The 57,671-nt window shown below is 58.8% G+C and carries 51 protein-coding genes and 2 tRNA genes (2 of these 53 only partly in view); 29 read left to right on the top strand and 24 right to left on the bottom strand.

What is annotated here, in order from left to right:
• On the bottom strand, positions 1-166 hold the 5' end (the start) of the coding sequence (locus AC2TEL_RS13485; RefSeq protein WP_480839987.1) for an ATP-binding protein. It extends 1,154 nt beyond the left edge of the window; 166 of the gene's 1,320 nt are visible here — the first part of the coding sequence; it begins with the start codon at positions 164-166; the stop codon falls past the left edge of the window.
• Positions 167-210: 44 nt separating this feature from the next.
• Here AC2TEL_RS13485 and AC2TEL_RS13480 point away from each other — a divergent pair, with 44 nt between their 5' ends.
• From AC2TEL_RS13480 to AC2TEL_RS13470, 3 genes are all read left to right on the top strand, one after another.
• A complete protein-coding gene (locus AC2TEL_RS13480; RefSeq protein ID WP_480839989.1) occupies positions 211-1,125 on the top strand; it encodes an MBL fold metallo-hydrolase in 915 nt (304 codons plus the stop codon).
• Between the two features lie 76 nt (positions 1,126-1,201).
• A tRNA-Asn gene (locus AC2TEL_RS13475) sits at positions 1,202-1,276 on the top strand.
• A gap of 127 nt (positions 1,277-1,403) precedes the next feature.
• Positions 1,404-1,478 (top strand) — tRNA-Asn (locus tag AC2TEL_RS13470).
• Positions 1,479-1,492: 14 nt separating this feature from the next.
• Here the strand turns inward: AC2TEL_RS13470 and AC2TEL_RS13465 are convergent.
• From AC2TEL_RS13465 to zwf, 4 genes are all read right to left on the bottom strand, one after another.
• Entirely contained in the window at positions 1,493-3,112 is a 1,620-nt protein-coding gene (locus AC2TEL_RS13465) for a long-chain-fatty-acid--CoA ligase (RefSeq protein ID WP_480839990.1), read from the bottom strand.
• Between the two features lie 188 nt (positions 3,113-3,300).
• The gene (gene pgi / locus AC2TEL_RS13460; protein ID WP_480904472.1) at positions 3,301-4,911 is read right to left on the bottom strand and encodes a glucose-6-phosphate isomerase; all 1,611 of its coding nucleotides are present in this window, start codon (positions 4,909-4,911) and stop codon (positions 3,301-3,303) included.
• Positions 4,912-4,916: 5 nt separating this feature from the next.
• Positions 4,917-5,588, bottom strand: a complete 672-nt coding sequence (gene pgl / locus AC2TEL_RS13455; RefSeq protein ID WP_480839994.1) for a 6-phosphogluconolactonase — start codon at positions 5,586-5,588, stop codon at positions 4,917-4,919.
• On the bottom strand, positions 5,585-7,039 hold the full coding sequence (gene zwf / locus AC2TEL_RS13450) for a glucose-6-phosphate dehydrogenase (RefSeq protein WP_480904469.1): 1,455 nt from the start codon (positions 7,037-7,039) through the stop codon (positions 5,585-5,587). Before zwf ends, pgl begins: the two co-directional genes overlap by 4 nt.
• A 162-nt stretch (positions 7,040-7,201) precedes the next feature.
• On the opposite strand from zwf, the gene AC2TEL_RS13445 reads away from it, so the two are divergent.
• Entirely contained in the window at positions 7,202-8,155 is a 954-nt protein-coding gene (locus tag AC2TEL_RS13445) for a radical SAM protein (protein ID WP_480904466.1), read from the top strand.
• A gap of 4 nt (positions 8,156-8,159) precedes the next feature.
• Here the strand turns inward: AC2TEL_RS13445 and AC2TEL_RS13440 are convergent, their stop codons facing one another.
• Positions 8,160-8,429, bottom strand: coding sequence for an usg protein (locus AC2TEL_RS13440; protein WP_480839998.1), 270 nt, complete (start codon positions 8,427-8,429; stop codon positions 8,160-8,162).
• Between the two features lie 193 nt (positions 8,430-8,622).
• Here AC2TEL_RS13440 and gyrA point away from each other — a divergent pair, with 193 nt between their 5' ends.
• Together gyrA and trhA are read left to right on the top strand one after the other, a co-directional pair.
• Complete coding sequence (gyrA, locus tag AC2TEL_RS13435) at positions 8,623-11,349, top strand: DNA gyrase subunit A (RefSeq protein WP_480904463.1); 2,727 nt, start codon at positions 8,623-8,625, stop codon at positions 11,347-11,349.
• A gap of 130 nt (positions 11,350-11,479) precedes the next feature.
• On the top strand, positions 11,480-12,148 hold the full coding sequence (trhA, locus tag AC2TEL_RS13430) for a PAQR family membrane homeostasis protein TrhA (RefSeq protein ID WP_480904460.1): 669 nt from the start codon (positions 11,480-11,482) through the stop codon (positions 12,146-12,148).
• 83 nt (positions 12,149-12,231) lie between these two features.
• Here trhA and AC2TEL_RS13425 read toward each other — a convergent pair whose 3' ends face one another.
• The 3 genes from AC2TEL_RS13425 to AC2TEL_RS13415 are packed head-to-tail and all read right to left on the bottom strand — an operon-like array spanning position 12,232 to position 15,656.
• On the bottom strand, positions 12,232-13,701 hold the full coding sequence (locus tag AC2TEL_RS13425; protein ID WP_480904457.1) for a carboxypeptidase M32: 1,470 nt from the start codon (positions 13,699-13,701) through the stop codon (positions 12,232-12,234).
• A 5-nt stretch (positions 13,702-13,706) separates the two neighbouring features.
• On the bottom strand, positions 13,707-14,852 hold the full coding sequence (ctaA, locus tag AC2TEL_RS13420; protein ID WP_480840005.1) for a heme A synthase: 1,146 nt from the start codon (positions 14,850-14,852) through the stop codon (positions 13,707-13,709).
• 60 nt (positions 14,853-14,912) lie between these two features.
• Positions 14,913-15,656, bottom strand: a complete 744-nt coding sequence (locus AC2TEL_RS13415) for an RNA methyltransferase (protein WP_480840007.1) — start codon at positions 15,654-15,656, stop codon at positions 14,913-14,915.
• A 163-nt stretch (positions 15,657-15,819) separates the two neighbouring features.
• Here AC2TEL_RS13415 and AC2TEL_RS13410 point away from each other — a divergent pair, with 163 nt between their 5' ends.
• The 4 genes from AC2TEL_RS13410 (at position 15,820) to AC2TEL_RS13395 (ending at position 19,050) form a co-directional block, all read left to right on the top strand.
• A complete protein-coding gene (locus AC2TEL_RS13410; RefSeq protein ID WP_480904454.1) occupies positions 15,820-16,440 on the top strand; it encodes a thiamine phosphate synthase in 621 nt (206 codons plus the stop codon).
• Between the two features lie 63 nt (positions 16,441-16,503).
• On the top strand, positions 16,504-17,397 hold the full coding sequence (locus tag AC2TEL_RS13405) for a PfkB family carbohydrate kinase (RefSeq protein ID WP_480840011.1): 894 nt from the start codon (positions 16,504-16,506) through the stop codon (positions 17,395-17,397).
• Positions 17,394-18,308: a pseudouridine-5'-phosphate glycosidase gene (locus AC2TEL_RS13400; RefSeq protein ID WP_480840013.1), complete on the top strand. Its 915-nt coding sequence runs from the start codon at positions 17,394-17,396 to the stop codon at positions 18,306-18,308. Before AC2TEL_RS13405 ends, AC2TEL_RS13400 begins: the two co-directional genes overlap by 4 nt.
• Before the next feature lie 64 nt (positions 18,309-18,372).
• The gene (locus AC2TEL_RS13395) at positions 18,373-19,050 is read left to right on the top strand and encodes a DUF502 domain-containing protein (RefSeq protein WP_480840015.1); all 678 of its coding nucleotides are present in this window, start codon (positions 18,373-18,375) and stop codon (positions 19,048-19,050) included.
• On the opposite strand, the gene AC2TEL_RS13390 is transcribed toward AC2TEL_RS13395, so the two are convergent.
• Together AC2TEL_RS13390 and AC2TEL_RS13385 are read right to left on the bottom strand one after the other, a co-directional pair.
• The gene (locus AC2TEL_RS13390; protein ID WP_480904451.1) at positions 19,051-20,076 is read right to left on the bottom strand and encodes a patatin-like phospholipase family protein; all 1,026 of its coding nucleotides are present in this window, start codon (positions 20,074-20,076) and stop codon (positions 19,051-19,053) included.
• A 48-nt stretch (positions 20,077-20,124) separates the two neighbouring features.
• On the bottom strand, positions 20,125-20,898 hold the full coding sequence (locus AC2TEL_RS13385) for a 3-hydroxybutyrate dehydrogenase (RefSeq protein WP_480904448.1): 774 nt from the start codon (positions 20,896-20,898) through the stop codon (positions 20,125-20,127).
• A gap of 293 nt (positions 20,899-21,191) precedes the next feature.
• Here AC2TEL_RS13385 and AC2TEL_RS13380 point away from each other — a divergent pair, with 293 nt between their 5' ends.
• Together AC2TEL_RS13380 and AC2TEL_RS13375 are read left to right on the top strand one after the other, a co-directional pair.
• Positions 21,192-23,006: an extracellular solute-binding protein gene (locus AC2TEL_RS13380; RefSeq protein ID WP_480904445.1), complete on the top strand. Its 1,815-nt coding sequence runs from the start codon at positions 21,192-21,194 to the stop codon at positions 23,004-23,006.
• 637 nt (positions 23,007-23,643) lie between these two features.
• Entirely contained in the window at positions 23,644-23,871 is a 228-nt protein-coding gene (locus tag AC2TEL_RS13375; protein ID WP_480840022.1) for a hypothetical protein, read from the top strand.
• Here the strand turns inward: AC2TEL_RS13375 and AC2TEL_RS13370 are convergent.
• A complete protein-coding gene (locus AC2TEL_RS13370) occupies positions 23,868-24,491 on the bottom strand; it encodes a helix-turn-helix domain-containing protein (RefSeq protein WP_480840024.1) in 624 nt (207 codons plus the stop codon). The two genes, AC2TEL_RS13375 and AC2TEL_RS13370, sit on opposite strands and share 4 nt — an antisense overlap.
• Positions 24,492-24,556: 65 nt before the next feature.
• Between AC2TEL_RS13370 and AC2TEL_RS13365 the strand changes: the two genes are divergently transcribed.
• The 5 genes from AC2TEL_RS13365 to AC2TEL_RS13345 all read left to right on the top strand — a co-directional run bounded on the left by AC2TEL_RS13365 (position 24,557) and on the right by AC2TEL_RS13345 (position 30,409).
• Complete coding sequence (locus AC2TEL_RS13365; protein WP_480904442.1) at positions 24,557-26,074, top strand: class I adenylate-forming enzyme family protein; 1,518 nt, start codon at positions 24,557-24,559, stop codon at positions 26,072-26,074.
• Positions 26,071-26,730: a DsbA family oxidoreductase gene (locus AC2TEL_RS13360; RefSeq protein ID WP_480904439.1), complete on the top strand. Its 660-nt coding sequence runs from the start codon at positions 26,071-26,073 to the stop codon at positions 26,728-26,730. The genes AC2TEL_RS13365 and AC2TEL_RS13360 overlap by 4 nt, the downstream gene beginning before the upstream one ends.
• A gap of 74 nt (positions 26,731-26,804) precedes the next feature.
• Positions 26,805-28,013: a multidrug effflux MFS transporter gene (locus AC2TEL_RS13355; RefSeq protein WP_480840029.1), complete on the top strand. Its 1,209-nt coding sequence runs from the start codon at positions 26,805-26,807 to the stop codon at positions 28,011-28,013.
• 57 nt (positions 28,014-28,070) lie between these two features.
• On the top strand, positions 28,071-29,735 hold the full coding sequence (locus AC2TEL_RS13350) for a hypothetical protein (protein WP_480904437.1): 1,665 nt from the start codon (positions 28,071-28,073) through the stop codon (positions 29,733-29,735).
• The gene (locus AC2TEL_RS13345) at positions 29,732-30,409 is read left to right on the top strand and encodes an SH3 domain-containing protein (protein WP_480904434.1); all 678 of its coding nucleotides are present in this window, start codon (positions 29,732-29,734) and stop codon (positions 30,407-30,409) included. The genes AC2TEL_RS13350 and AC2TEL_RS13345 overlap by 4 nt, the downstream gene beginning before the upstream one ends.
• Here AC2TEL_RS13345 and mfd read toward each other — a convergent pair.
• Entirely contained in the window at positions 30,406-33,861 is a 3,456-nt protein-coding gene (gene mfd / locus AC2TEL_RS13340; protein WP_480904431.1) for a transcription-repair coupling factor, read from the bottom strand. The genes AC2TEL_RS13345 and mfd overlap by 4 nt on opposite strands.
• A gap of 19 nt (positions 33,862-33,880) precedes the next feature.
• Positions 33,881-34,408, bottom strand: coding sequence for a component of SufBCD complex (locus AC2TEL_RS13335; protein WP_480840037.1), 528 nt, complete (start codon positions 34,406-34,408; stop codon positions 33,881-33,883).
• A gap of 120 nt (positions 34,409-34,528) precedes the next feature.
• Here AC2TEL_RS13335 and hemB point away from each other — a divergent pair, with 120 nt between their 5' ends.
• The 5 genes from hemB to AC2TEL_RS13310 all read left to right on the top strand — a co-directional run bounded on the left by hemB (position 34,529) and on the right by AC2TEL_RS13310 (position 40,247).
• Positions 34,529-35,527: a porphobilinogen synthase gene (gene hemB / locus AC2TEL_RS13330; RefSeq protein ID WP_480840038.1), complete on the top strand. Its 999-nt coding sequence runs from the start codon at positions 34,529-34,531 to the stop codon at positions 35,525-35,527.
• A 142-nt stretch (positions 35,528-35,669) separates the two neighbouring features.
• On the top strand, positions 35,670-36,242 hold the full coding sequence (locus tag AC2TEL_RS13325) for a lipid-binding SYLF domain-containing protein (RefSeq protein WP_480840040.1): 573 nt from the start codon (positions 35,670-35,672) through the stop codon (positions 36,240-36,242).
• Positions 36,243-36,409: 167 nt separating this feature from the next.
• Positions 36,410-38,875 (top strand): penicillin acylase family protein, encoded by a 2,466-nt coding sequence (locus tag AC2TEL_RS13320; RefSeq protein WP_480904428.1) that lies wholly within the window; start codon positions 36,410-36,412, stop codon positions 38,873-38,875.
• A gap of 172 nt (positions 38,876-39,047) precedes the next feature.
• Positions 39,048-39,734, top strand: coding sequence for an alpha/beta hydrolase (locus tag AC2TEL_RS13315; protein ID WP_480904426.1), 687 nt, complete (start codon positions 39,048-39,050; stop codon positions 39,732-39,734).
• Between the two features lie 117 nt (positions 39,735-39,851).
• Entirely contained in the window at positions 39,852-40,247 is a 396-nt protein-coding gene (locus AC2TEL_RS13310; protein ID WP_480904423.1) for an SgcJ/EcaC family oxidoreductase, read from the top strand.
• Positions 40,248-40,280: 33 nt separating this feature from the next.
• On the opposite strand, the gene AC2TEL_RS13305 is transcribed toward AC2TEL_RS13310, so the two are convergent.
• The 5 genes from AC2TEL_RS13305 to trkA form a co-directional block, all read right to left on the bottom strand.
• A complete protein-coding gene (locus AC2TEL_RS13305) occupies positions 40,281-40,589 on the bottom strand; it encodes a putative quinol monooxygenase (RefSeq protein ID WP_480904420.1) in 309 nt (102 codons plus the stop codon).
• Positions 40,590-40,618: 29 nt separating this feature from the next.
• The gene (hflX, locus tag AC2TEL_RS13300) at positions 40,619-41,890 is read right to left on the bottom strand and encodes a GTPase HflX (RefSeq protein WP_480840049.1); all 1,272 of its coding nucleotides are present in this window, start codon (positions 41,888-41,890) and stop codon (positions 40,619-40,621) included.
• Positions 41,890-42,129 (bottom strand): RNA chaperone Hfq, encoded by a 240-nt coding sequence (gene hfq / locus AC2TEL_RS13295; protein ID WP_005982826.1) that lies wholly within the window; start codon positions 42,127-42,129, stop codon positions 41,890-41,892. The genes hflX and hfq overlap by 1 nt, the downstream gene beginning before the upstream one ends.
• Before the next feature lie 130 nt (positions 42,130-42,259).
• Positions 42,260-43,801, bottom strand: a complete 1,542-nt coding sequence (locus AC2TEL_RS13290; protein WP_480840051.1) for a TrkH family potassium uptake protein — start codon at positions 43,799-43,801, stop codon at positions 42,260-42,262.
• Positions 43,801-45,177 (bottom strand): Trk system potassium transporter TrkA, encoded by a 1,377-nt coding sequence (gene trkA / locus AC2TEL_RS13285; RefSeq protein ID WP_480840053.1) that lies wholly within the window; start codon positions 45,175-45,177, stop codon positions 43,801-43,803. Before trkA ends, AC2TEL_RS13290 begins: the two co-directional genes overlap by 1 nt.
• A gap of 96 nt (positions 45,178-45,273) precedes the next feature.
• Between trkA and AC2TEL_RS13280 the strand changes: the two genes are divergently transcribed.
• Positions 45,274-45,753, top strand: a complete 480-nt coding sequence (locus tag AC2TEL_RS13280; protein ID WP_480904417.1) for a hypothetical protein — start codon at positions 45,274-45,276, stop codon at positions 45,751-45,753.
• Between the two features lie 10 nt (positions 45,754-45,763).
• Here AC2TEL_RS13280 and ntrX read toward each other — a convergent pair whose 3' ends face one another.
• From ntrX to dusB, 5 genes are all read right to left on the bottom strand, one after another.
• Positions 45,764-47,173 carry a nitrogen assimilation response regulator NtrX gene (gene ntrX / locus AC2TEL_RS13275; protein WP_480840057.1) on the bottom strand — a complete coding sequence of 470 codons (1,410 nt, stop codon included), beginning with the start codon at positions 47,171-47,173 and terminating at the stop codon, positions 45,764-45,766.
• Complete coding sequence (locus AC2TEL_RS13270) at positions 47,170-49,365, bottom strand: sensor histidine kinase NtrY-like (RefSeq protein WP_480904636.1); 2,196 nt, start codon at positions 49,363-49,365, stop codon at positions 47,170-47,172. Before AC2TEL_RS13270 ends, ntrX begins: the two co-directional genes overlap by 4 nt.
• A 192-nt stretch (positions 49,366-49,557) precedes the next feature.
• Positions 49,558-50,925 carry a response regulator gene (locus AC2TEL_RS13265; protein ID WP_480904414.1) on the bottom strand — a complete coding sequence of 456 codons (1,368 nt, stop codon included), beginning with the start codon at positions 50,923-50,925 and terminating at the stop codon, positions 49,558-49,560.
• Complete coding sequence (locus AC2TEL_RS13260) at positions 50,925-52,007, bottom strand: two-component system sensor histidine kinase NtrB (protein ID WP_480904411.1); 1,083 nt, start codon at positions 52,005-52,007, stop codon at positions 50,925-50,927. The genes AC2TEL_RS13265 and AC2TEL_RS13260 overlap by 1 nt, the downstream gene beginning before the upstream one ends.
• Positions 52,004-52,987, bottom strand: coding sequence for a tRNA dihydrouridine synthase DusB (gene dusB, locus AC2TEL_RS13255; protein WP_480904408.1), 984 nt, complete (start codon positions 52,985-52,987; stop codon positions 52,004-52,006). Before dusB ends, AC2TEL_RS13260 begins: the two co-directional genes overlap by 4 nt.
• A 180-nt stretch (positions 52,988-53,167) precedes the next feature.
• On the opposite strand from dusB, the gene AC2TEL_RS13250 reads away from it, so the two are divergent.
• From AC2TEL_RS13250 to AC2TEL_RS13225, 6 genes are all read left to right on the top strand, one after another.
• The gene (locus tag AC2TEL_RS13250; RefSeq protein WP_480904405.1) at positions 53,168-54,298 is read left to right on the top strand and encodes a bifunctional 2-C-methyl-D-erythritol 4-phosphate cytidylyltransferase/2-C-methyl-D-erythritol 2,4-cyclodiphosphate synthase; all 1,131 of its coding nucleotides are present in this window, start codon (positions 53,168-53,170) and stop codon (positions 54,296-54,298) included.
• Entirely contained in the window at positions 54,295-54,792 is a 498-nt protein-coding gene (locus AC2TEL_RS13245; RefSeq protein ID WP_480840064.1) for a phosphatidylglycerophosphatase A family protein, read from the top strand. Before AC2TEL_RS13250 ends, AC2TEL_RS13245 begins: the two co-directional genes overlap by 4 nt.
• The gene (locus AC2TEL_RS13240; RefSeq protein WP_480904403.1) at positions 54,789-55,265 is read left to right on the top strand and encodes a CinA family protein; all 477 of its coding nucleotides are present in this window, start codon (positions 54,789-54,791) and stop codon (positions 55,263-55,265) included. The genes AC2TEL_RS13245 and AC2TEL_RS13240 overlap by 4 nt, the downstream gene beginning before the upstream one ends.
• 201 nt (positions 55,266-55,466) lie before the next feature.
• Positions 55,467-56,648: an ammonium transporter gene (locus tag AC2TEL_RS13235; RefSeq protein WP_480904400.1), complete on the top strand. Its 1,182-nt coding sequence runs from the start codon at positions 55,467-55,469 to the stop codon at positions 56,646-56,648.
• Positions 56,649-56,791: 143 nt separating this feature from the next.
• Positions 56,792-57,469: an orotate phosphoribosyltransferase gene (locus AC2TEL_RS13230; RefSeq protein WP_480904397.1), complete on the top strand. Its 678-nt coding sequence runs from the start codon at positions 56,792-56,794 to the stop codon at positions 57,467-57,469.
• A 201-nt stretch (positions 57,470-57,670) separates the two neighbouring features.
• Position 57,671 carries a 1-nt sliver of a replicative DNA helicase gene (locus AC2TEL_RS13225; protein WP_480904395.1) on the top strand. 1,490 nt of this gene lie beyond the right edge of the window, so just 1 of its 1,491 coding nucleotides falls inside the window; its start codon straddles the right edge of the window (only 1 of its three bases is visible, at position 57,671); its stop codon lies beyond the right edge, outside the window.

Below are 57,671 nucleotides of genomic sequence, written 5' to 3'. Positions count from 1 at the left end.
CGCGCGATGCCGTAAGCGTCATTTGCTGCGTCACTTCTTCGAGGTGCTTCTGCAAAAACGCGATGGATACAACCAGCAGCAGTACAATCACCGGCAGTACAAGGATCAAAGCAGCACGGGCATAAAGGCTGCGAGGCATATAGGGTTTGAGCCATTGCGACGACATGGGCTAAACCTAGCTGGCCACCTGGGTAAGAGGAAGAGGTCAGAATGCAATCCCCCGACAATTTCAACCCTTTACCCGGCATGGCAGAGGAACTTTCGCCCGGACTTCGTCGGATTCTCGCGCCGAATCCCTCGCCCATGACGTATCGCGGCACGAACACTTATCTACTGGGAACCCGAGATATCGCGGTGATCGACCCCGGCCCGATGATCGAGGCGCATCTGGACGCGATTCTGAACGCGTTGGAACCCGGTCAGAATATCAGCCACATACTTGTGACGCATTCGCACCTGGATCATTCTCCGCTCGCGGCACCGCTTTCAGCGCGCACAGGTGCGCCGATTTTGGCATATGGCGGCCCCATGGCCGGACGCAGCGCTGTCATGACCCGTCTTGCCCAACAGGGCCTCGCGGGTGGCGGTGAAGGAATCGACTCGGCATTTCGCCCGGATCAGGAAGTGGCGGACGGTCAGTTCATCAGGGGCGATGATTGGGAGCTTGAGGTCATCCACACGCCAGGTCATCTGGGCAATCATATTGCACTGGCCTGGGGTGATGCGTGTTTCACGGCAGATCATGTCATGGGGTGGGCCAGTTCACTGGTCTCCCCTCCCGATGGCGATCTGACGGATTTCATGGGTGCCTGCCATCGCCTGCGTGCGCGCAACTGGTCCGTGTTTCATCCCGGGCACGGCGCTCCGGTGACAGACCCTGCGGCTCGACTGGATTGGCTGATTGGGCACCGCCTGGAGCGTGAAGCGCAGATTTTGGCCGCTTTGGAGGATGGCCCGACAACGGTACAGGACCTGACCCGCCGAATTTATGTCGAGACTCCCAACGCGCTGCTGCCGGCCGCCGAACGAAACGTGTTTGCGCATCTCGTGGATCTGGTCGGTAAATCCCGCGTGGACCCGCTGCAGGAGCTGTCCGTATCAACACAATTCAGACGACTTAGCTGACCCGCGAAAATTTTTTCACCGCAAAGCGCTTCCCCTCTGGACGGCGAAAATCGGTGTTGTTATACGCGCCCTCAGTTCCGGCGTAGCTCAGCGGTAGAGCAGTTGACTGTTAATCAATTGGTCGTAGGTTCGATCCCTACCGCCGGAGCCAAATCCCCCCTTATGTTTGCACCTGAATCGCCTGCTTTGAGTATGCGGCGATTTCCGATTTTTTTCGCAAAAATCACTCTGCGCCCTCTGGACGCCCAGAAATCAGATTGCTATATCGCCCGAACCGTTCCGGCGTAGCTCAGCGGTAGAGCAGTTGACTGTTAATCAATTGGTCGTAGGTTCGATCCCTACCGCCGGAGCCATTCTTCTCAAAATATCACCCAGTCAGGGCTTCCCTGAATTCGTCACGCAGGGTGCGTTTCAGGATTTTTCCCGTGGCGTTGAGCGGAAGCGCATCCACAAACACCACCTTGTCCGGGACTTGCCATTTGGCGATCTTGCCGTCGAAAAATTCCAACAACTCCTGTTCGGTCGGATTCTCACCGTCTGCCTTGACTGCGACAAGCAAGGGACGTTCGTCCCATTTCGGATGGGGTACGCCTACTACCGCGGCGGTGGCCAGTTTCGGGTGGCCGACGGCGATGTTTTCCAACTCGACCGAGCTGATCCATTCGCCGCCTGATTTGATGATATCCTTGGATCTGTCGCGGATTGTCATATAGCCATCTGGGTCCAGTGTCGCGACGTCGCCGGTCGCGAACCAGCCATTCTGGAGAAGCGGCTGATCCTGAAGATGAAAATAACTGTCCAGCACCCAGTGACCACGCACCATCAGATCGCCCTGAGTCTCTCCGTCATGAGGCAGATCATTGCCGTCATCGTCCACGATCTTCAACTCGACCCCATAGGGCGGGCGTCCCTGGCTTTCGCGAAGCCTGTGCTGCTCTTCGAGCGGCAGGTTGAGATGTTTGGCCAGAGGATAATTGGTCGTCCCCAGCGGACTCATCTCGCTCATACCCCAGGCGTGTACGGTGTCGACGCCATAGGTTTCACGGAAGGTTTCAATCATCGACGGCGGACAGGCAGCGCCACCTATGACGGTGCGCTTGAGGCTGGCCAGTTGCGATCCGCTTTGCTCGGCATGAGTCAGAAGCCCCTGCCAGATCGTCGGGACACCCATTGCCAGCGTCACACCATAGGTGTCGATCAGATCAACCAGCGCTTCGCCATGCAAACCGGGCCCCGGAAGCACCATCCGCGACCCGGACATTGCGCAGGCGTAAGGAGAGCCCCAGGCGTTGACATGGAACATCGGCACAACAGGCATTACGACGTCCATGGCAGAATACCCGATGACATCCCGCGTATTCGACGCAAAACTGTGCAACACGGTCGAGCGGTGAGAATACAAAACACCCTTGGGATGTCCTGTCGTACCCGAGGTGTAACAGAGGCCACTGGCCGTGTTTTCGTCGAGGTCAGGCCATTCGAAATCATCGTTGCCGGTTTCAATCAACTCGTCGTAGAATTTCAGATCGGCCACCTGTTCCGATGCCGCGTCGTCCCTGGAACCCATCAGCACATAATGCTGAACTTCGGTCAGGTGTTCCTGCAAAGCGGCAACCAGCGGAATAAAGGTCGCGTCAAAGAACAACACACGATCCTGCGCGTGGTTGATGATATAGATCAGCTGTTCCGGGAACAGGCGCGGGTTGATCGTGTGGCAGACAAACCCCGCACTGGACACAGCATAGTAGACCTCCAGATGACGTCGGTTGTTCCAGGCCAGGGTCCCGATCCGGTCTTGCGGCTGCAACCCCAATTTGCCAAACGCCGAGGCCAACCGCCGCGCGTTTTGCGCAATTCCGGCCCAGTTGGTCTCGGTTACCGAACCGTCGGTCTCGACCGAGATGATCTCGGTTCCCCCGTGATAGCGGTCGGCGTGATCAATCAGTGACGAAATCAGCAGCGGCTGCGTCATCATCTGTCCCAGCATGGACATCCTCCCATTGTCAGCGTCGTGCCGCTATGGCCGCGCTTTTTTTGACCTGTCTGCACTACGCCCGGACAAGACCGGGTGGATCAAACAAGGCCTTGATTGGCAGTAACCCTGCCAATCTTTCAATTGTCTGACAATAAAAGAATGCACGCTCCACCGGCGCATAATTCGTACCGAGGTGTTAATCAGCCCCGATGCCGCAGCGCATAATCGATCAGTGCGGCAGTTGACCCATCCTTGTCCGCCGCGCTGACATCCCCGTCGACGATCGGCCCAAGTGAGGTAGCCAGTTCCTTGCCCAGCTCAACACCCCATTGATCGAACGAGTTGATCCTCAACAGAATGCCTTCGACGAAGACCCGGTGTTCGTACAGTGCTATAATCTGGCCCAGAACAAACGGTGTCAGCTTGGGGTAGATCAAAGTGGTCGAGGGTCTGTTGCCGGGGAACACCCGATGGCGGGACTGGCGTTCCAACTCTTCCCCATGCAACCCCTTTGCCGCCATGCGCTCGCGCGCCTCAGTCAGTGAACGGCCGCGCATCAGTGCCTCGGACTGGGCCAGACAGTTGGCCAGCAACAGGCGGTGGTGATGGACCAGTTCTGGTTCATGACCCTCAGCGGCGACCATGAACTCGCATGGGATCACATCAGTGCCCTGATGGATTAGCTGATAAAAGGCGTGCTGCCCGTTGGTGCCGGGCTCTCCCCAGACCACCGGACCCGAAGGCATGGTCAGCACGCTGCCGTCCATTGCGACCGATTTGCCGTTCGATTCCATCTCCAATTGCTGGAAATAGGCAGGCAGGCGCAACAGGCGCTGGTCATAGGGCAGAACGGCACGACTGGTGTGGCCCAGCACCTGGCGGTGCCAGATGCCAACCAAAGCCAGCATCACCGGCATGTTCTCAATCCATTCAGCGGAACGGAAATGCAGGTCCATCGCCTGCCCGCCGCGCAGGAACGCATCAAAGGCATTCGAGCCGACGGCGATCATCACCGGCAAACCTACGGGTCCCCAAATGGAATATCTCCCGCCAACCCAATCGGCGAAGCCAAAAACCCGGTCCTCGGGAATGTCAAAGGCCGCTGTCTTGTCCAATGCGCTGGAAACGGCTGCGAACTGGTGCGCCGGATCGCCGCCACCATCGATGATCCACGCACGAGCGGTGCGCGCGTTGGTCATGGTTTCGATCGTTGTAAAGGTCTTGGAGGCCACAATGATCAGCGTGCGAGTCGGATCAAGTTCGCGCAACGTGTCGGCGATATGGGCGCCGTCCACGTTCGAAACGTAGTGCAACCTCGGACCGTCGTGATAGGGCGCAAGCGCATGGGTCGCCATAACCGGACCAAGATCCGACCCCCCGATTCCGATATTCACCACATCGGTGAAACTGCCACCGGGGGCCTGGATAGCCCCGCCACGCACTTCCTCGGCAAAGACGCGCATCCGTTGCAACGTGTCCAGAACGCCGGGCATGACGTCCTCACCGTCGACTTCGACCGAGCCACCGTCGAGATTGCGCAAGGCAGTGTGCAAAACCGCCCGGCCCTCGGTCTCGTTGATTTTCTGCCCGGAAAACATCGCGTCGCGTCGAGAGGCAAGGCCGGCCTCATCACACAGACGGATCAGCTCCTTGCGGATATCCTTGTCGATCCTCGTTTTCGAGTAATCAAACAGCAAATCGCCTGTCGAGGCAGAAAAGGTGCCAGCCCTCTCAGAATCAGCATTGAAAAGATCCACAATGCGGGTGTCGGCGTTCTGGGCGGCGAGGGACTTCAGGCTTTCAATCTGCATATCAATCACTCCGACCAATGTACGGTCATGCCGCTCAATACGGCGGCGATCGGCGCTTCTTCGGGAGGCAGGGACATTGCCCTATCCAGCGCGGTCCGCTTTGCATCGCCATAAATGATCAGGTGCTTGGACAGCGCCCCGTCCAGCACCGGAGCCGTCAGTGTAATACGCGGTTCCGGCTGCACGTCTGTCCGTGCAACGGCAAGCATCGGCGCGCGACTGTCCAGCGCCCTGTCCAATCCATCCATTCCGGGAAACAACGAAGCCGTATGCATGTCCTCACCCATGCCCAAGACCAGAACCGAAAGCGGTAAAACGGGCGCAATAAGCGTTTCGATCTCGGCCAATGCCTCTTCCGGACCTCGTCCCGGTACGAAAAGCGGCACATATTCGGCGACCGAAGCGCGACTGGTCAGCAGCCGTTCACGGATCAGGCGTTCGTTCGAACGTTCGTGATCGGCCGGTACGCAGCGTTCGTCAGTAGGAAGTACACGCACGCGGTCCCATTCCAGATCAGCCGCGCACAGCCCATCAAAAATAGGTCCCGGGGTCGTGCCGCCCGGAACGGCAAAGGACACCAGATCATGGTGCAGCAAGGCGGCCTCGAGCTCTCCGGCCAAATCGTTTGCCACGTCGATGGCCAGCATATCGCGGTCAGCATATTCCCGTATCTTCATGGCTTGATCCCTTGCCAGTGGCGACCGTCGCGTTTCATCAGCAGCTCGGCGTCGCCGGGGCCGGTGCTGCCGCTGTCATAAGGTTTGGGCACATCGCCCCGTGCCTGCCATCCCGCAATGACCGGATCGGTCCAGGCCCAGGCGGCCTCGACCTCGTCCCCCCGCATGAACAACGTCTGGTTGCCCCGGATCACGTCCATCACCAGTCGTTCATAGGCATCCGGCGGGTCCTGATTTTCCGGACCCAGGGCCTCGGCAAAACTCATGTCCAGCGGGACGTCGACCAAGCGCATACCGCCCTGCCCCGGCTCCTTGATCGTCACCTTCAGCGTGATCCCCTCGTTCGGTTGCAGGCGTATCGACAGCGCATTGGCGTGCCGTCCGGCCTCTTCCCCGAAGATCGAATGCGGCGCGTCCTTGAACAGTACATTAATGACCGACGAGCGCGCCACCAAACGTTTGCCCGTGCGCAGATAAAACGGAGTGCCCGCCCATCTCCAGTTGCTGATATGGGCACGCAGCGCGACGTAACTTTCCGTGGTCGAGCGTGGATTTCCCACAATCTCACGGTAACCCGGCCCTTCTGGCCCTGCCGAATACTGACCGCGCACGATGTGATGCGGCTCAACCGGGTCCAGCGCACGGATCACTTTCAGCTTTTCGTCGCGCACGGCGTTTGGATCGAACTTGGCCGGCGGCTCCATTGCGATCAGGCACAAAAGCTGCATCAGGTGGTTTTGCACCATGTCCCGCATGGCACCTGCACGCTCGTAATACTCTTCCCGCCCTTCGACACCCACCGTTTCTGCCACGGTAATTTGGATATGATCGACGTACTGGCTGTTCCACAGCGGTTCGAACAACATGTTCCCGAACCGCACCGCCATCAGGTTCTGAACTGTTTCCTTACCCAGATAGTGATCGATGCGATAAATCTGCCCTTCGGCAAAATGCGCCGCCAGAGTGGCATTCAATACCCTCGCGCTGTCGAGGTCATGCCCAAAAGGTTTCTCCACCACCACACGCGTTTGGGCATTGGCCAAACCATTTGCATTGATCCGCTCGGCAAGAGGCCCGAACAACCGCGGACCAACCGAAAAATAAAACGCCCTGATGCGATCCCGCGCGAGCTTCTCCGCCAAAGCGGACCAGCCATCGTCCGAAAGCGCGTCCAGGGGAACGTAATCCACGCACTGCAAGAACCCGTTCAACGCATTCGCGTCCTGAGCCCGCTTGGGCACATGCAGACGCAACGAATCGGAGACCATTTCGCGAAACGCTTCGACGTCCAGCGCACCACGCGCTGCTCCGATGATCTGGGCATCTGCGGACCACTGACCTGCACAATAGCGACGAAACAGCGCCGGCAGGATCTTGCGTTGTGCCAGATCGCCGGTTCCGCCGAAAATGACCAGATCAAAGGGATCAACGGGTATGACGCGAGAAACCATGATTTTTCCTTACCTTGCCGTTCCGGCCATGTCCAATGTTAGCGCCACCATTTTTCTCTTTTTCGCTCAATCAAAACTCTGTCAGGTCCGCCTTTTTCACCTTTCCCCCCGATCCGGAGCGAACTAGATCGAGTGTAAAGACGCAAAGAACCGGAAGCGGGAATGAAAGACAACGCCACTCAGATCGCCAATATCGGCAAGTTTCAGGACAAATTGGTGACAGCAGACGGCCAACCCCGCGCATCGGTCCCGTTAAGCAATCCCGAGACCTTGTGGTTCAACACCGGCACGCTGTGCAATATTGAATGCGAAAACTGCTATATCGCCAGTAGCCCGACCAATGACGCCCTAGTCTATATCACTGCCGACGAAGTCCGGGACTACCTGAAGCAGATCGAAGCCCGGAACTGGCCAATTCGCGAGATCGGGTTCACTGGTGGTGAGCCCTTCATGAACCCGGAAATGATCGACATGACCCGGGTTTCTCTTGAGCGTGGCTTTGACGTTCTGATCCTGACCAATGCCATGCTGCCAATGATGCGCCGCAAAATGCGAGAAGGGTTGTTGGAATTACAACGCGATTATCCCGACAAGTTGATACTGCGGGTTTCCGTGGATCACTTTCGGCCCGAGTTGCACGACAAAGAGCGCGGCGTCGGCAGTTTCAAAAAGACCCTGACCGGAATGAAATGGCTGCGGGACAATGGATTTAGGATGGCCGTGGCCGGTCGCTCTGTCTGGGGCGACAGCGATGCCGAGAGCCGAGCCGGCTATGCCGCGTTTTTTGCCGAACATGGCTTTGACATCGACGCACATAATCCGAGTCAGACAGTCCTGTTTCCCGAGATGGATGAAACGGTTGATGTTCCCGAAATTACAACCGGTTGCTGGAGTATTCTGAACAAATCCCCCGACTCGGTCATGTGCGCTAGCTCGCGGATGGTCGTGAAACGCAAAGGCGCGTCCAACCCGGCGGTTCTGGCTTGCACTCTGCTGCCGTATTCGCCGGAATTCGAAATGGGTAAGACACTGGCCGAAGCTGAGGCGGATGTGCACCTGAATCACCCGCACTGCGCCAAGTTCTGCGTCCTGGGCGGGGCAAGTTGCTCTGCCTGAGTCGTCAGTTGATCCGAAACTCTCCGACCATGTTTTGCCACTCACCGGGCGCGATCATCTTGCGGTGCGTGAATCGCACGGAATGCAACGGACCTTCGATCTCTCGTTGCCAGAAGTCGATGAAATCGAACAGCTTTGGATGATCCGGCGCCAGATCGTATTCTTGCCAGATGAACGTGTTCAACACGTGTATGTAATCGGGCATGTGATAGAAAAACTCCGCCGTCGTCAGCCCGTACCCCTTGAGCATTAATTCTGTTTCGCTTTGCGCCATGCAGACCTCCAGATTGTTGCAAGGTCTCGTAAGGATAGCATGAAAACCACCTAACCCTTACTTAACAATATGTTACTCTGGTGTTACCGAGGATTTTTGCACGCGGAATCGTTGCTTGCTTGCACCTTATGTGCCGGGTCTGATAAGGTGCATCCACAAGATATAGACCCAGAACAATACACGGGCAGTTTACGTGAGCGATACGCCAGAAATTCCTGAAAACATGGACGAAACCCCGCCCGAGCGCCCAGTCTACGACGGCCCGACGGTCTCTATCGAATCCGAGATGCGCACGTCCTATCTGGACTATGCCATGTCGGTCATCGTCAGCCGCGCGATCCCCGATTTGCGCGATGGGTTGAAGCCAGTGCACCGCCGCATTCTTTATGCCATGCACGAGACGGGAAATACGCACGACAAGGCCTATCGCAAATCGGCGCGTCCGGTGGGCGATGTGATGGGTAAATATCACCCGCACGGCGACAGCGCGATCTATGACGCGTTGGTGAGGATGGCGCAGGATTTCTCGATGTCGCTGCCGCTGCTGGATGGTCAGGGCAACTTTGGCTCGATGGACGGTGATAACCCGGCGGCTATGCGCTATACCGAAGTACGGATGGACAAGCCCGCCGCGTCCCTGCTGGCCGATATCGAAAAAGAAACGGTCGATTTTCAGGACAACTATGACGGCAAGGACAAGGAACCGACCGTCCTGCCAGCCCGTTTCCCGAACATGCTGGTCAATGGTGCCGGCGGCATCGCCGTGGGTATGGCGACGAACATACCGCCGCATAACCTTGGCGAGGTGGTCGACGCGACGCTGGCTCTGATCGATGATCCGGACCTGACATCCGAGCAACTGATCGAATATGTCCCGGGCCCCGACTTCCCGACCGGCGGCGTGATGCTTGGCCGCTCTGGCGCGCGCAAGGCCTATTTGGAAGGACGTGGAAGTGTCATCATCCGCGCCAAGACCCGCACCGAGGAGATCCGCAAGGACCGCTATGCCATCATCGTGGACGAGATTCCCTATCAGGTGAACAAGGCCGCAATGATCGAAAAGATCGCCGAGGCCGTGCGCGAAAAGCGTATCGAAGGCGTCGCCCATGTACAGGACGAATCCGACCGTAATGGCGTGCGCGTCGTGGTGGAACTGAAACGTGACGCGACGCCCGAGGTGGTTTTAAATCAACTCTATCGGTTCTCACCGATGCAGACCTCGTTCGGCTGCAACATGCTGGCCTTGAACGGCGGCCGCCCCGAACAACTGACCTTGCGCCGATTCCTGACCTCGTTCATCGATTTCCGCGAGGATGTTGTTGCACGTCGTACCGCATACGATCTGCGCAAGGCACGTGAACGCAGCCACATCCTGTGTGGTCTGGCCGTGGCAGTCTCGAACGTGGACGAAGTGGTCGCCACCATCCGCTCCTCGGCAGACGCCGCCGAGGCGCGTGAAAAGCTGATGACCCGCCGCTGGCCCGCCTCCGAGATCGAAGGTTATCTACGCCTGATTGACGATCCGTTGTCCAAGATGAACGACGACGGCACTTACAACCTGACCGAGGTTCAGGCCCGAGCGATCCTCGACCTGCGCCTTCAGCGCCTGACCCAACTGGGCGTCAAAGAGGTCACGGACGAGCTGGAAGAACTGGCAGCCAAGATCAAGGAATACCTGGATATTCTGTCCTCGCGCGAGCGCATCATGGGCATCATCGCAGATGAGCTGCGCAGCGTCCGTGAACAATTCGCCGTCGATCGTCGTACCGAGATCGTCGACTGGTCGGGCGACATGGAAGACGAGGACCTGATCGAGCGCGAAGACATGGTCGTGACCGTCACCTCGGGCGGTTACATCAAGCGGACCCCGCTTGCCGATTTCCGTGCCCAGAAACGTGGCGGCAAGGGCCTTTCGGGAATGCAGACCAAGGAAGAGGATGTGGTCACCAACCTCTTCGTTGCCAACACCCACACCCAACTGTTGTTCTTCACCACCGAAGGCATGGTCTACAAGCTCAAGACCTGGCGCCTTCCACAGTCCAGCCGCACCGGCAAGGGCAAGGCGATCGTCAACATCCTGCCGATCCCGACCGGCGTTTCCATCGCGGCAATCATGCCTGTGGATGTGCCGGACGACGAATGGGAAAACCTGCAGATCGTTTTCGCCACAAGCGCCGGCGATGTGCGCCGCAACCGTTTGTCGGACTTCACCAACGTCCGCCGCAACGGTAAAATCGCGATGAAACTGCCGGAAGGCGTGGAACTGGTGAACGCGCGCATTTGTTCAGAAGACGAAGACGTGATGCTGGTCACCAATTCCGGCCGCGCGATCCGCTTCCGGACAACAGATGTTCGCGTCTTCAACTCTCGCGAATCCACCGGTGTTCGGGGAATCAGGCTGTCCAACGGCGACCGCGTTGTGTCAATGTCGGTGATCCGCCACTTCGAGGCCGACCCGGACGAGCGTGCAGCTTACCTCAAGATGCGGCGCGCTGTCGCCGGTGTTACTGATGATGCAGAGACGGATGAAGAAGAAGGCAATGCCGACAGCCTGTTGCCACAGGACCGTTACGCCGAAATGTCGGCCGCTGAAAACCTGATCCTGACCATCACGGCCGGCGGTGCTGGCAAGCTCAGTTCCAGCCACGACTATCCAGTGCGGGGGCGCGGCGGTATGGGTGTTGCCGCCATGGACAAGGCGATGCGCGGCGGTGAATTGGTGGCTTCGTTCCCGGTGGAAATCGACGACCAGATCATGTTGGCAACGTCCAAGGGCCAATCGATCCGTGTCCCCGTTGACGGCATCTCCTTCCGCTCACGTTCGGCTGGCGGCGTGAAAGTCTTCAACACCGGCAAGGGCGAAGAAGTCGTCAGTGTCGCCTGGATCGCCGATCAGGGGGACGAGGAAACCGAGGAATAACCTCACGCATTACGTCACATCTGAAACAAAACGCTCGCTCTGCGGGCGTTTTTTCGTTTTGAATCACGATCTCGGTAGCGCCGCAGACGATCCGCTTGCCCGCAGCCCGATGGCTGCCTAGGTTTTGTATATGCAATCTTTTGCACATATCAGACCGGCCTACAGCCGTGCCGAACGCATCAGCGACGGCGTTGTTCACGTTTTGGGCGTGTCTTCGGCTCTGATCGCGGCTCCGATACTAGTTGCGTTGACCTTCTATTACCGCTCGGACCCGGCCGCTGTGCTGGGTGCATCCGTTTACGGTATTACACTTGTTGTCATGCTGACCTTTTCGGCGCTTTACAACATGATCGAGAGCGACAAGTGGTCGGAGCTCCTCCGCCGCCTCGATCATTCCGGGATATATGTCAAAATCGCGGGCACATACACGCCATTTGTTCTATTATCCGGCGTTCCGGCGACAGGTCTTCTTATCGGGCTGTGGTCCTCTGCAACTTTGGGTGCCGTCATGAAGATGGTGCATCCAAACCGATTCCGGTGGTTCGGTCTTGCGCTTTATGTCCTGATGGGCTGGGCCGCGGTCTGGGCTGGCCATGGGATGCTGGCTGAACTTCCGCAAACCGTTCTGGTTTTGATGTTGGCGGGCGGGATCGTCTATACCGCTGGTATCGCGTTTTATCTTCTGGACTGGCTACCCTATCACAACACGATCTGGCATGTGTTCGTGTTGACCGGAAGCGTCTTGTTTTTTGCCGCAGTCGCCGTCCGCATTGAGCACACACCGATTGTGATACTGTGATCCCGAATTCAGCTGCGCAGACGACGCCCAAGTAGGGGTTCGGCTCTCTGCCGGATTCATAGCTACAGCGGGTTCTCGCGACCTCACAGGTTGTACAAGCCGCCGAACTTGTCTTCCAGGTAGGTCAGCAACGGCTCCGGCCCCGGCTCCATTCCGCTCGCGCGCTGAATGTTCTCGCGTGGTGCATAGAGGCCGCCATATTGCTGAACGCTGTCGCGCAACCAACCCGTCGCGCCCGTGGTGTCGCCCTTAGCCAGTTGATTGTCCAGTTCCGGAACTGCGTTGCGCAACGCCTGATAGAGGCACCCGGCATAGACATTGCCCAAAGAATAAGTCGGGAAGTAACCGAACAGGCCAACAGACCAGTGCACATCCTGCAGACACCCGTTTGATGGCTTGTCCACGGCATAACCAAAATCAGCGGCAAAGCGATCATTCCACGCCGTCTGCAGGTCACTTACCTGAAGGTCACCGCTCATCAGCGCGCGCTCCAGATCAAAGCGCAGCATGATGTGAAGGTTGTATTGAACCTCGTCCGCCTCGGTGCGGATATACCCGTTGTGGACGCGATTGACGGCGCGGTAGAAGGCATCGGCATCCGCAATTCCGAAGTCGCCAAAAACCTCGGTCATCTGCCCAAAAAGCCAGCCAGTGAACGCGCGGGACCGGCCCAACTGGTTTTCATAGATCCTGCTCTGGCTTTCGTGCACACCCATCGACACGCCCCGGCCCAAGGGTGTCAGGGCATAACTGGGGTCGATCCCCTGTTCGTATGCGGCGTGACCAACCTCGTGAATCGTTGAGTAGAAACAGTTGAACGGGTCGGTTTCGCTGGTCCGCGTGGTGATCCGCACGTCCGAGCCGCTGCCGGAACTGAACGGATGCACGGCCTTGTCCACGCGGCCCCGGTTCAGATCGTAGCCGAACGCGATGGCCAGTTTTTGCGACAGACGCATCTGGGCCAGTTCGTCGAACTTCCCTTTCAATGCAGCGGGTTCCGGTTTGTCCAGAACCGCCGCGCGCAGGGCAACCAGACGCGGACGCATCTGATCGAAGATCGCCGCAATCTGGGCGCCGGTCGTGTTGGGTTCGTAATCCTCGACCAGGGCATCATAGACGTCACCGCCCTGTGCCAGCGCCTCACCTTCCTGACGTTTGAGCGAGACAACCTCTTCCAGCACAGGCAGAAAGGCGGAAACATCTTCATCCGCACGGGCCTGCGCCCATGTGCCTTGCGCAGCGGACGTCACGCGCGCAATAGCCGTTGCCAGATCTGCGGGCACTTTGACCGCGCGGTCATAGGCACGGCGGATTTCGCGCATCTGCGCCTTGCCGACCTCATCCTGAGGGGCGGCCTGCTCCAGCCAATCTGCCACGCGCGGGTCAGATCGACGGGCATGCAAGACAGCCTCGATCGCGGCCATTTCCTCGGCGCGTTGTGGCGCTGCCCCACGCGGCATCACCGTTTCCTGATCCCAGCCCAGACGTCCGGCAATCTGTCCGAGGGCCGAGGTTTCTCGCTGATAGGCCATCAGATCGTTGAAAGCTGTCATTTATGTCATGCTCCGCGCAAAGAAGTTGCAATGGGGTACGCCGTCAGGAACCGTGCGCGCAGGATCAGGGTCCAGACGACGACGGCCATGAACTGATGGAAAATCGCGATCTGCCAGGGCGCGCCGTAGACGACAGTCAGAATGCCGACGACCACCTGCAGGGACAGAGCCGCAAACATGGCATTGAAGGCAAAGCGCGTTTGTGGGTGCGCGCTGGCACCACCGCGCCTCCAGACCACGACACCGAAGGCAAACAGCAGATAGCCAGCGCAGCGATGGATGAACTGGACGAGCCCCGGGCTTTCGAAGAAGTTGCGCCACATCGGTTCCAGAATCGTGGCATCCGGCGGCAACAGTTGCCCTCCAATCAGCGGCCAGTCGGTATAGGACCTGCCAGCGTCGATCCCGGCAACAAGCGCACCAATGAGTATTTGTAAAAAGGCGAAATGCATTAGGCCGGTCGACAGTGAAAACAGTTTCGCCTCTTTCGCACGGCGGGCCTGCATCAGGTCGCGCTCCTCGCGCCGCAGCATGAAAATATACCAGGCCAGAAACCCAAGGATCACGAAAGCCAGCCCCAGGTGCACGGCCAGCCGATAACTGGCCACGGCGGTCATCCCTTCGCCCTGTGTCACGCCCGAGGCAACCATCCACCAGCCCACGGCCCCCTGAATTCCGCCTAGCGCTCCGGGGATAAATAGCCGGCCGGTCCAGCCAGCCGGAATCTTACGCGCGATCAGGAAGCCCAGGAAACCAGCGGCCCAGACCAACCCGATCACCCGGCCCAGCTGACGGTGTCCCCATTCCCACCAATAGATCGTTTTGAAATCGTCCAGTTGCATCCACTGGTTCTGGATGCGCCACTGGTCGATTTGCTTGTATTTGTCGAACTCCGCCTGCCAGTCGGACTCGGTCATCGGCGGGATGGCTCCGGTGAGCGGACGCCACTCGGTGATCGAGAGGCCGCTGTCGGTCAGGCGTGTCAGACCTCCGACCGCGATCATCACAACGACCAGAGCAAACAGGACCATCAGCCAGACCCGAATGGCCTGACGCGCGCCTCCGCGCCCCTTGTCGATCATTCCGGGCTGAACCGCCTGTTGCTTTTCTGTGTCCGAGACGTCTTCGAAGATGCTGCGCTTGCCGCTCATGCCGTCCTCATGTCCTGATTTTCGTCGCAAGCTAGGGCTTGGAGGTTGATAGGTCCAGCCTCAGCCCTTTTCCTTCCAGCGGACCATCTGACGCATGATGCCGTGCAGCATCTGCACATCCGACCGCGTCATTCGCATCCGTGACCACAAGTTGCGAAGGTTTACCTTCATGCCTTCTGCCTTTTCAGGTGGATAGAAGAACCCGGCCTCGTCCAACCGATCCTCATAATGCTCGACCAGCTTTTCAACCTCGATGCCAGTGGCCCAGTCGCCCCTGCCCAAATCGGTAGCCTCATGCACGACGTCGCCGGTCTGGCGCATCCATTCATAAGCCGTCAGCAATACGCACTGGCCGAGGTTCAGCGAGGCGTATTCCGGATTCACCGGGACAGAGATAATGGCGTTGGCCCTGGCGATATCTTCATTCTCAAGCCCGGCGCGTTCGGGGCCAAACAGTACCGCCACCTTTTCACCAGCCGCGACTTTCTGGACCGCGATCTGCATTGCGCGTTCTGGGCTGTAGACTGGTTTGGTCAGGCCACGCTGCCGGGCGGTTGTGGCGAAGACAAAGGTTTTATCAGCCAGCGCGCCAGCCAGGTTATCGAACAGTTGCGCCTCGTCCAGCAGCCTACCGGCCCCGCTCGACATTGCCACCGCCTTTGGATTCGGCCAGCCATCCCGAGGTGTCACGATCCGCATCCGGTCCAGACCGAAATTCCACATCGCCCGCGCAGCGGCACCAATGTTTTCGCCCATCTGCGGGCGGACGAGCACGAATGAAGGTTGGGATGTATCGCTGGGCATCACTTACTCCGGAAAGGTCCGCCTGCTCTAATCCGCGCAATCGCGCAGAGCAAGCCGCCCGTGCCCCTTCTGCTCCCAATTACCGGCGCGACAGGCATAAAAGTTTGCTTCCCCGTCGCAATCCGCTAAACCGCGCCAAAGACTGAAAGCGAAGGACGCGCCAATGGACACACCCGAGCAGCCGCAGGTTTACCTGATTACCCCGCCGACAATCTCGTTGAGCACCTTCCCTGACCAGATAGCCCGTGTGCTGGACGGCGCCGAAATCGCCTGCATTCGTCTGGCGCTTGCCGGAAATGACGAAGATGCAATCGCGCGCGCAGCCGATGCCTGCCGCGACGTGGCCCACGCACGCGATGTGGCATTGGTGATCTCCAACCATGTGTTGCTGGCGCAACGGCTGGGGCTGGACGGAGTGCATCTGGACGATGCTGCACGCTCGGTTAGGGCTGCACGCAAGGAACTGGGTGCCGACGCTATCGTGGGCAGCTTTTGCGGCGCGTCCAGCCATGATGGCATGACCGCTGGCGAGGCCGGAGCGGATTATGTGGCCTTTGGTCCCGCTGGCAATGCGGCCCTGGGTGACGGCACCCGCGCGGAAAAGGATCTGTTCCAGTGGTGGTCCGAGATGATCGAGGTTCCGGTAGTGGCCGAAGGAGCGCTGACCCCGGACCTGATCCGCGAACTCACGCCCTGCACAGACTTCTTCGGCATCGGGGATGAGATCTGGTCCAAAGACGATCCTTTGTCCGAATTGAACGCTCTGATCGCGGCAATGGGTTGAACCTGGCTGTTTGCGGTACCATTCCGACTTGCAGGGAAACGGGTACTGCGGCATGACATCAGCATGACTCAGAACAGCGAAATCCTGTGTATCGGCTCGGTCCTGTGGGACGTGATCGGGCGGTCTGCCAGCGCGATGCGGCAGGGCTCGGACGTACCGGGGCGGATTACCCGCCTACCCGGCGGCGTGGCCATGAATATTGCCATGACCCTTGTGCGTTTCGGCATGACGCCAACCCTTCTGACGGCCATTGGCCGCGACCCCGAAGGCGATGAGCTGATCCATGCCTGTTCACGGCTTGGTATGGTGACGGATCATGTCTACCGTTCACAAGACTTGCCGACCGACCGCTATATGGCCGTCGAGGGCGCAAATGGTCTGATTGCGGCCATCGCCGACGCCCATTCGCTGGAAGCGGCGGGCGCCAAGATACTGCGCCCCTTGATGCATGGTCCTTTGGGGTATGAGAACACACCTTTCGAAGGCCCGATCGCGCTAGACGGCAACCTGACGTTGACCCTGTTGGAAGAAATCGCCCAAAGCCCGGCCTTCGCCCGCGCCGACCTGAGGGTTGCACCTGCCTCTCCCGGCAAGGCCGAGCGCCTGCTGCCCTTCCTCAAGCACGCCCGTGCAACCCTTTATGTAAACCTCGAAGAAGCCGGCTTGTTGTGCCAGCGAGAATTCACCGATTCCGAAAGCGCCGCCAAAAGTCTGCTGGATCGGGGTGCTTTGCGGGTCCTGGTCACGGACGGCGGTAACTCGGCAACCGTCGGTTCGGCTTCCGGCGTTCTGACCCAAACCCCACCGTCCGTTCTTGTCACCCGGGTGACGGGCGCGGGCGACACTTTCATGGCGGCCCATATCGCTTCAGAATCGAGCGGTGCGGATAACGAAGCGGCCCTGAGCCGCGCCCTGCATGCCGCTGCCACCTATGTCTCCGGAGAAACCCCACTGTGATCGACATCCAATACTCTGACGAGGTCCGCACTGCCAAGGATGCTGGCCAACCTATCGTCGCGCTGGAAAGCACCATCATCACCCACGGCATGCCCTACCCTCAGAACATCGAGGTCGCGGCACAGGTGGAACAAGACATCCGAGATGCGGGTGCCACCCCGGCAACCATCGCCGTGATTGAAGGCCAGTTGCATGTCGGGCTGGAACCGGAACAGTTGAAAGCGTTGGGCTCAGCGCAGGGCGTGGCCAAAATCTCGCGCGCGGACATGGCAGCCTGCATCGCCACAGGCGGCACCGGGGCCACCACCGTTGCCGCCACCATGATCGCTGCGCATTACGCAGAGATCGACGTGTTTGCGACCGGCGGGATCGGAGGCGTACACCAGGGCGCCGAGACGTCATTCGACATCTCGGCCGATCTTCACGAGCTGGCGCAAACGCCGGTAACAGTTGTCGCTGCGGGTGCCAAAGCCATACTGGACCTCGCCAAAACCCTGGAGGTTCTGGAAACACTCGGTGTTCCCGTCATCGCACATGGTCAGGACGAGTTCCCTGCATTCTGGTCCGCCAAATCCCCCTTTGTGGCACCGCTTCGGATGGACAGCGCAGACATGATTGCGAAAGCTCACGCCACCCGCCGCGCGCTCGGCTTACCCGGCGGACAATTGGTCGCCAACCCGATCCCGATCACCGACCAGATCCCGGCCGAGGAACTGGCCCCGATCATCGCTTCAGCTCAGGCTGATGCCGAGACGCATCGGATCACCGGCAAAGGCGTCACACCCTACCTGTTGCAGCGTATCTTTGAGCAGACCGAAGGGCGCTCACTGGTCGCAAATATTGCACTGGTTCGGAACAACGCGCGGCTCGCAGCCGGAATCGCGCGTGCTCTGACCGACGGCACCGCATAACACTGCCCTATTGTACCAATGCGCCGGACTGCTTAACTAATTCCGCAAATCACTCAGGACTGCAATGAATACACCCTTTGACGAAGAACCGCATCGCCGCCCGGGCTTGTTCGCCGGGCTCCGCGCGTCATTCCTGACGGGGATCGTCGTCATCGCACCGGTGTGGCTGACCGTCTGGCTGATCTGGTCGGTGGTCGGCTGGATCGACAGCGCAGTTCTTCCGCTGGTGCCGCAGCGGTTTCAGCCTCAGGAATATGTGGGGATCAACCTGCGTGGTGTAGGTGTGGTGATCTTCCTGATCTTCACAGTGATGGTCGGGTGGGTCGCTAAGGGCATTCTGGGTAGATCGCTGATCCATTTCGCGGAAAGCCTTGTGGACCGTATGCCGGTGGTTCGGTCCGTCTATTCCGGCATCAAGCAAATTTCGGAAACCGTTTTCGCCCAGACGGAACGTTCTTTCGAAAAAGCCTGTCTGATCCAGTATCCGCGCCGGGGCATCTGGGCCATCGGGTTTGTGTCGACCACCGCCAAGGGTGAGGTCAGTGAGCGCGCAGAAACCAGCGGCGGATTGATGAGCGTCTTTGTCCCCACCACGCCGAACCCTACGTCCGGCTTCCTTCTGTTCTTTCCGGAAGAGGATGTCATCCTGCTGGATATGTCCATCGAAGACGCGGCAAAACTGGTGATTTCAGCCGGGCTTGTGTACCCAAACGAAAAAGATCCGACACTACCGCCCGAGTAATCAGCCGAACATCGATGGCAGATCGACGGTGCTGCGCTTACCCAAATCGCCCTTGTGGTCGCGCAGGAACTGATGCGCCGCTGCCTGCCCGGCCTGTTTCAGCCTGTGCAGAATGATCGGATTGGGAACGGTCTTGGTCGCCGTAGACAGATCGTTCATCAATTCGTCATCGGCAATCATGTGAACCAGAACGCGATTCATTTCTCCGGCCTTCAGTTTTCCTTCTGCCAGCAGCCGCTGCACGAAATTGATCGCACGCAACTCGCGGAACAGCGACGAATTAAAGCTGATCTCATTGATCCGGTTCTGAATCTGCTGCGGTGTTTTCGGCACTTCGTCCCGTTCCAGCGGGTTGATATTCACGATCACCACATCGTCCGGCAATTCCCCGTTGAACAGCGGATAGAGCGCCGGGTTGCCTGTATAACCGCCGTCCCAATAAGCTTCGGTTCGCCCTGATTTGGGATCGAATATCTCGACCGCCTGAAACAGGTTCGGCAAACAGGCCGAGGCCAGAATGGCATCCGTTGAAATCTCGTGACCCGTAAAAACTCTGATCTTGCCGCTGCGGACACAGGTGGCGCACACGAACAGGTTGGGCCCGTCATCGGCACAGATCTCATCAAAGTTGAACCGGTCCACGACCGACTCCAGCGGGTTCTTGTAGAAGGGTCCGTACGCATAAGGCGACACCAGCCGCGACCAGGCATCGGCCACCGAAAACGGAGCTGCATATTCCAGCGCCTGCGCTATATGCGCCGGTTCGACTCCGCGCATCCAGTGGGCGATCCGCATATCCCCGACCGCCCCCATGCGTTTCCAAAGACCGTCCAGATAATCCCGCGCGCCCTGACGCCCCGCATGCACCATCCCTGACTTGAATGCGGCGCCATTCAGCGCCCCGGCCGAGGTTCCGGTAATCGCCGCAACCTCGATATCTTCTTCATCCAGAAACCGGTCAAGCACGCCCCAAGTGAACGCACCGTGGGCACCACCGCCCTGCAAAGCCAGGTTGATGCGTTTCAAACTGCGTTCCTCCCTTTGATCAGCGCTGATGGCAAGTGCCACGGTACGTTATAGAGCCGTCCAGCCGCCATCCACCGAGATTGCCGTCCCCGTGATCTGCGACGCGGCCTCCGAACACAGGAAAACAGTCGTTCCGCCCAACTGTTCAACCGTTGCGAATTCCTTGGAGGGCTGCCGCTCGAGCATGATGTTCTTGATCACGTCATCGCGGCTCATGTTGTATTCTTTCATCGTGTCGGGGATTTGGGATTCGACCAGCGGTGTCAGCACATATCCCGGACAGATTGCGTTGCAGGTGATCGGTTCCTGTGCGGTCTCCAGAGCGACGGTCTTGGTCATTCCAACGACGCCATGCTTGGCCGCAACATAAGCCGCCTTGTATGGTGAAGCGGTCAGACCATGGGCCGAAGCGATATTGACGACCCTGCCCCACCCCGCCTTGCGCATCATCGGAAGCGCGGCGGCGGTCGTGTGAAAGACCGAGTTCATATTGATCGCGATGATCGCGTCCCACTTTTCGACTGGAAACTGATCGATCGCCGACACGTGCTGAATGCCCGCGTTGTTCACCAGAATATCACAGGCGCCAGCCTGTTCGATCAGGGCACGACACTCCTCACCCCTGGACATGTCGGCCTTGATATAGCGCGTTTTGGTTCCGGTTTCCTGGGCGATCTCAGCAGCCAGAGCATGATCTTCGTCACGATCCGTGAACGAGTTCAGAACGACATCCGCCCCGGCCCTGGCAAGTTCGCGCGCGACGCCAAGCCCGATCCCCGAATTCGATCCTGTAACGATGGCTGTTTTTCCAGACAGGCTCATGGCCGCTCTCCCTCTCGTGTTCAATTCGCGGACACAGTGCCATGCTGCACCTGCAAAGAAAACGGGGAATGATCCGGGGGCCTTTCCCAGACAAATTCTGCACAAAAAAACGCCCGCACGAAGCGGGCGTTAAGTTATTGAGGCAGGTTTCATACAGGCAAGAAACCTATCGAGCAGTGCATCCTTTATAAGCAATTCCACGCCATCGTCCAAGCTAAAAGTTTGATAATAAGAAAAATCATGGCTACGATGAATCCCAAACAAAATAAGGCCAGAGCAGGATTGTTTCCAAAATGAGTGCCAATTATCTCCGCCCCGTTCTCCCAGTGATCGCGGGAATCACCGCCGTTTTTTCTGCTTCGCTGGCTTTGGCAGATTCGGCCCACGGCATAGCTATGTATGGCGACCCTGCCCTACCACCGGATTTTGTGTCTTTGCCCTATGCAAATCCGGATGCGCCGAAGGGCGGCAAGGTCGTTTTCGGAAACACCGGCGGCTATAACAGTTTGAACCCGTTTGTGCAAAAAGGCACGTCACCCTGGCAGTTGCGGTTTTGGACCCATGAAAGCCTGATGGGCCGGTCCTGGGACGAACCTTTCACACTTTACGGGTTGTTAGCCGAATCAGTTGAGACCGCTCCGGACCGATCCTGGGTCGAGTTTGCTCTTCGTGAAAACGCCCGATTTTCGGACGACAGCCCGGTGACGGTCGAGGATGTGATCTGGTCGTATGAGACATTGGGCACCGAAGGCCACCTGCGGTATCGCGGGCTTTGGGGCAAGATCGACAGCATCGAACAGACGGGTCCGCGCAGCGTGCGCATCACCTTCAACGAGCCCGACCGCGAACTGGCCCTGATCGCCGGCCTGCGCCCGATCCTGCAAAAAGCCCAGTGGGAGGGTAAGGACTTTGCCAACGCACCTTTGCACGACATCCCCGTTGGCACCGGTCCTTACGTGATCGATGACTATGAAGCTGGCCGATATGTGAACCTGCGCCGCAATCCTGACTATTGGGGCACCGACATTCCTTTCCGCAAGGGCACGATGAATTTGGATGAGATGCGGATCGAATTCTATGGTGACGGCACAGTTCTGTTTGAGGCCTTCAAGGCTGGCGAGTTGTCTGCGGTGCGCGAATTCAACGCGGACAAATGGGAGACTCAGTTTGGCTTCCCCGCCGTCCAGCGCGGTGATGTAATCAAGACGGAAATCCCGCACGGCAAACCGTCGGGCATGACCGGTTTCGTGATGAACACGCGGAAGGCCCCGTTCGATGACTGGCGCGTCCGCGAAGCGCTGACGCTGGCATTCAATTTCGAGTTCATCAATGACACGATCACAGGCGGCGCGCAGCCACGGATCACCTCGTATTTCTCAGGCTCGGATCTGGCGATGCAACCGGGCGCGGCAACCGGCAAGGTCAAAGAGCTTCTTCTGCCCTATGCCGACAGCCTGATACCCGGCACGATCGAGGGCTACACCTTACCTCAAGGCGATGGATCGGCCCGCAACCGCGCCAACATTCGCAAAGCAAGCAAATTGCTGACCGAGGCCGGCTGGACCATTCAGGACGGTGTGCTGCGCAATGCAAACGGCGACCCGTTTACCATCACGGTATTGCTGCAACAGGGCGACAGCGACAACCAGACCGCAATCGACATCTACACTGCCGCCCTGCAGCGCCTGGGCATCCAGGTCACGACCGAACAGGTAGACAGCGCGCAGTTTACCGAGCGGACATCGGCCCTGGATTTTGACATGACCATCTTCCGCCGCGCCTTGTCACTGTCGCCGGGAAACGAACAACGTCTGTACTGGGGCAGCGAAAACGCCAATACACCGGGAACCCGCAACCTGATGGGCGTGGCATCTCCGGCTGTGGATGGCTTGATTTCCACGATGCTGGCTTCGGAAAGCCACGAGGATTTCGTGGCCGCGACTCGTGCGCTGGACCGAGTGTTGACCGCTGGACGATATGTCATCCCGATCTGGAGCTTTGATGTCGGGCGCATTGCCCATGCCAAGGAACTGAAATTCCCCGAAACCCTGCCGATCTATGGGGATGGGCCGGAATATATGCCACAGGTCTGGTGGTATCAGGACTGATCCGAGTAAGTCTTGTCTGCATCTGAGTGCATTGAGTTTGCGGATTACACTGAACCGTGGAAACTGCCACTCTAATAGCGTTGCCGTGTTCCCGTCATCGGAAGTTCCGGCTGCCGATTCTTCGGACGTCCGAAATTTGCTTCAATCCAATCCGTAATGGTGTGGCGTTCAAGATCATCGAAGTACAAACCGATAAGCAAACACCTTCGGCGGAATTCGGCACATATGGGATACGGCACCAGATTTTGTGGGATTTCCGCATGCATTTCGCACAGGTAGGTGCCTCCCACAATCTTTGCCGATCCAGTCGAAACTTTCGCTAGGGGGTTTACGGATATATCCACAGGCATATACGTTGCGCGAAGTCCGATTATCATTGTGAGGCAGATTATTGCTGTATTTATCGGGCACATAGTTTTGAATCCGGGCTTCAAGCCTTGGAATAAACGGACCGGCCGCCACTCACTTAACTGCAGGTCCGTCTGCCCGTTGCGGTATCTCCGCAGCGGGTTTTTATTTGTGACACTTACGTGACGTCAGGGTGCGACATTTTGTCATGTAAGCGGAGCACACAACTCATACGTACCCTGTTTAGGGGAGAGCAGTCCTGAAACCGGAACTAAAGGAAGGCTCGCAGATGTTAAACTGGGCTGATCTGACGCAAGATTGGGGTGCGGCCTACGCGCGCGCAAAACGGAGGTTTCCGAACCTGCGCGATAAAGATATGGCGCGCGTTCGGAAGGACCGAAAACAGTTCGAAGCCTATCTTGCCGAACGCCACCATCTGACCGTGAACGAAGCGCACGAAGAGCTTGAAGATTTTCTGTTTACCGAGTCGCTGAACCGTGAAGCCAATCGGCTTTAAGTCAGCGAAGTTACCCAAAGGATCGTTGCGTCCTCATCGCTTACGGATATGACATTGTGGCCCATACTGCCGTCGTAATATGCGCTGTCCCCGCGGCGCATCTCCACGGGTTCATAGAACTCGGTGTATAGGCGCACGATTCCAGTCAGCACATACAGAAACTCTTCGCCGTCATGGCGCACCCATCCATCAAATTCGTCCATTGACCGGGCCCGGACCCGGGCACGATAAGGCAGCATCTGCTTCTTCGTCAGCGTATCTGCCAGCAGTTCATGTTCATATGTTGCCGTTGCATGGGCCGTGCCGGCACCCATTTTCGTCACCGCCATACGCCCGATCACCTGGTCGCGCTGCGGTGGCGTGAAAAGCTGCGGCACCGAGATCTCCAATCCGATCGCCAGCTTCTTAAGTGCATCGTAAGTGGGTGACATCTGCCCGTTTTCGATCTTGCTGAGGGTCGACCGCGCCAATCCGGCCTGACTTGCCGCCTGTTCCAGCGTCCAGTTGCGCGCCTTGCGCAGTTCACGCACCCGGGCGCCGAGATCCAGAGGTTCGACATGAGTATCGGCACCATTATCGCGGGCAATGCGGATCAGGGATTTCGGGTCGCTTGATGTCATGGCCAACTCTATAGGGCCAGTGCTGCGCGCTTGCAACGCGCCAGCGGTCGCGATAGCCAATCGCCATGCTTTCGGTTTTTGATCAGGGCCCACCGCCCGCCTGCCCTGCGCCATTCAACATGGCGGCACATGTTCTGCGTCACGCGTCGGCTTTTCCGGACAAGACCGCCCTATCGATCCTCAAAGCACAAGGCGCCGAGAATTGGAGCTATGCCGCGCTGCAAGCGGCAATTCTTGGCACGGGAACAGGGTTGTTGCAGACCGGTCTGCATCCCGGAGACATCGTGTTGATGCGGCTGGGAAATACAGTCGAATTTCCAATCGCCTATCTAGGCGCCATTTCTGTCGGGATTATTCCGGTGCCGACCTCGGCGCAACTGACCGAACCGGAAACCGCCCGAATGATCTCGGACCTGTCCCCAGCGGCGGTATTGCATGACCCGGCCATCGCCTGCGCATCCCACCCGCACAAAATTGGGCTGGATCGACTGACCGCGATGCGTGACTTGCCGCCTGCCGAATTTGCAATGGGGGACCCGAACCGGCTGGCTTATGTGGTCTATACTTCCGGCACCTCGGGAAAGCCGCGAGCCGTAGCCCACGCCCACCGGGCGATCTGGGCGCGGCAGATGATGGTGGACGGTTGGTACGGCTTGCGCGAAACCGACCGCCTGTGTCACGCGGGTGCGTTCAACTGGACCTACACGCTGGGAACCGGACTCATGGATCCATGGACCATCGGTGCGACCGCGCTCATCCCCGAGCCGGGCACAGATCTGGCCGAACTTCCCGCATTGCTGCACGCCCATAAGGCCACGATTTTCGCCGCGGCTCCGGGCGTGTTCCGCAAGATTTTACAGCAACAGCACCTGCCCGCCCTTCCCGATTTGCGGCACGGGCTTTGTGCAGGTGAAAAGCTGTCCCGCCCTTTGCACGAACGTTGGACGCAAACCACTGGAACCGAGCTTTACGAAGCCTACGGCATGTCCGAGTGTTCAACATTCATCTCGTCCTGCCCTGAACATCCCGCACGAGGCGACTCGTTAGGACAGCCCCAACCCGGCCGCCGCGTGGCAATCCTCGGGCCCGACGGCCCTGTGCCGCAAGGACAGGAAGGTACAATTGCGATCCACCGCGACGATCCTGGCTTGATGCTGACCTATCTCAATGCTCCGGACGAGGCTGAGGCTCGGATGCAGGGCGATTGGTTCGTGACCGGTGACCAGGGGGCCATGGCCGTCGACGGGCAGATTTCCTATCTCGGTCGCGACGACGACATGATGAACGCGGGGGGCTATCGGGTGTCACCGGTCGAGGTCGAAGCCGTACTCTCGCATCACCCGGGCATAGTGCAAGCCGGGGCCGCGGCGATCGAGATCAAACCGGACACATTTGTGATAGCGGCCTTTTACACCGGCCCCGAAGAACTGGACGAGGCCGCCCTGCACGCCTATGTGTCCGACAAGCTGGCGCGTTACAAGCAACCGCGCGTCTATGTTCACCTGCCCGCATTGCCCACTGGTGGCAACGGCAAACTCCTGCGCCGCGCCCTGCCGGCCTATTTCAAGGCGACGTCCTTATGACCCAGACCGTGAAACTCGACATCATGTCCGACCCTATCTGCCCATGGTGCTACATCGGCAAAACACATCTGGACAAGGCCTTGGCGGACATTCCGAACCACCCCTTCGTGATCGAGTGGCATCCGTTTCAGCTGAACCCCGACATGCCCGAGGGCGGAATGGACCGCCGGGAATATCTGGAACAGAAATTCGGCGGCAAGGAAGGCGCTGTGCGCGCCTATGCCCCTGTGGTCGAACATGCAGAAAATGCGGGTTTGAAAATCGATTTCGAAGGGATGAAGCGCACGCCGAATACGCTGGACGCCCACCGACTGATCCACTGGGCCGGGATTGAAGGCAAGCAGAGCGACGTCGTCGATGCCCTGTTCAATGCCTATTTTGTCGAAGCCCGCGACATTGGCGATCACGAGGTCCTGGCAGACATCGCCGACAGTGTAGGAATGGATGCTGCCGTGGTGCTGAAACTGCTGAAATCGGATGCCGACCGCGAAGATATTCGCAACCGCGACAGCCATTCGCGCCAAATGGGTGTTAACTCGGTACCGACCTTTATTGTGGCCAACCAACACGCTGTACCTGGTGCGCAACCCCCTGAGCTTTGGGGAAAAGTGATCTCCGAGATCATGTCTCAAATTGAGGCTTCCCCTGCAGAATAGCACATAGCCCTGTGCGTTTTCTCACCTAGCCCAACCCGTCTTGTCGTGCTAGCGCGAACGGGAAGGAGTCTCCTATGACCAATCGCATGTCTCGGGGTGAATTCGTTGCCCTGATCGCGATGATGTTCGCGACTATCGCCTTTTCGATCGATTCCATGCTGCCCGCGCTGCCCGAAATCGGCGCGCAGCTCAGCCCGGATGACGTCAACAAGGCGCAGCTGATCCTGACGTCTTTCGTTCTGGGCATGGGGATCGGTACGTTTTTTACCGGTCCCATTTCGGACGCCGTCGGACGCAAGCCTGTGATTTATGGCGGTGCAGCACTGTACATCCTGGCTTCTGCTGTGGCCTGGGCCAGTTCGTCGCTTGAACTGGTTCTGGCAGCGCGCATCGTTCAGGGCTTGGGCGCCGCAGGGCCGCGCGTTGTCGCCATGGCCATCATTCGGGATCTGTACGCCGGCCGCGAGATGGCGCGGATCGTGTCGATTGCCATGATGATCTTCACCCTCGTTCCCGCCATCGCGCCGATGCTGGGTGCAGGCGTCATCGCTTTGGTCGGCTGGCGCGGTATTTTCGTGTCGTTCATTCTGTTCGCCCTGGTCATCGTTCTGTGGATGACTGTCCGCCTGCCCGAGTCATTGCCACCCGAAAACCGTCGCCCGTTTCGCCTGCCCCTGATGATCGCGGCAGTGCAAGAGATGTTTGCCCATCCCACAGTCCGGCTGTCCATTCTGGTTCAGACGCTGTGCATGGGGATGCTCTTTACCATGCTGACCATGGTGCAACCGGTCTACGACGTCATTCATGACCGCGCCGAGAGCTTTCCGTTCTGGTTCGGCTTTGTAGCGCTGATGTCAGGTTCGGCCAGCTTGCTGAACGCAGCCATTGTCGTGCGCTTGGGTATGCGGCGGATTGTGACCTGGGCGCTTGGTGGCCAAATTCTGATCACATCGTGTGTGATCGTCCTAAACATGGCGAACCTTTCCCCCGAAGCTTCTTTTGCGTTGTTCGTCTTTTGGCAAACCACCGTCTTTTTCATGGCAGGCGTGACTATGGGCAACCTGAACGCCATCGCAATGGAGCCGATGGGTCATATCGCCGGCATGGCAGCCTCGGTTATCGGATCGATCTCGACGGTGCTCGCTGCGGCGATTGCCGCACCGGTCGGCTTGCTGTTTGATGGCTCGATCGGGCCACTGACGACCGGAGTTCTGACCATGTGCGTTCTCGCCTTCGGGCTCATGCTGCATATGGGGCGGATCGAAAACAGACTGCCCGCCTGATCTGTCCAGCCCCCTCGAAACGCGCTAACCTGCGCGCAATGCGAGGGGAGGATTTCGATGAGCTATGATTACGACCTCGGCACATATTCCTGTGCGGTGACAACACCTTCGGATGAAGCGCAACGCTGGTTCGACCGGGGCCTCGTGTGGACCTATGGCTACAACCACGACGAGGCCGTCGCCTGCTTTCAGCGCGCTGCAGAACATGATCCCGAGTGCGCCATGTCGTATTGGGGCATCGCCTATGCCGCTGGCCCAAACTACAACCTGCCGTGGGATTTGCGCGATGAGCAGGGTCAAACCAAGGCGCTGGCAACCGCGTATGACGCCACACAAAAGGCCCTGGCTCTGGCTGATCGCGGAACGCCGGTCGAGCAGGCCCTGATCCGCGCCCTGCCCGCGCGGTATCCTCAGCGCGACCCGATCCCGGACATGCACATGTGGGATTATGATTTCGCCGACGCTATGCGCGTGGCCTTTGCGGATCAACCGGATCACTTGGACTTGCGTACAATCTATGTCGAGGCGCTGCTGAACCTCACCCCCTGGCAGATGTGGGACCTGAACAGCGGCCAACCTGCCGAGGGTGCCGCGACGCTGGAGGCACAAGAGGCGCTGGAATGGGCCATGGCCAACGACCCCGACGCCATGTCCCACCCAGGCCTTCTGCACCTGTACGTTCACCTGATGGAAATGTCGCCGGCCCCGGAAAAGGCGCTGAAAGCCGGGGACGTCTTGCGCACTCTGGTGCCGGATGCCGGACATTTGGTGCACATGCCCACGCATATCGACGTTCTGTGCGGCCACTACCACAATGTTGCCTACTGGAACGCCAAGGCGACCGAAGCTGATTTGAAATATTACGAGCGCGAGGGCGCGTTCAACATCTACACCGGCTATCGTCAGCACAACTATCACTTTGCCCTCTATGGCGCCTTGTTTCTGGGCCAGATGGAACCGGCCCTGCGCGCAAATCGCGGGCTTTGGGACACGACGCCCGAAGAGATGTTGCGTATCGAAAGCCCGCCAATGGCCGACTACTTCGAAAGCTACATGTCCATGGGCCCGCATATACTGATCCGCTTTGGCCGGTGGGAAGAGGCCAAAAAGCTCGAACTTCCGTCCGACCCGGATCTTTATCGTACCCTGACAGCCACCACGCACTATGCCCGGGCGATCGCCTATGCTGCTACGGGACAGATCGCCGAGGCGGAAGCTGAGGAGAACCTGTTCCTCGCTGCCAAGACCTGTGTCCCTGAAACGCGCAGGCTGCACAATAACCGCGTCATTGATCTGCTTGAAATTGCAACGGAAATGCTGCGCGGCGAAATTGAGTACCGCAAAGGAAACTATGAAATGGCCTTTGCCCACCTGCGCCGCTCGGTCGAACTGGACGACACCTTGCCCTATGACGAACCGTGGGGTTGGATGCAGCCAACGCGGCACGCTCTGGGTGCCTTGCTGTTCGAACAGGGGCATGTAGCCGAAGCCGAGGCGATCTATCGCGAAGACCTTGGACTGGGCGGCAGCCTTAGCCGCGCATCGATCCATCCCGACAATGTCTGGAGCCTTAAGGGTCTGCACGACTGCCTAAGGGAACGCGGGGAAAACACTGAAATCAAGCAGATTAGGCAAAGGCTGGATCTGGCTCTGGCACGCGCTGACCAAGCCGTTGCAGCGTCCTGTTTCTGCGCTCAGGCCGCGATGAGGGCCGCTGAATGAAATTGGCAATATCTGTTGTTGCGGCCCTGATTTGCGGACCCGCTTTGGCGGAACGGCAGAAATTCACTCCGATTGATGAAGCTGAACGCGACCCCTCCCTGGTTGCATTCCGAACCACGTTGCTAGACCGGGTCAAGGCGCGTGACACGGACTTCGTCGTCGCCGCGGCCTGCCCGGACATCTACCTCAGCCACGGAAGCAACGGCGGCCCGGAAGAGTTTCGCCTCAACCTGACGGTCCCCCCGGAAACGCTGGCCGAAGAATTCCGGTCCGAGGCCGACGACCTGCGCGAATCTTTTTGGACTGCTCTGCAAAACACCCTGTCGCAGCCCGGCTATTTCGACGATGAGGGCGAATTCTGGATGCCGCATCAATGGCAAATCACCCTGCCTGCTTCACTCGATCCGTTCACGGCCTACTTCGTTAACGGTGAAAACGTCTCTCTTCGAAAGGACCCATCGCGAGAAGGGGCGGTTTCGGGCCTGATCAGCCATGAGGTAGTGATCGTTCCGAACTACCTGCCGGATGAGGAATACCAGCGCGTGCTGCTGACAGACGGAACCGCGGGCTACATGCACCGAGATTTTTTGTGGTCCATGGTCGGTTACCGCGCGGCGTTTGTGAAATCCGAAACGGGCGACTGGCAACTCTGCACCTTTGTGACCGGAGATTAGGCTTTCGCTTTCTTTTTCACAGCAACGACTTTTTCCGCCAGATCACGAGCGATGGCAAAGGCACCCTTGATCTTGTCGCTGTCCTTTTTCCAGTCCCGGCGCACGACAATCTTGTTGTCTTTGACTTTAGCAAGCCCACGCTGGTTCTGAATAAACTCGACCAGACCCTGAGGCGAAGCGAACTTGTCGTTGTGGAACTGAATCGTTGCCCCTTTCGGCCCACCATCCAGCTTGGCAATGCCAGCCCGTTTGCACATCGCCTTGATCCGCACGACCAGCATCAGAGTGTTCACCTCTTTCGGCAATGTGCCGAAGCGGTCGATCAACTCGGCAGCAAACCCTTCCAGTTCGACCTTGGTTGAAAGCGACGACAAACGGCGGTAGAGCCCCAGGCGCACGTCCAGATCGGGCACGTAGTCCTCGGGGATCAGAACTGGTACGCCCAGATTGATTTGCGGCGCCCACTGGTCATCGGCATCACTGAGGCCTTCCATCTCACCGGCTTTAATCTTGGCAATCGCTTCTTCCAGCATCGACTGATAAAGCTCATAGCCGACGTCGCGCATCTGGCCGGACTGTTCCTCGCCCAACAGGTTGCCCGCGCCGCGAATGTCGAGGTCCTGACTGGCCAACGTAAAGCCCGCGCCCAACGTGTCCAGCGAGCCCAGAACACGCAGGCGTTTTTCGGCGGCGGGCGTCAATCGCGCGCGCGGCTTGGTAGTCAGATAGGCGTATGCCCGTGTCTTGGACCGCCCCACTCGGCCCCGGATCTGATAGAGTTGCGCCAACCCGAACATATCGGCGCGATGAACGATCATTGTGTTCGCCGTCGGAATATCCAACCCGCTTTCCACAATCGTCGTGGCCAGCAGCACGTCATACTTGCCGTCATAGAATGCGTTCATCCGATCGTCGAGTTCTCCGGCTGCCATCTGACCATGTGCGACCACATAGGTAAGTTCCGGCAATTGTTCCTTCAGAAACTCCTCGATTTCGGGCAAGTCCGAGATGCGCGGGACCACATAGAAGCTCTGCCCGCCGCGATAGTGTTCACGCAGCAGCGCTTCGCGGATGGTGACCGCATCGAATTCGCTGACATAGGTGCGGATGGCCAAACGGTCGATGGGCGGCGTACCGATGATCGACAGATCGCGTACACCGGTAAGGCTGAGCTGCAGGGTCCGCGGGATCGGTGTCGCGGTCAGGGTCAGGACGTGCACGTCCGAGCGTAGCTGCTTCAACCGTTCTTTATGCGCCACGCCGAAATGCTGTTCCTCGTCGATGATCAAAAGCCCGAGATTGTTGAAACGTATCCCTTTTGCCAACAACGCGTGAGTGCCGATTACAATGTCCACCGTGCCGCGCGCCAACCCATCACGGGTTTGTTGTGCCTCTTTGCCTGAGACAAAACGGGAAAGCTGGCGCACCTCCAGCGGGAAGCCTCGGAAACGGTCTTTGAAGCTGGAAGCGTGCTGACGCGCCAGCAAGGTTGTAGGTGCTACGACTGCTACCTGTACGCCGGACATGGCCGCTACAAAAGCTGCGCGCATGGCGACCTCGGTCTTGCCAAAACCCACATCTCCGCAGATCAGACGATCCATTGGAGCACCGGAATGCATGTCTTCCATCACATCCGAAATGGCGCGTAACTGATCATCGGTCTCCTGATACGGGAACCGGGCGCTGAACTCTTCCCAAGCGTGCGGTGGCGGGTCCATAACCGGCGCTTTTCGCAGGGCACGTTCGGCCGCGATGCGGATCAGCTTGTCCGCCATCTCGCGGATGCGCTCTTTCAGCTTGGCCTTCTTGGCCTGCCACGCGCCACCGCCCAGACGGTCGAGCAAACCTTCATCATGGCCGTATTTCGACAGCAGTTCGATGTTTTCGACTGGTAGATACAGCTTTGCCTGTTCGGCATATTCCAGCAGCAGGCATTCATGGGCGGCACCAGCGGCCGTCACAACTTCCATTCCCTGATAACGCCCGATTCCGTGGTCCACATGCACAACCAGATCACCGGGGCTGAGCGACTGGGTTTCGGTCAGGAAGTTCTCGGCCTTGCGGCGTTTCTTGGGCTGTCGGATCAGGCGATCGCCCAGCACGTCTTGTTCCGCGATCACGGTCAGGCCGGGCGTTTCGAACCCATGTTCCAGAGCCCAGACGGCCAGATGCAGACCGCGCTTACCGACACGGGTGCCATCGGTGACCGGGATCGCCTCGGCCAGTCCTTCGTCTTCGATCAGCCCGGTCAGGCGTTCGCGGGCCCCTTCAGAATAAGATGCAATAAGGACCGGGCCGTTGGCCATCTTGTCCGTGATATGGGTTGCCAGAGCGCCAAACAGGCTGATGGATTCCTGCTGCCGCTCGGGCGCAAAGTTGCGCCCGATCCGCCCACCCGCGTCGATCACGCCAGGTCCGCTGGCCTGCGGCAGTGGGCTGAATTGCATGAGACGCCGGTCTCTCACGGCCTGGGTCCACGCGTCATCGTCCAGATACAAAAGGCCTGGCGGGGTCGGTTTATAAACCGTGTCCATGCGCGACCGGTTTTCCAGTGCAAGACGCCGCGTTTCGTACTGGTCTTCGATACTGTCCCACCGCGCCAATCGCGCCGGTGTGACCTGATCATCCAGTGAAATCGTGGCACCCGGAAGGTAATCGAACAATGTCTCAAGGTTTTCGTGAAAGAATGGCAGCCAGTGTTCGATACCCTGATGCTTGCGACCGGCGCTGACCGCTTCGTAGAGCGGATCATCGGTTCCGGCGGCACCAAACTCGATGCGGTAGTTCTGGCGGAACCGCGTGATGGCAGCATCATCCAGAATGACCTCGGAGACCGGGGCTAGTTCGACGACACCCAGCTTCTCGGTCGTACGCTGCGATACCGGGTCGAAACGGCGGGCACCGTCCAGAACGTCTCCGAACAGATCAAGGCGAACGGGCCCAGTTTCACCCGGAGGGAAAATGTCGATGATCCCGCCCCGGATCGCATAGTCTCCGGGCTCCATCACCGTCGGGCTTTGGGTGAATCCCATCCGAACCAAGAATGCGCGCAGCGCGTCTTCATCGATGCGATGGTCCACGCGCGCGGTAAACGCAGCCTCACGCAGGACATCCCGTGCCGGTACGCGCTGAGTTACAGCGTTCAGCGTGGTCAGCAGTACGAATTCCTTGGGCATCTGGTGAACCAGTGCGGCCAGCGTTGCAACCCGGGCAGCGGAAATATCCGCATTGGGTGATACTCTGTCGTAAGGCAGGCAATCCCAACCGGGAAACACAAAGACGGGGATATCCGGCGCAAAGAAGGCAAGTGCTGCACGCATCGCCTCCATCCGCTTGTCATCGCGGGCGACATGGCAGACCGACCCGCCCGAGCGGGCGACTTCGTTCAGAACAAGCTGTGCGTCAAACCCTTCGGGGGCGCCGCCGACTGTTACGTGGTTCGGAGCCTGCATTGCCGCGCCCTTTCGTTTACTACCAGCCCAGAACGCCGATCGAAATGTTCTGGTACATACCCCAAAGCGACGTGATCACAATCGACACCATGCCGATGATCTGAGTGAAAATCCGGCAGCGCGTCAAAGTTTTCGAGACGATCTCTACCGTTGGTTCCTGCCGTTTCAGCCGCCGGGCGGCGGTGATATTGATCAATGCCACGAAACACAAGGGAAACAGCAACAAAAAAACTGCCTGCGCGAACTCAACGCCATAGTAGAACCCCAGCGTGGCAAGGCCGGTAAAAATGAAGCAGACAATCGCCATGATGACCAGGCCAGAGACATCTGCAATGTAAAGCAGCCGGTTGGCGTTGATACGAGATATGTCCAGCAGATCCTGCTCGGTTTGTCCGCCGACACGACGCGCCCGGACAACAAGATCATAAGGCACCCCCATCGACCAGTGGCTGGCCATGGACCAGAGCACCGCCAGACCGATCCAATACCACAGATTCGAAAAGCTGCGCATATCGATGAGTTCGAAGATCGAAGAATATAAGTCCAAGCGTCAGCCCTTTGTTCACCGTCCTTGGGGCCTTGCATCGCACCGGCGCGTCCATTGATACCCTTGAGACCACGACGAATTCATGCCACCCAATGCGCAATTGTTCAAGGAGAGCGCGACATGAAACCGACCATCGCCCCCTATCCCCTCGCTCGCTTTCGCCGGGCTCGCCAAACGCAGGCGATCCGAGGCCTGGTGCGAGAAAACACGCTGACAACTGACGACCTGATCTGGCCTGTCTTCGTGCGTGATGGCGAAGGGGTCGAAGAACCCGTGCCTTCGATGCCCGGTGTGATGCGCCGCTCGGTTGATCTGATCGCCGAGGCTGCCGTCGAAGCGCAGGCACTGGGCATACCGGCGATCTGTATCTTTCCTTATACAAACCCGTCCTTGAAAACCGAAGATTGTGCCGAGGCCTGGAACCCCGAAAACCTGTCGAACCGCGCGATCCGGGCTGTCAAGTCTGCCGCCCCCGATATCGCTGTCATGACAGATGTCGCGCTGGACCCTTACAACATCAACGGTCACGACGGGTATGTCGTGGATGGCGAGATTGTGAACGATCGGACGGTCGAGGCGCTGGTAAAGATGACGCTGGCACAAGCTGAGGCCGGGGCCGACATCATCGGGCCCTCGGACATGATGGATGGACGTATCGGCGCAATGCGGCAGGCGCTGGAATCGGCGGGCCATCACAATGTGATGATCCTCAGCTATGCAGCCAAATATGCCAGCGCCTTTTACGGCCCGTTCCGCGACGCAGTCGGCGCGTCGGGCGCGCTGACAGGTGACAAAAAGACCTATCAGATGGATCCGGCCAACTCGGATGAAGCGCTGCGCCTGATCGAACGGGACCTCACCGAAGGTGCGGATATGGTGATGATCAAACCCGGCATGCCTTATCTGGACATCTGTCGCAGAGTCAAAGACGCCTTTGGCGCACCGACCTACGCCTACCAGGTTTCCGGTGAATACGCGATGATACAGGCAGCGGCTCAGAACGGGTGGATCGACGGTGAAAAGACCATGCTGGAAAGCCTTCTGGCCTTCAAGCGTGCGGGGTGCGACGGTATCCTCACCTACTTCGCGCCGCAGGTTGCCCGAATCCTTCAAGGCTAAAACCCTGCCATTTCGCAACTTTTCGCCGATGGCTCAGCGCTGCGGGGCAGCTTTCCCGTGACATACCAAGGCAATCGGCGTATTCTTGCACACAAGATCGGGATCACCCGGCAAATCAGGCACATCTACAGAGACAGGAAACATGAGCAGTTCCAATACCCCCCGACTGAGCCGTCGCGGCTTTGCTTTTGGCATGGCCGGACTGACCCTGACCGCCGCCTGCGGTAACGGGGTCGGAAATAACAACGCGGCGGCGATCGACGCCCGCGTCGACGCCACGCTGAACGAAATGTACAGCAAGTACCCCAATACCGTCGAAATCGCCAACAAAGCCAATGGTATGCTGGTCATGCCGCTGATCACCGAGGCCGGGTTCATATTTGGCGGCGCCTATGGTCAGGGCGCGCTGCGCATTCAGGGTGCAACCGTCGACTACTATTCGGCCATTTCGGGCAGCGCAGGCCTGCAGATCGGCGCGCAGCAATACGCGCATGTTCTGTTTTTCATGACCGAAGAAGCGTTGAACGACTTCCGCCGTTCCAGCGGTTGGACCGCCGGGGCCGATATTGGTTACGTGGTCGATGCAACCGGAGACTCTCTGTCAACCGACACGACGCAGCTGCGCAAACCCGTTCTGGCCGCTGTCTTCGGGCAGGCGGGTCTGAAATTCGGAGCCACGGTCGAAGGCACCAAATACACTCGCATCATTCCGTAAACACAAGACACCACTCCCCCTCTGAAGAACCCCGCCGTGTGACGTGGCGGGGTTCTGAGTTTTTTGGGCCGTTTCGCGACGGTTTACGTGGGTAATCCCCTTTCGGTCGTTCCGGGCATCCTCTAATCTCCGACCCAACTTAAACCGAATGGATATGTGGGGCACGGATGGGTCTTGTCTTTCGCTGGCTGGTACGGATTACCTCGGGGCTGATCTTGCTGGTACTGGCCGCCATCGGACTGGTCTACTTTCTGGCCAGCCAGTCCCTGCCCGACTACGATCAAAGCCTTGAAGTCAAAGGTCTGACCGCCCCGATCGAGATCGTCCGTGACACCGCGAACGTACCGCACATTCTGGGCCAGAACGATCCGGATGTGTTCTTTGGTCTGGGCTATGCCCATGCGCAGGACCGGCTGTGGCAGATGACGGTTCTGCGCCGTACTGCGCAGGGGCGGCTCTCGGAAATCTTTGGCCAGCGTACGGTTCATATCGACAAGCTGTTGCGCCGCTTCGATCTGTACGGGTTGGCCCATCGGTCGGTCGAAGTTCAAAACGACTATACCAAGGCTGCATTGCGGGCATATGCCGCCGGAGTGAACGCCCGGCTGGACGAGATTAACGAGCAGGCACTGGGCCGCGGCGCGCCCGAAATGTTTCTGTTCAACGCACCGGTGTCTCCCTGGCAGCCCGGCGACAGCCTGGCGGTGATCAAGCTGATGGCGTTGCAACTGTCCGGCCACCTGCAGGATGAAGTTCTCAGGGCCCGTACTTCTCTGATGCTCGACGACCCGGCCCGTCTTGCCGATATCCTGCCGGATGTACCCGGTCCGGGGATCGCCGCCCTTCCCGAATATGCCGCGCTTTTTCCAAACTTGCCACGATATGCCGCCGGTACGGAAACGCCCGACCTCCCCCTGTCGCCTATTCCGCGCCGCGGATTGGCTGGCGCTTCCAATGCCTGGTCTGCTGCGCCATCCCGCTCGGCCAGTGGCGGCACTTTGCTGGCGAACGACCCGCATCTGGGTCTCACCGCCCCCGGCGTCTGGTACCTCGCGCGGCTGGAACTAGTAAAAGGGGGCGTCATCGGCGCCACCATTCCCGGCGTCCCGGCAGTCATGACCGGGCGAAGTGACCGGTTGGGTTGGGGTTTAACTTCGTCCTATCTGGACGATCAGGACGTGCATATCGAACGGCTGAACCCGGATAACCCCGAAGAATACCTGACCCCCGATGGGTTCAAGAAATTCCGCACCCGTCCTTCGATCATTGAGATCAAGGATGAAGCCCCCATCACGCTGACCTTACGCTGGACGGAAAACGGCCCCGTTCTACCGGGCACGGATTACAATCTGGAAACCATCACGCCTCCGGGGCATGTCGCTTCGCTGTCATGGAACGCCCTTAGCCCTCGCGATACATCGATGACGGCATCGATGGCCCTGATGAATGCTGACACGGTGCGGCAGGCGATTGCCGCAGCTGAAAACTATATTGCGCCCTCACAGAACCTGTCGCTGGTCGACAAGGACACGATCGGACTGAAACTGATTGGCGCAATGCCCAATCGGGATCTGAACAATCAAAGCCGGGGCCGCATTCCGACCCCCGGTTGGCTGAAACGTAATCGCTGGCAGGGCCGCCTGCCCTATTCGGACAATCCTGAATTCGTTGCCCCTGCAGGCGGCATCCTGGGCAACACCAACAACAAGATCATCGACCGGCCCTTTCCAAAACACGTCTCATATGAATGGGGCGACACTCAACGGGTACACCGCTGGGAACGCCTGATGCAGTCGCGCGAAGTTCATACTCGCGACAGCTTTATCGAGGCTCAGTTGGACACCGTCAGCTTCACGGCGCGTTCGTTGCTGCCACTGATCGGTGCCGACCTCTGGTTTACAGGCGAGTCCGCTCCGGAAGGAACATTGGAGCGCCAGCGCCAAACCGCACTCAGCCTGCTGGCCGAATGGAATGGCGAGATGAATGAACATCTGCCAGAGCCTCTGATCTATGCCGCATGGCTGCGCGCGTTGCAGATCCGCCTGATTTCGGACGACCTTGGTCCGCTCGCGAGTGAGTACAAACATGTCGAGCCATTGTTCATCGAACGGGTTTACCGCGATATCGACGGTGCGTCGGTCTGGTGCGACGTGCGTCAAAGTGCTCCGGTTGAAACCTGCACCGACATGGCGCGGCTGGCGTTGGACGATGCGCTGATCTGGATATCGGAACGGTACGGAAACGCGCTGGAATCCCTGCGCTGGGGCGACGCGCATCAGGCCACGCACGATCACCCGGTTCTGGGCGAGGTTCCGGTGCTGCGGTTTTTTGTGAACATCCGCCAATCGACAAGCGGCGGTGACAACACTCTTCTTCGGGGTCGGACATCCGGCGTCGGTCCCGATCCATTTCAGAACGTCCACGGCGCGGGCTATCGTGGGGTTTATGATTTTGCCGATTCGGACAGCTCGGTCTTCATTACGGCAACCGGCCAGTCCGGCCATTTCCTGTCGCGCTATTATGACGATCAGGCCCAACTTTGGCGCCGCGGAGAATACATCCCCATGTCATTGGACATAGACCTCGCCCGCGCGGCTGCGGTTGGCGTGACCCACCTTAACCCCGCCCGCTAATCTTTCGGAGTCATAAGTGTTCACGCTCCGCCTATTGGTACTTGGCCTGCTTTTTGGTCTTGCCTGCTTCGTGCTTGCCGCGTTTTTGCTTTCGGAACACGCAGCCCAACGGCCGGTTAGTCCCCTTGCCGCCGCCGCTCAACCTGATCAAGTGCAACCAAAACAGGTCAAAATGGCTGAGCGCCGGGATCTTGAATACCCGTGGCCCGAGGAATTTTCCTACGCACCCTCTTCACAGGTGAAACAATTGTCGACGCTTCACACGGCGAATGGACGGCGCTGGTACAGCTACGGGCCGACCGCGGAACCTTCGGCGCCTGTCGTTATCCTGCTGCATGGGGCCGGTCGGAACGGATTGTCGGTGCTGGAAATGTGGATGACCACAGCCAGCGACAACGGCCTGATCCTGATTGCACCCAATGCGCGCGGCAAGACCTGGACGGCGGACGACATCTCACAAACACTTCTGGAGGACATGCTTAAGTCGGTTCCCGATCAGTATGGCCTCGACCCGGGTGATATCTATCTGTTTGGCCATTCCGATGGGGCGAAACTGGCAGCATTTCTTATCAACCGGACCATTGGGCCGTGGAAAGCGGCTGTGCTTCATGCTGGCTTTAACCCAGCCGACAGCCACGCCCCGACCAGAAAAGCCAAGCCGGTTCGCCTGTATCTGGGCACGCGCGACCACATCTTCTCGGTCGCCGCAGCGCGCGAGGCAGCTCGGGCGCTTGCGCAATCGGGGCACCCGGTCGACCTGCACCTGATCCCGGCGCATTCTCATTGGCTTTACGTCGTTGGGCCCGAGATCGCCCGCGACAGCTGGCAGTGGATGCATGGATTGAGCCGGGAATACTGAGCTCTTCTTCAGTTTTTCGCCGATATCCGCGCATTGCCAGGGCTAGCATGGACGCCGCTGCGCGCATTTGGCATAGCATTCGCAAGGCCATTGCAGCGACAATGAAGGGGGAAACCGGTGGGCAGTGTTCGAGACACATTGAACAATTTGGCGCGCGACTATGCCATTGCATGGAGTTCGGGCGACGCAAATGCAGTCGCCTCGTTCTTTGCCTCGGACGGTCAGATTTCGATCAACCGGGGCGAGCCTTTACGCGGACGCGACGCAATTGCGGAAATGGCGCGCGGGTTTCACGCAGATTTTCCCGATCTTGAAGTGCGGTGCGATATGCTGCGGTGGGCTGGTTCGCACGCCATCTTTGTCTGGACGCTCGAGGGACGCCATGCCCAAACCGGCAACCATGTCATCACCCGTGGCTGGGAAGAGTGGGAGTTGGGCGCGGACCACAAGATAAAATCGTCACTCGGATGGTTTGACGCGGACGATTACCAGAGGCAGATAGACGGGAAGTAATCTGCCCCAGTCGACTCACACTGACAAAAGACCCTAAAGGGGGTCTTCTGCATCCGTGAAAATCTCATAATCGCGTTCGAGGCCCTGAGTGACCAGATACCAGTCGGATGCTTTTGTGCGTGCTTGATGCGCCTCGAATGCGGCCTGATTTTCAAAGACCTCGGACACGATCAACCGCCCTGGAAGCTCTGCATCCTCTCTGACCTCGAATGCGAGGCATCCAGTCTCATTTCGGGTCAGTGCTATGTGCTCCGGCAATGCCCGAAGCACATCCGCCAGCCTGTCGGGCGGGACAATCAGAAACCCCTGCAATCTGATTTTCGCGCTATCGGCCTGCGACATCGCTCTCTCCCATATTCACGCGCGACAATTCACAGCGCAGAGTATTGTGCGGCCTGTTTGTCGGTCCAGAGCACAGTAATAACGAACCCTTCATCGGTCTGCTTTTCTGTGCGCACAACGTCCTGACGGAACAGCCACGCGCGCTTGTTGCCTTCCGAATAATCCAGGTTCAGAACAGATTCATGCCGGGCGCCCTGCAGCTTGACTGCAATCTCGGCCAGCAGTTTTTCGACGCCTGCGCCTGTTACGGCGGAAATGGGATATATTGCCGGGTCCCGCTCTGCCCGTGACAGGGCCGCTTCGGTTTCATCGGGTGAAAGCAGGTCAGTCTTGTTCCAGACTTCCAGCCGGGGACGTTCGTCGTCCACACCTAGCGAGGTCAGGATGGTTTCGACGTCCTTTGCCTGTTCGTCGGATTCTTCGTGACTGATATCACGCACATGAACGATCAGGTCCGCACCCAGAACCTCTTCCAATGTCGCCCGAAACGCCGCGACCAGTTCCGTGGGCAGGTTCGAGATAAATCCCACCGTGTCCGACAGTATCACCTCGGGGCCGTCCGGCAATTCGACCCGGCGCATAGTTGGATCGAGGGTGGCGAACAGCATGTCCTTGGCCATCACCTCAGCCCCGGTCAGGCGATTGAACAACGTCGATTTGCCCGCGTTCGTATAGCCCACCAGGGCTACAATCGGATACGGCACCTTTGCACGCGCGGCGCGATGGAGCGTGCGGGTTTTGACCACCTTTTGCAGCTGCCGCCGCAGGCGCACGAGCTGTTCGTCAATGGCGCGACGGTCTGCTTCAATCTGGGTTTCACCGGGTCCGCCAACAAAGCCCAGACCACCACGCTGCCGTTCCAGGTGGGTCCACGCCCGTACCAGCCGCGTGCGCTGATAGCTGAGCGCCGCCATCTCGACCTGAAGAACGCCCTCTCGCGTGCGGGCGCGGTCGCTGAAAATTTCCAGGATCAGACCGGTGCGATCGAGGATTTTGACCTTCCACGCCTTTTCAAGGTTGCGCTGCTGAACAGGCGTCACCGGACCGTCGATCAGGACAAGCTCGATCTTGTTGTCATGAAGTCGCTCGCCCAGGTCTTCGATCTTGCCGCTGCCAAACAGAAGCCCCGGCTGCGCGCGTTGCAGGCGCACGATTTCCGAACCGATCACATCCAGATCGGGCAAAGCGGCGGCCAGTGCCACCGCCTCTTCCAGCGCTGGTTCGGGAACACGGCGCTGTTCATCTGATTTGATTTCGGGATGCAGCACCCAGGCACGGGTGCGCGTCCTGTCATGTTCCATCAAGAGGCGTCTTCGCCCTCATAGAGATTGATCGGTTGCGACGGCATGATGGTCGAAATTGCGTGCTTGTACACCAACTGCGACTGTCCGTCGCGGCGCAACAGTACACAGAAATTGTCGAACCAGGTGATGACACCCTGCAATTTAACGCCGTTGATCAGGAAAATCGTGACCGGGACTTTTGCTTTCCGTACATTGTTCAGGAACGCGTCCTGCAGATTCTGTCTGTCCGAAGCCATATTTTGTTATCTCGCCATTGTTCTTGCTACGCGCTGCGGACCAACGCGCTCCCTCCGGCTGAGTATGGAGTGGCGCGCGCAGATATTCCAGATGAAAAATCAGGCGTTAATGGAATGGCCTGCAAGCAGGTTAATCCCGCCACAGGGCCGGAGTAATCAGTGCGATGATGGCAAGGGTTTCCAACCGGCCAATAACCATTGCAGCGCAAAGCGTCAGCTTGGCCCCGGCAGACAGGTCAACCAGTCTAATAGGTACGTCCGTGGCCAGTTCGATCAGCGGTCCGGTCGTGCTTAGAGTGGCGACACTCAAAACCATCGCCTGTTCGAAACCCACGCCTGTCGCGGCCAGCAACACATCGAACAGACCAAGGGTCAGCGCGAACATCATCAGGAAGATCCAGGCAATAAAGGCACCATCGCTTTGAATACGGCGGTTGCCTCCGCCCTCGCCGCTGACAGATGAGGGGTAGATCAGCCGGTCGATCTCGCGCTTGCCATTCAGATAGAGGGCATAGACCCTCAGCAACTTGACCCCGCCGGCGGTAGTAGCGACGCCGCCGCCGATCAGTGCGAGCCCCATCAGGACCAATCCGGGAGTACCCAAACCCGACAGTTGCTGGGCGTCATTCCAGTTGGCGCTTTCGAACCCGGCCGTAGTCAGAAACGACATTACAGTGAACACCATGCCCCAGATGACATGCAGCGCCTGAATGAGTTCGATCTGTAGGCCTAGTTCTGCAACGCCGGCCAGGACGCGGAAGAACAACAAAGCTGCGACCGCCATCACGATCAAAACACCGATACGAAATTCGGGATCCTTGTCCAGCCGTGCGTACCCCGTTGTTGCCGTGTCCGCCGAAAACGTGAGGCGGGACAAAGCGAAAAACAGAAACAAGAATACAATTGCCTCGCCTGTGATGCCTGCAGTCGACCCCTCAAGCCCACCCACAGGCGAGATTCCCGACGTCGCCATGACGGACATGGCATGACAAATTGCGGTCAGCCCCTGTTCGCCTGCGATCAGCAACAGGATCCACATCACCACGGTCAACCCGGTGTAGACCGGTGCCAGAGCGCGTGTCACTCGGATCAGATGCCCGCGCGGGTCCATCTTTTCGCTCTGCGCGACACCCGATACCGGGCGGCCCGGCTGGCCACGTGCCGTGACTTCGAACCCTCCCAGTGACAATGGCGCAAGAATCGCCGCCGCGGCGATCCACATCAGCAAACCGCCCAGCCAACCCACAAGGGCCCGCCACAAATGCAGCGGTGCGGTCAGACGCGCAGGATCAGGGAACAGGTCAGCCCCTGTTGTTGTAACCGCGCTGACCATATCAAAATACGCATTTAAAAAGCTGGTATTGCCCAGGGCCTCATGTAACGGGATCGCCAGAAACAAAGGCAGGATCGTAAACGAAGACAACATCACCGCCAGCTGACCCAATGTCCCCCGACGAGGCTTCCGATTCATCAGAGCCAGAGAGATGAGCGTGACGACAAAAATGCCCAGAAGGCCGGAGTAGAAAAACGACCGTGACGTATCATGGTCATCCAGGGCCAGCGCATAAACGGCGGGAATCCACATCGCCAACGACGCGACACCCCAGATCAGCAAAAGCAGCGGCAATCGCCGAAAAAACCCGATCTGCTGCTGACCCTTCGCCCGTAACATCAGAAGAAATCAATGGAGACCTGCATCAGGCGTTCCACCTCGGGCACGTCTTTAGCCAGCGCAAAAATGGCGACCACGTCTTTTTCATCAATCCGCAGACTGCCCGTGGGACGCACGACATCGTCGCCTTTTCGCACAGCACCAACCAGGACACCTTCCGGGAAATCGATGTCGCGCAGTTTCTGTCCGGCCATGGGCGAGGTCGAAAGAACCTCTGCTTCGATCACCTCGGCTTCTGCATCTCCGATGGAATAGACCTGCCTTACGCGGCCATGGCGAATGTGTCGCAGGATCGAACTGACCGTTGTGGCGCGCGGGTTGATATAAGCGTCGATCCCAAGGGGACCCATCAGCGCCACCATGCTCGGGTCGTTGATCAGAGCGATGGCCAGAGCGCAGCCCTCACTTTTGGCACGAACGGCTGCCAGCATATTGGTCCGGTCGTCATCGGTGACGGCCAGCATCGCATCGGCGCGGTCAATCCCGGCCTCGCTCAGCAACGCGGTGTCCAGCCCATCCCCGTTCAAAACAATTGTACGTTCCAGCGTTTCGGCGGCGATTTCGGCGCATTTCCGGTCCCGCTCGATGATCTTGGCGCGCACCCGGCTTTCACGTTCTTCCAGCGTCCGAGCGACCTCGAGCCCGACATTGCCGCCGCCGACAATCACGACGCGGTCCTGCTTTTTCTGAGCCTTGCCAAAGACTTCCATCGTGCGGTCGACATCTTTGACATTGGTAAAGACATAGCATTCGTCCCCGACAAACAGCTGGTCTTCGGATTCCGGGGCAAACAGGGATCCCTCGCGCCGCACACCCACCACGATCGAGCTGAGCGTCGAAAACAGATCGGTCAACTGCCGCAGCGGCGTGTTTACAATCGGGCAGTCCTCATCAACGCGAATGCCCAACAACTGCGCCCTGCCATCCATGAAAATCTCGGTGTCAAATGCCGACGGGGCCGACAGACGGCGCATTGCGGCCGCTGCGACCTCACGCTCGGGGCTGATCACGACATCGATAGGCAAATGATCCCGGCGGTAAAGGTCCGAATGGATCGCCTCAAGGTAAGATTTCGACCGAAGACGCGCAATCTTGCGCTGGATCGAGAATACGGAATGCGCCATCTGACAGGTGACCATATTCACCTCGTCCGAATGAGTGGCCGCAATGATCATATCTGCGTCGCGCGCCCCTGCCCGATCCAGCACATCCGGGTAGCTTGCAAAGCCCGCGATCCCCTGCACATCCAGCGTTTCGGTTGCGCGACGGACCAGGTCGGGATTGTTGTCGACCACCGTCACATCATTCAGTTCGCTCGACAGGTGCCGCGCAATCTGCCAGCCGACCTGACCGGCGCCGCAAATGATGACCTTCATGTTTCTGGCCCTTCTGCCTGAAATCATTGAATGACAGATGCCCCCAAAGCGGTCAATTGAATTGTCATGATCGGGTGGTTGAGGCAAGATAACAGTATGAAAACAGTACCTGCTTTCCTGATTTCCGTCCTCGTTCTGTCCGCTTGCGGTCCTCTGTCGCTGTATTATCGAGAAGGCGAAAGCGTCTCGCGCCTGCAGACTGAGACGACAGAATGTCAGGTAAAGGCGCTTAAGGACGCGCCGGTAGCCAACCAAATCCGACAGAGCCCGCCCGTCTACTGGCCCGGACGCACCTATTGCGATGGAAAGGGAAATTGCTACCGCTCGCCAGGCTGGTGGGAACCCGGGCGTGTTTACACAGTGGATGTAAACCAGGGGTTGCGCAACACGGTCGAGGCTCAGTGCATGGCTCAGAAAGGGTTTCGGCCGGTCAGCCTTCCGCCTTGCAAAAACAGCGTGAAGTCACGGGTCACACCTGCGCGCACAACGGTCCTGCCGCCGCTGAACCCGTCATCCTGTTTCGTGAAATTCGACGACGGTTCGTTCCAGATCGTTACACCGGGGCAAACGGGCTAGCCCCGGCGGATCATTCCGCCGGTTCAGGCTCGTCAAGCTGCGCCACCCGCGCACCCGATTTGTTTGAAGTGACCACGCCCAGCGACTTCAGCTTGCGGTGCAACGCGCTGCGCTCCATTCCGACGAAGCTGGCGGTGCGGCTGATATTGCCGCCGAAACGGTTGATCTGGGTCAGCAGATACTCCCGCTCAAACGCTTCACGGGCTTCGCGCAGTGGCAGGGTCGCCAAGACACCGGACAGGACAACACGACCGGTTTCGTCAGATTTTTCTTCCTCGTTGGGCAGTTCGCGCGCTTCAATCGGCCCCGTTCCATCGCCGAGGATCAGCACTCGCTCGATCAAATTCTTTAGCTGCCGCACATTGCCGGGCCAGGTCATGGTCTGAAGCAGGGCAACCGCCTCGTCGGACAGTTCTCGTATCGGTAAGCCTTGGGTTTCATTGCACATTTCGATGAAGTGCTGCGCCAATACCGGGATATCCTCGCGCCGTTCCTCCAGCGAAGGCACCGTAATCGGAACAACGTTCAGACGGTGATACAGTTCTTCACGGAACCGGTCCGCCGCGATTTCCTCTTCGAGATCGCGGTTGGTCGAAGAGATGACGCGCAGATCGACCCGTACCTTGTCGGTGCCTCCGACACGCTGGAACTGCTGGTCCACCAGAACACGCAGGATCTTGGATTGAGTGCCCAAGGGCATGTCGGCGACTTCATCGAAATAGATCACACCGCCATGCGCCTCTTCCAGCAGGCCGGATTCGACACCGCGCTCAGAAGATTCGCGCCCAAACAGAACTTCTTCCATACGTTCCGGCTCGACCCCTGCGCAGTTCACTGTGACAAACGGGGCGTTGGCCCGGTTGGAATGGGCGTGGATATACCGGGCCGCGATTTCCTTGCCCGACCCGGCCGGCCCGCTGAGCATCACGCGGCCGTTTGACTTGGTGACCTTGTCCAATTGACCTTGCATCGCGCGGAAGGAAGCCGACTTGCCGATCATGTCCGAACAACTGACTTCTTTCCTCTTCAGCGAGGCATTCTCGCGACGCAATCGCGAGGTTTCCATTGCGCGGCGGATCACGACCATCAGTTGATCAATATTGAAGGGCTTCTCGATGAAATCATACGCGCCCTGCTTGATCGCAGCGACCGCAATTTCGATATTCCCGTGGCCTGAGATAATCACCACCGGTACATCCGGATTGTCACGTTTCACCGCCTTCAGGATGTCGATCCCGTCCATGCGGCTGTCTTTCAGCCAGATATCCAGAATCAGCAGCCCCGGTGGCTCGGAATTGATTGCCGACATACACTCGTCCGAGTTGCCGGCAAGCCTGGTGGAATAGCCTTCGTCCTCGAGAATATCGGACACAAGCTCGCGAATATCGCGTTCGTCATCTACGATCAGAATGTCGCTCATCTTTGGCCTGCTTTCAGTTTGTTGGTTTTAATCGCCTGCTTTTGTGGCGCGACGGAAGAGGCCCCTTCGGCCCCGGGCAAACGGATCACAGCCATCGCGCCGAAATGGTCTTGTCCGTCGAAAACGGGCGCGTCTTCCAATGTCAGCGCTCCGCCGTGTTCTTCGATAATCTTCTTGACGATCGGCAGTCCCAGACCGGTGCCCTCGTCACGTGTGGTTACATAAGGTTCAAACAGCCGCGCCCGGTCTTCGGGCAAGCCGATGCCATTGTCGGCAATCGTGATGACAGTCCCGGCGTCATCGAGCGCCATTGCTACTTTGATCTGCGGTTTGAGGTTTTCTGGCGCGCCCTTTTCTTTCAGCGTGCCTATAGCTTCACCCGCGTTCTTGATCAGGTTGGTCAGCGCCTGATTCAGCATCGTTGCGTCCACATCCGCGAATACAGGCTGGTCGGGCAGGTCGGCATCAATGTCCACATCGGGTTGCCCCGACTGTTGCAACAACACAGCCTCGCGCACCAGTTCGACAAGGTTCTCTTCGTGGCGATCCGGTTCCGGCATACGCGCAAATTTCGAGAACTCGTCCACGATGCGCCGCAAATCGTTGGTCTGGCGCACGATGACATCCGTCATCGATTCCAAGGTGTCGCAATCTTCCTCGTCCAGCTTGCGGGAGAATTTGCGCTTGATCCGTTCGGCGCTCAGTTGGATCGGGGTCAGAGGGTTCTTGATTTCATGCGCGATGCGGCGTGCCACGTCGCCCCAGGCCGCCATCCTTTGGGCGCTGACCAGATCGGTCACATCGTCAAAGGCAACCACGTACCCTTCAAGCCCGCCATCCTCACCCCGGCGCGTCGCCATGCGGACCAGAAGATTTTCTAGCTGCCCCTTGCGCGTGACCTTGACCTCGCCCTGCACGGCCTCCTGCCCGCTTTCCTTGAGGTTCTCGAACAAAGGCAGGAACTCAGGCACAGCGATACCAATCGCCAGGTGTTGCTCGCCGCTGTACCAATCCAACAATCGTTCGGCCGAGCGATTCACAAAGGTCACGCAGCCATCCGGGTCGACACCCACAACACCGGAAGTCACCGAACTCAGCACCGAGTCAAACAGACGCCGACGCCGTTCGATGTGGCGCGTGTTCTCCAGCAGAGTGTCGCGTTGCCCTTTCAGCTGGCGCGTCATTTGGTTGAAATACCGACCGAGCATGGCGATTTCATCATCGCTGGCCTCTTCTATCACCTGCACGCTCAGATCACCGGCTCCGACGCGCTGCGCCGCCGTGGTCAACCGTCCGACCGGGCGCGACAGGCGTTCCGCGAACCACATACCCAGCGACATCGCCGCCAGAATGAGGATCACTGCGAATGCCAAGTACAGCAGGCCAAATTCGAACAGAACCCTGCCCCGTTCACTTTCAAGCTGCCGGTAGAACTGGGCCGTTTCCTTGGTGTCGTCCAACAGCGTCAGTAGTTGGCCGTCTACCTCACGGCTGACATACAAATAGCGGTCAGCAAAGGCCTGCAATGGCACCAGCGCGCGAAACTCGCTGTTGTCCCAGTCGGCAATAATCGCCATGCCCTGATCATTGGCCTCAATTATCTGCTCTGGCGTGGGTTTTTCGTAGTTGAACAGGTAAGACCGATCACCGCGGGATCTGATCTCTCCACTTCCGTCAATGACATAAGCCTCGCGCAGGCCGCGCTGAATTTGTCCCTGCCCTTGCGCGAGGACCTCGCGCAGCTCGGCATCACTGATATAGAAATCCAGCGCCCGCGCATTATCCAGATACCGTGCCAATACGGTGGCGTCCTGCGTCAGACCTTGCCGGTGTTCCTGCTCGTAAGCTTCAGCAGCGGTCAGGGACGACCCGACAACCTGTCGCACGCGGTCCGAGAACCACCCTTCGAGGCCGATATTCACAGTGAGTCCGGCAAAGATCGCGACGGTGACCGTTGGCACCAGCGCAAGCAGCGTGAATGCGCCGATCAGGCGCAAGTGCAGCCTAGACCCTGCGGATTTCGCCCGTCGCGCAGCGATCAGGCTGCCCAGCTGCCCCAGCACCAACGCAGCGACAACGAGAACGTAAACGAGATCTGCAAGGAGAATCAGCCGCAGTGTCGGGGCCGTCGCGCCAAGATCAAATGGACCGATAACCAGATAGGTCGCAAGCGCCAGCACCGGACCCAACATGACCAGACCCAAGGTGCTGAAATTGCGGAACCTCCGGGACTTGCGCCACCGGTTGATCGATAGGATCGGCCCGTTCTGTGCCCGGGTTGCCACCGTCTGCCCTCATTCTGATGTGTCGCCTGCGCGACTTACCGCCATATGTCGTGGTCGTTGGCCGGAACGAACCCGGATGCCACGTTTTGTGTGGCGATATTACATCAGTTTGCGGCGACGTGTCACCTGAATATCGAGATCCGTAATTTTTTTACGCAGCGTATTTCGGTTAATCCCCAATAAATCAGCACATTTTGCCTGATTTCCACCGGTTGCATCCAAAGCAATTTCGATCAGCGGCGCTTCGACTTCGCGCAAAATCCGCTGATACAGGCCCGGCGGCGGCAGAATATTCCCGTGCAAATCAAAATACCGTCGCAGATGTCGCCCGACCGAGGCCGACAGTTTTTCGCGTTCTCCGTCTCCCAGTACCGGTTCGGCTTCGGGCTGACTGCCCAAAACCGTTTCTACTTCGGTCCGGGAAATCTCGTCGGCCCGGCTGGTCAGGCTGAGACGGCGAATGGCGTTTTCAAGTTGGCGCACGTTGCCGGGCCAGGAATACCGTCGCACCAGTTCAACCGCATCCGGGCTGAGCCAGCGCTTCGTTCCCGTTTCACGCTCCTCCCGGGCCAGAAAATGATCGGCCAAAAGGTTTATGTCGTCCACACGCTCCCGCAGTGCCGGAACGTGGATCGTCGCGCCGCACAAACGATAATACAGGTCCTGGCGCACACGGCCGGATTCCATGGCACCGGTCAGGTCCGACTGACTGGTGGCCATGAAGCGCGGCACATGGTCGCCCGGCGTGTCCATCATCCGAACGATCCGGGCCTGAACCTCATCCTCAATGTCGGTAATCTCGTCAATCAACAACGTCCCGCCACGTACCCGGGCCATCACCCGCGCGGGGCCTTCCAGATCGCTCAGTTCGGTCGCCGTTACGGTCACGAATGGTAATGTGCGACGGTCCGAGAAATCGTGAATAGCGCGCCCTATCAGCGACTTACCGGTTCCGCTTTCACCGGAAATCATGACCGACAAATCCGTATTCATCACGCGCGCAACCAGCCTGTATAGCGACTGCATCAAAGGTGTCCGCCCCACCAACGGCAACTCGTCCGGTCGCTCCTCTGTCGTGTCGGCGGGTTCCGGCAGCGCGCGCTGTTTGGCCTCTAATGCGCGCGCAGTGCGTTTCATCAGGTCCGGCAAGTCAAAAGGCTTCGGCAAATAGTCATATGCGTCTGCCTCGGCCGCTTGAATTGCCGTCATGATCGTGTTCTGGGCCGAGATCACGATCACCGGCAGTCCGGGCCGGTCCTGGGCTATTTTCGGCAGCATCTCCAGCCCGTTGCCATCAGGCATGACAACGTCCGAGATCACGACATCGCCCTTGCCCTCGCCCACCCAGCGCATCAGCGTGGTCAGCGACGAGGTCGCATGCACCTTGCATCCCGCCCGCGTCAGGGCCTGAGTCAAAACCGTTCGGATTGTGCGATCGTCATCGGCGACCAGAACTGTGCCATCCATCAGAGGCTCTCCTTGCGCTGCTCTTCACTGTGCGCCCGTCGCAGGGACAGGCGAAATACGGTGCGTCCGGGTACGGAGTCGGCTGAAATCCAGCCGTCATGGTCCGACACGATCTTGCTGACCAGTGCCAGCCCGAGGCCGGTGCCGTTGTCTTTACCCGAAACGAAGGGATCGAAAATGTCGCTGCGGATTTTCTCGGGCAGACCGGGACCATCGTCGATGATCTCGATCTGCAGGGGCAGCGAATGGCCCGAACCGTCGCTGCGGCGTAGGCGGAAAGAATGTTCGAAATAAGTGCGCAGACGAATGGTTCCGCCTTTGGGATCAGCGGCTTCCGAGGCGTTCTTGAGCAGGTTCAGCACCACTTGCAAAAACTGATCGGGATCACCATAAGCCAAGGGCAGTGAGGGGTCGTAGTCCTCAATAATGGTCATATGCGCCCCAAAACCCAGCAGCGCCGACCGGCGCGCGCGATCCAAAACATCATGGATATTGACCGGCTTGAAATCAGGTTTTGACAGGTTTCCGAATTGCTCGACCTGCTCCAGCAATTTCACGATACGTCGCGTCTCGGCAACAATTAGGTCTGTAAGTTCAAGATCTTGCTGTGGAATATTCATGCTGAGAAGCTGCGCGGCACCCGTGATGCCGGCCAGCGGATTCTTGATCTCATGCGCCAGCATTTCGGCCATTCCGATCGCGGATTGGGCCGCTGATTTGACTGTGTTGCCAAGTGTCATTCGACCCGCCAGTTCACGCGGCGAGATGGTCATGATCATCGAGCCCGGATGCCCCATCAACGGCGCGATTTGCAGCGCGCATTGTAATGGCGCCCGGTTGCCCGACCCGACATCCACATCATTCACGAAAAGCGGAGTCCCGTATTGCCGGGCACGCACAAACGCCTCTTCCAGAGGAGCGTCGACGGCCAACAAATCCCAGACCGGGTTTCCCAGTACGGATTTGCGCGACGCGTTCAGAAACCCCTCACCTGACGAGTTGACATCAGCAACCCGGTCATCCGGGTCAATGATGAAGGCAGGAACCGGCAAAGAGGCCCAGATGGCTTGATCCGACGTCATGCGGCCTCCTCCGTCCTGACGATCAGAGCGTCGCCCAACAAGCGCAGCACTTCGTCAGGATCCCGTGAGGTCAAGACCGCCCGGCGCAGGGTCAAGGGTGTGCCTGCTTCATCCATATACCACCCCAGATGCTTTCGGGCGACGCGAAGGCCCAAATCCTGACCGTAAAAGCCCAGCATTGCGTGATAATGCGCCCGGACCATCGCAATCAGGTCCTTGCCTTCGGGAATTCCCGGCGCATCCCCCCCGTAGAGATCGTGACAAATCTGGGCCAGCAGCCAAGGTTTACCCTGCGCGCCGCGTCCTACCATAACACCGTCTGCGCCCGACCTTTCCAAAGCCTCTTTGGCGGCCGTCGTATCAACGATATCTCCGTTGGCGATCACGGGGATCGAAACGGCCTCTTTCACTGCCCTAATCGCCTGCCAGTCAGCGCGACCTTTGTAGAACTGACACCGCGTGCGTCCGTGAATCGTAACCATTTGAATGCCGGCATCCTGCGCACGCCGGGCCACATCCGGAGCGTTCAGCAGCGAGTCATCCCAGCCCAGCCGCGTTTTCAGCGTCACAGGCACATCCACGGCGCCCACTACCGCCTCGATCAGCGTTAGTGCGTGGTCCGGTGTTTTCAGCAATGCGGATCCGGAATACCCATTCGTTACCTTTTTGGCCGGACACCCCATATTGATGTCGATCACCCGCGCACCCCGGTCGGCCACCTGACGGGCGGCTTCGGCCATCCAGTGCGCCTCTCGACCCGCCAGTTGCACGGCGGTGTTTTCAATATCCGCGGAAAGCTCGGCCCGCTCACGCACGCCGGGTTTCGCCTGCACCATCTCCTGACTGGCCACCATCTCGCTGACGACCATGCCTGCGCCGAACCGCATGACGAGATCGCGGAACGGTCGGTCAGTGATTCCAGCCATCGGCGCCAACAACACCGGAGGGGTCAGTTCCTTTTCAGCAAGACGCAGGGTCAACGTGCCTAATCCTTGAGCAATTGCAGATTTGATATCGAAAACGCAGCATATGAACAAGAAAACGGCGCCAAACAAGCCCGCAAAATCATCATATGCCTATTTTTTGGGCGAATTGACGCGGGTGATTGCCTCTGCATTCACCGCCCCCTAAACATTGCCCAAGACAGGAGACGCCACCCCATGACCACCGCCGCCATTATTGTCGCCGCAGGACGCGGATTGCGCGCCGGAGGCGGCACACCAAAACAATGGCGTGCTCTGGCTGGACGGCGAGTGGCCGACTGGACCATCGACCGGTTCCGCAAAAAGGTCGATCACATCGTTTTGGTGCTTGCCCCCGAGGATACGCCGGCGTGGAAAGAGTTCGGCAAGACGGATTTGATCCTGACTAAGGGCGGCGCAGATCGGGCTGGATCGGTTCGAAACGGGCTAGAGGCACTGGCCGGACATAATGTCGAGCGGGTTCTTATTCATGACGTGGCACGCCCCTGTGTCAGTGCCCGCGTCATTCGGGGCGTTCTGGAAGCCCTTGAAACCAGCCCTGCCGCAGCGCCGGGTTTGGCTATTACCGATGCTCTGTGGATCGGTGCAGATGCAAGTGTTTCAGGCACTCAAGACCGTAGCAACCTGTTCGCGGCACAAACTCCGCAGGGTTTTTTGTATGACGCCATCGTTTCTGCCCACGCGAGACATGCCGGAGTCGCAGCGGACGATGTCGAAGTCGCGCGGGCAGCCGGGATGGACGTTGCCATTGTGCCGGGCGACGCGGACAACATAAAAATCACCCGACCCGAGGACTTTGCCCGGGCTGAACGCATAATAGGAACGGATATGGATGTAAGGCTGGGCAACGGGTACGACGTGCATCGTTTTGGCGACGGGGATCGTGTGATCCTGTGCGGAGTAGAGGTTCCGCATGATCGCGGGCTACAGGGGCATTCGGATGCCGATGTAGGAATGCACGCGGTCACGGACGCGATCTACGGCGCACTGGCGCGTGGCGATATCGGCCAGCACTTCCCGCCATCCGATCCTCAGTGGAAGGGTGCAGCCAGCAAGATCTTTCTGCGGCACGCGGTCGAATTGGCGGGCCAGATGGGCTTTCGCATCTCGAACGTGGATTGCACGCTGGTTTGCGAATATCCCAAGATCGGGCCGTACGCCCAGGCGATGCAGGAAGAAATGTCCAAAATCATGGAGTTAGAAGCGGATCAAGTTTCGATCAAAGCGACCACATCCGAACGACTGGGCTTTACCGGCCGCGGTGAGGGGATTGCCTCGATTGCCACGGCCTGTCTGGTGAAAGCATGACGGCCGCGCGCCTGATCGGAACAGTTGGCGGCGTCGGTTATCTGCGCCCTGCCCCGGGTACCTGGGGGTCGCTGGCAGCTTTGCCAATGGCCTGGGTGCTGCATACGCTTGGCGGGTTTCCTCTGCTGGTACTGGCAACGCTCGCGGCGTTTTTTGGCGGTTTGTGGGCCACCCGTGTCATGACCGAAGGACAGGATGACCACGACCCGTCGGAAATCGTGATCGACGAAGTAGCGGGGCAATTCATCGCCCTTTGGGCAATATCCTACCCTGCCTGGGCAAATGGGATCGAAATCACGGCGCTATGGCCCGGCTGGGTGGCGGGGTTTGTTCTGTTCCGCCTGTTCGACATCACCAAACCCGGGCCCGTCGGTTGGGCCGACCGGCGAGGTGATCCGATGGGTGTGATGCTGGACGACGTGATCGCCGGAGCATTCGCCGCCGTTGGCGTAGTGATCCTTGCAGGGATTGCCCATGGGGTTTTGGGCCTATGAATGTCGCTGATCTGCTGGAACGGGCCAAGGCAAGGAACCTGATGATCGTCACAGCCGAAAGCTGCACGGGCGGCATGGTTGCCGCCGCGCTGACCGATATTCCCGGCAGTTCAGCCGTGGTCGACCGGGGGTTCGTCACTTACACGAACGAAGCCAAACAGCAGATGCTGGGCGTTGATGCCGAAACTCTGGCAACGCATGGAGCGGTGTCCGAGGAGGTTGCCTGTGAGATGGTCGAAGGGGCATTGCGCCAGTCTCAGGCGCAACTGGCTGTTTCGATTACTGGCATTGCGGGCCCCGGAGGATCCGAGTTCAAGCCCGAAGGGCGCGTCTGCTTTGGGCTGGCGGCTATAGGTCAGCCGACACAGGTGGAAACCGTTGAATTCGGAGCATTGGGCCGCGACGACGTCCGACGCGCTGCCCGCGACCACGCGTTGACGCTGCTCTTTCAGGGCGTTTCGCGCTTTGCCTAAATTTGCGCCACTCGCCCCATGAAGGCGCAAAATTTGTCACCAGTTGAAAAAAGGCCCTCAAAATAAGCGGTCTTTTGGGGTGCTGCCTCTTTTTTCCTCGCCCTCTCTTCGCTTCAACGCACAGCACACCACTCATCAGGCGCCAGTCGGTGACGTGCAAGCACGGATCGGCGCCCCTGCAGCGAAAGAGGAGAGCGGCCCATGAACGGAGCCGATACAGCCTGGATCATCGTCGCAACGGCGTTGGTCCTGTTCATGACATTACCGGGCCTTGCCCTGTTTTACGGCGGCCTCGTTCGCGCCCGAAACGTGCTGAGCGTGTTCATGCACTGTTTCAGCATCGCGTGCCTGATGAGCATCCTCTGGCTGGTCGCCGGATACTCGATTGCGTTCGGCCCCGGCGAGTCCGGCTTGTGGGGCGGGTTGGGCAAAGCCTTTCTGAACGGCGTCGATGCCGACAGCTTGGCTGGTACCCTGCCCGAGGTCCTGTTCTTCGCCTTCCAGATGACCTTCGCCATCATCACCCCGGCACTGATTGTTGGGGCCTATGTCGAGCGGGTGGGTTTCGGATTCGTTTTGACCTTCTCGGCCCTTTGGATGCTGCTGTGTTATGCACCGGTCGTCCATTGGATCTGGGGCGGCGGCATGCTGACCGATGGCGGTATTCTGGGTGAGATCGGTGTGCGCGATTTCGCAGGCGGCATTGTCGTCCATGAAACGGCCGGTCTGGCCGCCCTGATCATCGCTGTGATCCTTGGACCGCGCCGCAATCGCACCACCCCGCCGCACAGCCCCGGTTTTGTCATGGTCGGTGCGGCGATGCTGTGGGTCGGCTGGTTCGGCTTCAATGGCGGTTCGCAACTGGCCGCTGACGGAGGCGCCGCAATGGCGATGACCGTGACGCATCTGTCCGCTGCCACTGCTTCGCTGACCTGGGCGCTGTGGGAGAAGATTCGTTTCGGCAAGGCGTCGATGGTTGGTCTGGTTACGGGTACGATTGCCGGTCTGGCCTCGATCACCCCGGCCTCGGGATTCGTGGGACCGGTGCAGGCGTTGATCATCGGTGCTGTGGCCGGCGTGTTGTGTCAGGAGGCGGTCAATATCATTCGCAACAAGCTGAATATCGACGACACGCTGGACGTGTTCGCCGTGCACGGCGTTGGTGGGATTTTCGGAACGCTTATGATCGCGTTATTCGGTCTGGGCACCTGGACTGCACAGTTGGGCGGGCTGCTGATCGTGGGTGCCTTTACGGCAGTTGTCACGTTTGTGTTGGTGAAAGTGGTTGCGCTAATCACACCGCTTCGCGTAGACGCCGAGACCGAGACAAACGGGCTCGATCTATCGGTACACGGAGAACGTGCCTACGACATCAGCAGCTAAGCCCACCTTAGTTGCCTGATCGCCTGCAAGGGCACAAGCGGACCTCTTGGGGGTCCGCTTTTCTTTTGGCCAACCCCTCTCGACTCTGACCCAGGCGTCGCGCTATCAGCCCGCAACGTCCTTTCAGCCCAGAGGTTTGCGCCATGATCCCCAGTTCATTTCCCGACAGCACCGAAATCGCCCGCCTGACTGCCCGGATGCTGCTGGAGATCAAGGCCGTGCATTTCAACGCGCGCGATCCGTATACGCTGGCCTCTGGCCTGCCCAGCCCAACCTATATCGACTGCCGCAAACTGATTTCCTATCCGCGCATCCGCTCGGCCCTGATGGATTTCCTGACCGTCACCGTCATGCGCGACGCGGGCTTCGAAGCCTTCGACAACATCGCAGGTGGTGAAACGGCGGGCATTCCCTTTGCCGCCATGGTCGCCGAACGCATGGGTCTGCCTATGACCTATGTGCGCAAGAAACCCAAAGGCTATGGCCGAAACGCCCGCATCGAAGGCGCGATGAGCGAGGGCCAACGTGTACTACTGGTCGAGGATCTGACCACCGATGGCGGGTCCAAACTGTCATTCGTCGATGCAATCCGCGAAACCGGCGCAACGTGCGGCCACACGGCAGTTATCTTCTACTATGGCATCTTCCCCGAAACCGAAAAAACCCTCGGCGATCATGGCGTGAAGCTGCATTCCTTGTGCACCTGGTGGGATGTATTGGCTGAAGCCAAGGCACAGCAAGCCTTTGATCCGGAAACACTTGAAGGCGTCGAGGCCTTCCTGAACGACCCGCGAGGCTGGCAGGAAACGCACAAAAGTTGACGCTACGAAACCTGTTTTCAGATCGGAAACAGTAGGCGACGAACAGGCAACACTCGGACTATATGTTGACGCCAGACCCCATCATACTTCAATATGATGGGGCTGGGAGATATTCACAGCCTATCCCCAGAAACATACAATTTGCCCCGACTCAGGGGGCTCGGCTATGGACTGTGTCCCAAGGGGACGGTGAGAGCAGCAA

It is taken from the genome of Ruegeria sp. HKCCD9138 (assembly GCF_057220975.1).
This window is presented reverse-complemented; position numbering and strand designations above follow the sequence as displayed.

Coding starts and splice junctions, on each gene's coding strand:
- AC2TEL_RS13465 (WP_480839990.1), bottom strand. CDS start 3,112: ATGCTGGGACAGATGATGACGCAGCCGCTGCTGATTTCGTCACTGATT.
- hemB (WP_480840038.1), top strand. CDS start 34,529: ATGAAACCGACCATCGCCCCCTATCCCCTCGCTCGCTTTCGCCGGGCT.
- AC2TEL_RS13260 (WP_480904411.1), bottom strand. CDS start 52,007: ATGACGTCGGATCAAGCCATCTGGGCCTCTTTGCCGGTTCCTGCCTTC.
- AC2TEL_RS13385 (WP_480904448.1), bottom strand. CDS start 20,898: ATGAGCCTGTCTGGAAAAACAGCCATCGTTACAGGATCGAATTCGGGG.
- pgi (WP_480904472.1), bottom strand. CDS start 4,911: ATGCAGATTGAAAGCCTGAAGTCCCTCGCCGCCCAGAACGCCGACACC.
- AC2TEL_RS13395 (WP_480840015.1), top strand. CDS start 18,373: ATGAATACACCCTTTGACGAAGAACCGCATCGCCGCCCGGGCTTGTTC.
- AC2TEL_RS13350 (WP_480904437.1), top strand. CDS start 28,071: ATGAGCTATGATTACGACCTCGGCACATATTCCTGTGCGGTGACAACA.
- AC2TEL_RS13280 (WP_480904417.1), top strand. CDS start 45,274: ATGAAAACAGTACCTGCTTTCCTGATTTCCGTCCTCGTTCTGTCCGCT.
- AC2TEL_RS13305 (WP_480904420.1), bottom strand. CDS start 40,589: ATGTCGCAGGCCGATAGCGCGAAAATCAGATTGCAGGGGTTTCTGATT.
- AC2TEL_RS13410 (WP_480904454.1), top strand. CDS start 15,820: ATGGACACACCCGAGCAGCCGCAGGTTTACCTGATTACCCCGCCGACA.
- AC2TEL_RS13440 (WP_480839998.1), bottom strand. CDS start 8,429: ATGGCGCAAAGCGAAACAGAATTAATGCTCAAGGGGTACGGGCTGACG.
- ctaA (WP_480840005.1), bottom strand. CDS start 14,852: ATGAGCGGCAAGCGCAGCATCTTCGAAGACGTCTCGGACACAGAAAAG.
- zwf (WP_480904469.1), bottom strand. CDS start 7,039: ATGGTTTCTCGCGTCATACCCGTTGATCCCTTTGATCTGGTCATTTTC.
- AC2TEL_RS13290 (WP_480840051.1), bottom strand. CDS start 43,801: ATGTTACGGGCGAAGGGTCAGCAGCAGATCGGGTTTTTTCGGCGATTG.
- AC2TEL_RS13425 (WP_480904457.1), bottom strand. CDS start 13,701: ATGACAGCTTTCAACGATCTGATGGCCTATCAGCGAGAAACCTCGGCC.
- trkA (WP_480840053.1), bottom strand. CDS start 45,177: ATGAAGGTCATCATTTGCGGCGCCGGTCAGGTCGGCTGGCAGATTGCG.
- AC2TEL_RS13370 (WP_480840024.1), bottom strand. CDS start 24,491: ATGACATCAAGCGACCCGAAATCCCTGATCCGCATTGCCCGCGATAAT.
- AC2TEL_RS13230 (WP_480904397.1), top strand. CDS start 56,792: ATGATCCCCAGTTCATTTCCCGACAGCACCGAAATCGCCCGCCTGACT.
- AC2TEL_RS13235 (WP_480904400.1), top strand. CDS start 55,467: ATGAACGGAGCCGATACAGCCTGGATCATCGTCGCAACGGCGTTGGTC.
- AC2TEL_RS13315 (WP_480904426.1), top strand. CDS start 39,048: ATGGCTGAGCGCCGGGATCTTGAATACCCGTGGCCCGAGGAATTTTCC.
- ntrX (WP_480840057.1), bottom strand. CDS start 47,173: ATGAGCGACATTCTGATCGTAGATGACGAACGCGATATTCGCGAGCTT.
- AC2TEL_RS13375 (WP_480840022.1), top strand. CDS start 23,644: ATGTTAAACTGGGCTGATCTGACGCAAGATTGGGGTGCGGCCTACGCG.
- AC2TEL_RS13270 (WP_480904636.1), bottom strand. CDS start 49,365: ATGTTGGGTCCGGTGCTGGCGCTTGCGACCTATCTGGTTATCGGTCCA.
- AC2TEL_RS13250 (WP_480904405.1), top strand. CDS start 53,168: ATGACCACCGCCGCCATTATTGTCGCCGCAGGACGCGGATTGCGCGCC.
- AC2TEL_RS13240 (WP_480904403.1), top strand. CDS start 54,789: ATGAATGTCGCTGATCTGCTGGAACGGGCCAAGGCAAGGAACCTGATG.
- mfd (WP_480904431.1), bottom strand. CDS start 33,861: ATGCAGGCTCCGAACCACGTAACAGTCGGCGGCGCCCCCGAAGGGTTT.
- AC2TEL_RS13345 (WP_480904434.1), top strand. CDS start 29,732: ATGAAATTGGCAATATCTGTTGTTGCGGCCCTGATTTGCGGACCCGCT.
- AC2TEL_RS13360 (WP_480904439.1), top strand. CDS start 26,071: ATGACCCAGACCGTGAAACTCGACATCATGTCCGACCCTATCTGCCCA.
- AC2TEL_RS13325 (WP_480840040.1), top strand. CDS start 35,670: ATGAGCAGTTCCAATACCCCCCGACTGAGCCGTCGCGGCTTTGCTTTT.
- AC2TEL_RS13445 (WP_480904466.1), top strand. CDS start 7,202: ATGAAAGACAACGCCACTCAGATCGCCAATATCGGCAAGTTTCAGGAC.
- AC2TEL_RS13365 (WP_480904442.1), top strand. CDS start 24,557: ATGCTTTCGGTTTTTGATCAGGGCCCACCGCCCGCCTGCCCTGCGCCA.
- AC2TEL_RS13380 (WP_480904445.1), top strand. CDS start 21,192: ATGAGTGCCAATTATCTCCGCCCCGTTCTCCCAGTGATCGCGGGAATC.
- AC2TEL_RS13265 (WP_480904414.1), bottom strand. CDS start 50,925: ATGGATGGCACAGTTCTGGTCGCCGATGACGATCGCACAATCCGAACG.
- AC2TEL_RS13480 (WP_480839989.1), top strand. CDS start 211: ATGCAATCCCCCGACAATTTCAACCCTTTACCCGGCATGGCAGAGGAA.
- hfq (WP_005982826.1), bottom strand. CDS start 42,129: ATGGCTTCGGACAGACAGAATCTGCAGGACGCGTTCCTGAACAATGTA.
- trhA (WP_480904460.1), top strand. CDS start 11,480: ATGCAATCTTTTGCACATATCAGACCGGCCTACAGCCGTGCCGAACGC.
- AC2TEL_RS13245 (WP_480840064.1), top strand. CDS start 54,295: ATGACGGCCGCGCGCCTGATCGGAACAGTTGGCGGCGTCGGTTATCTG.
- AC2TEL_RS13355 (WP_480840029.1), top strand. CDS start 26,805: ATGACCAATCGCATGTCTCGGGGTGAATTCGTTGCCCTGATCGCGATG.
- AC2TEL_RS13320 (WP_480904428.1), top strand. CDS start 36,410: ATGGGTCTTGTCTTTCGCTGGCTGGTACGGATTACCTCGGGGCTGATC.
- pgl (WP_480839994.1), bottom strand. CDS start 5,588: ATGAAGATACGGGAATATGCTGACCGCGATATGCTGGCCATCGACGTG.
- AC2TEL_RS13415 (WP_480840007.1), bottom strand. CDS start 15,656: ATGCCCAGCGATACATCCCAACCTTCATTCGTGCTCGTCCGCCCGCAG.
- hflX (WP_480840049.1), bottom strand. CDS start 41,890: ATGGAACATGACAGGACGCGCACCCGTGCCTGGGTGCTGCATCCCGAA.
- AC2TEL_RS13405 (WP_480840011.1), top strand. CDS start 16,504: ATGACTCAGAACAGCGAAATCCTGTGTATCGGCTCGGTCCTGTGGGAC.